Origin of the sequence: Actinomadura sp. GTD37, from assembly GCF_041951365.1 — a bacterium.
In the GTDB taxonomy this organism is placed as follows: domain Bacteria; phylum Actinomycetota; class Actinomycetes; order Streptosporangiales; family Streptosporangiaceae; genus Spirillospora.
This window is the reverse complement of record NZ_JBGNUS010000001.1, coordinates 887,214-942,062: the sequence shown is the minus strand read 5'-3', so window position 1 is coordinate 942,062 and position 54,849 is coordinate 887,214. Positions and strand designations below refer to the sequence as shown.

At 71.4% G+C, this 54,849-nt stretch carries 57 protein-coding genes, 1 pseudogene and 1 riboswitch (2 of these 59 running past the window's edge); of the genes and pseudogenes, 32 read left to right on the top strand and 26 right to left on the bottom strand.

Translation table 11 applies throughout. From position 1 onward, the window contains the following. The 3 genes from purQ to purS form a co-directional block, all read right to left on the bottom strand. Positions 1-386, bottom strand: the 5' portion of a protein-coding gene (gene purQ / locus ACA511_RS04580) for a phosphoribosylformylglycinamidine synthase subunit PurQ (RefSeq protein ID WP_375022768.1). The gene continues 295 nt to the left of window position 1, outside the view; 386 of the gene's 681 nt are visible here — the first part of the coding sequence; the start codon lies at positions 384-386; its stop codon lies off the left edge, out of view. A gap of 98 nt (positions 387-484) precedes the next feature. Then, entirely contained in the window at positions 485-925 is a 441-nt protein-coding gene (locus ACA511_RS04575; RefSeq protein ID WP_375022767.1) for an ATP-binding protein, read from the bottom strand. A gap of 246 nt (positions 926-1,171) precedes the next feature. Continuing rightward, positions 1,172-1,414, bottom strand: a complete 243-nt coding sequence (gene purS / locus ACA511_RS04570; protein WP_375022766.1) for a phosphoribosylformylglycinamidine synthase subunit PurS — start codon at positions 1,412-1,414, stop codon at positions 1,172-1,174. 96 nt (positions 1,415-1,510) lie between these two features. Here purS and ACA511_RS04565 point away from each other — a divergent pair, with 96 nt between their 5' ends. Both ACA511_RS04565 and ACA511_RS04560 read left to right on the top strand, forming a co-directional pair. Further along, the gene (locus ACA511_RS04565) at positions 1,511-3,130 is read left to right on the top strand and encodes a hypothetical protein (protein WP_375022765.1); all 1,620 of its coding nucleotides are present in this window, start codon (positions 1,511-1,513) and stop codon (positions 3,128-3,130) included. Between the two features lie 54 nt (positions 3,131-3,184). Continuing rightward, positions 3,185-5,575, top strand: coding sequence for a hypothetical protein (locus tag ACA511_RS04560; RefSeq protein ID WP_375022764.1), 2,391 nt, complete (start codon positions 3,185-3,187; stop codon positions 5,573-5,575). Here ACA511_RS04560 and ACA511_RS04555 read toward each other — a convergent pair. Continuing rightward, positions 5,572-6,681 (bottom strand): hypothetical protein, encoded by a 1,110-nt coding sequence (locus ACA511_RS04555; RefSeq protein WP_375022763.1) that lies wholly within the window; start codon positions 6,679-6,681, stop codon positions 5,572-5,574. The two genes, ACA511_RS04560 and ACA511_RS04555, sit on opposite strands and share 4 nt — an antisense overlap. Positions 6,682-6,906: 225 nt before the next feature. Here ACA511_RS04555 and pdhA point away from each other — a divergent pair, with 225 nt between their 5' ends. The 3 genes from pdhA to ACA511_RS04540 are packed head-to-tail and all read left to right on the top strand — an operon-like array spanning position 6,907 to position 10,437. Next, positions 6,907-8,037: a pyruvate dehydrogenase (acetyl-transferring) E1 component subunit alpha gene (pdhA, locus tag ACA511_RS04550; RefSeq protein WP_375022762.1), complete on the top strand. Its 1,131-nt coding sequence runs from the start codon at positions 6,907-6,909 to the stop codon at positions 8,035-8,037. After that, on the top strand, positions 8,034-9,011 hold the full coding sequence (locus tag ACA511_RS04545) for an alpha-ketoacid dehydrogenase subunit beta (RefSeq protein ID WP_375022761.1): 978 nt from the start codon (positions 8,034-8,036) through the stop codon (positions 9,009-9,011). Before pdhA ends, ACA511_RS04545 begins: the two co-directional genes overlap by 4 nt. Before the next feature lie 4 nt (positions 9,012-9,015). Continuing rightward, on the top strand, positions 9,016-10,437 hold the full coding sequence (locus ACA511_RS04540) for a dihydrolipoamide acetyltransferase family protein (RefSeq protein WP_375022760.1): 1,422 nt from the start codon (positions 9,016-9,018) through the stop codon (positions 10,435-10,437). Between the two features lie 47 nt (positions 10,438-10,484). Here ACA511_RS04540 and ACA511_RS04535 read toward each other — a convergent pair whose 3' ends face one another. After that, the gene (locus ACA511_RS04535) at positions 10,485-11,936 is read right to left on the bottom strand and encodes an OmpA family protein (RefSeq protein WP_375022759.1); all 1,452 of its coding nucleotides are present in this window, start codon (positions 11,934-11,936) and stop codon (positions 10,485-10,487) included. A 325-nt stretch (positions 11,937-12,261) separates the two neighbouring features. After that, positions 12,262-12,405 (bottom strand): annotated as a pseudogene (locus tag ACA511_RS04530) (hypothetical protein); the annotation flags it as partial. Positions 12,406-12,551: 146 nt separating this feature from the next. Between ACA511_RS04530 and ACA511_RS04525 the strand changes: the two are divergent. After that, complete coding sequence (locus tag ACA511_RS04525) at positions 12,552-12,773, top strand: hypothetical protein (protein WP_375022758.1); 222 nt, start codon at positions 12,552-12,554, stop codon at positions 12,771-12,773. Between the two features lie 201 nt (positions 12,774-12,974). Here the strand turns inward: ACA511_RS04525 and ACA511_RS04520 are convergent, their stop codons facing one another. From ACA511_RS04520 to ACA511_RS04510, 3 genes are read right to left on the bottom strand one after another with little or no spacing between them, the layout of a single operon-like run. Continuing rightward, positions 12,975-13,160: a DUF397 domain-containing protein gene (locus tag ACA511_RS04520; RefSeq protein ID WP_375024679.1), complete on the bottom strand. Its 186-nt coding sequence runs from the start codon at positions 13,158-13,160 to the stop codon at positions 12,975-12,977. 37 nt (positions 13,161-13,197) lie between these two features. After that, positions 13,198-13,383 carry a DUF397 domain-containing protein gene (locus tag ACA511_RS04515; RefSeq protein ID WP_375022757.1) on the bottom strand — a complete coding sequence of 62 codons (186 nt, stop codon included), beginning with the start codon at positions 13,381-13,383 and terminating at the stop codon, positions 13,198-13,200. Further along, on the bottom strand, positions 13,374-14,168 hold the full coding sequence (locus tag ACA511_RS04510) for a helix-turn-helix domain-containing protein (RefSeq protein ID WP_375022756.1): 795 nt from the start codon (positions 14,166-14,168) through the stop codon (positions 13,374-13,376). The genes ACA511_RS04515 and ACA511_RS04510 overlap by 10 nt, the downstream gene beginning before the upstream one ends. Positions 14,169-14,380: 212 nt before the next feature. On the opposite strand from ACA511_RS04510, the gene ACA511_RS04505 reads away from it, so the two are divergent. From ACA511_RS04505 to ACA511_RS04495, 3 genes are read left to right on the top strand one after another with little or no spacing between them, the layout of a single operon-like run. Continuing rightward, positions 14,381-14,782 (top strand): ATP-binding protein, encoded by a 402-nt coding sequence (locus tag ACA511_RS04505; RefSeq protein ID WP_375022755.1) that lies wholly within the window; start codon positions 14,381-14,383, stop codon positions 14,780-14,782. Beyond that, the gene (locus ACA511_RS04500) at positions 14,761-15,138 is read left to right on the top strand and encodes a hypothetical protein (RefSeq protein ID WP_375022753.1); all 378 of its coding nucleotides are present in this window, start codon (positions 14,761-14,763) and stop codon (positions 15,136-15,138) included. Before ACA511_RS04505 ends, ACA511_RS04500 begins: the two co-directional genes overlap by 22 nt. 19 nt (positions 15,139-15,157) lie before the next feature. Then, complete coding sequence (locus tag ACA511_RS04495) at positions 15,158-15,580, top strand: hypothetical protein (protein ID WP_375022752.1); 423 nt, start codon at positions 15,158-15,160, stop codon at positions 15,578-15,580. 17 nt (positions 15,581-15,597) lie between these two features. On the opposite strand, the gene ACA511_RS04490 is transcribed toward ACA511_RS04495, so the two are convergent. Together ACA511_RS04490 and ACA511_RS04485 are read right to left on the bottom strand one after the other, a co-directional pair. After that, the gene (locus ACA511_RS04490; protein WP_375022751.1) at positions 15,598-16,266 is read right to left on the bottom strand and encodes a lysoplasmalogenase; all 669 of its coding nucleotides are present in this window, start codon (positions 16,264-16,266) and stop codon (positions 15,598-15,600) included. Positions 16,267-16,449: 183 nt separating this feature from the next. Next, positions 16,450-18,285, bottom strand: coding sequence for an acyl-CoA dehydrogenase (locus tag ACA511_RS04485; RefSeq protein ID WP_375022750.1), 1,836 nt, complete (start codon positions 18,283-18,285; stop codon positions 16,450-16,452). 281 nt (positions 18,286-18,566) lie between these two features. Here ACA511_RS04485 and ACA511_RS04480 point away from each other — a divergent pair, with 281 nt between their 5' ends. The 5 genes from ACA511_RS04480 to ACA511_RS04460 all read left to right on the top strand — a co-directional run bounded on the left by ACA511_RS04480 (position 18,567) and on the right by ACA511_RS04460 (position 23,692). Then, positions 18,567-19,934, top strand: coding sequence for a UDP-glucose dehydrogenase family protein (locus tag ACA511_RS04480; protein WP_375022749.1), 1,368 nt, complete (start codon positions 18,567-18,569; stop codon positions 19,932-19,934). Between the two features lie 4 nt (positions 19,935-19,938). Beyond that, positions 19,939-20,000: riboswitch (guanidine-III (ykkC-III) riboswitch) on the top strand. A gap of 31 nt (positions 20,001-20,031) precedes the next feature. Then, the gene (locus tag ACA511_RS04475) at positions 20,032-20,355 is read left to right on the top strand and encodes a DMT family transporter (RefSeq protein WP_375022748.1); all 324 of its coding nucleotides are present in this window, start codon (positions 20,032-20,034) and stop codon (positions 20,353-20,355) included. Positions 20,356-20,514: 159 nt separating this feature from the next. Then, the gene (locus ACA511_RS04470; RefSeq protein ID WP_375022747.1) at positions 20,515-21,300 is read left to right on the top strand and encodes a sporulation protein; all 786 of its coding nucleotides are present in this window, start codon (positions 20,515-20,517) and stop codon (positions 21,298-21,300) included. 136 nt (positions 21,301-21,436) lie between these two features. After that, on the top strand, positions 21,437-22,894 hold the full coding sequence (locus tag ACA511_RS04465) for a hypothetical protein (protein ID WP_375022746.1): 1,458 nt from the start codon (positions 21,437-21,439) through the stop codon (positions 22,892-22,894). A 51-nt stretch (positions 22,895-22,945) separates the two neighbouring features. Further along, on the top strand, positions 22,946-23,692 hold the full coding sequence (locus ACA511_RS04460) for an SDR family oxidoreductase (protein ID WP_375022745.1): 747 nt from the start codon (positions 22,946-22,948) through the stop codon (positions 23,690-23,692). On the opposite strand, the gene ACA511_RS04455 is transcribed toward ACA511_RS04460, so the two are convergent. After that, positions 23,689-24,276, bottom strand: a complete 588-nt coding sequence (locus tag ACA511_RS04455) for a rhomboid family intramembrane serine protease (RefSeq protein ID WP_375022744.1) — start codon at positions 24,274-24,276, stop codon at positions 23,689-23,691. The genes ACA511_RS04460 and ACA511_RS04455 overlap by 4 nt on opposite strands. An 89-nt stretch (positions 24,277-24,365) precedes the next feature. Here ACA511_RS04455 and ACA511_RS04450 point away from each other — a divergent pair, with 89 nt between their 5' ends. Next, a complete protein-coding gene (locus ACA511_RS04450) occupies positions 24,366-25,295 on the top strand; it encodes an NADPH:quinone oxidoreductase family protein (protein ID WP_375022743.1) in 930 nt (309 codons plus the stop codon). Here ACA511_RS04450 and ACA511_RS04445 read toward each other — a convergent pair. After that, complete coding sequence (locus ACA511_RS04445; protein ID WP_375022742.1) at positions 25,292-25,630, bottom strand: WhiB family transcriptional regulator; 339 nt, start codon at positions 25,628-25,630, stop codon at positions 25,292-25,294. The two genes, ACA511_RS04450 and ACA511_RS04445, sit on opposite strands and share 4 nt — an antisense overlap. Before the next feature lie 160 nt (positions 25,631-25,790). Between ACA511_RS04445 and ACA511_RS04440 the strand changes: the two genes are divergently transcribed. Continuing rightward, positions 25,791-26,243 (top strand): GNAT family N-acetyltransferase, encoded by a 453-nt coding sequence (locus ACA511_RS04440; RefSeq protein ID WP_375024678.1) that lies wholly within the window; start codon positions 25,791-25,793, stop codon positions 26,241-26,243. A 30-nt stretch (positions 26,244-26,273) separates the two neighbouring features. Here the strand turns inward: ACA511_RS04440 and ACA511_RS04435 are convergent, their stop codons facing one another. From ACA511_RS04435 to ACA511_RS04425, 3 genes are read right to left on the bottom strand one after another with little or no spacing between them, the layout of a single operon-like run. Next, on the bottom strand, positions 26,274-27,587 hold the full coding sequence (locus ACA511_RS04435) for a phosphotransferase (RefSeq protein WP_375022741.1): 1,314 nt from the start codon (positions 27,585-27,587) through the stop codon (positions 26,274-26,276). Beyond that, positions 27,584-27,982, bottom strand: a complete 399-nt coding sequence (locus ACA511_RS04430) for a nuclear transport factor 2 family protein (RefSeq protein ID WP_375022740.1) — start codon at positions 27,980-27,982, stop codon at positions 27,584-27,586. Before ACA511_RS04430 ends, ACA511_RS04435 begins: the two co-directional genes overlap by 4 nt. A 12-nt stretch (positions 27,983-27,994) precedes the next feature. Beyond that, positions 27,995-28,615 carry a TetR/AcrR family transcriptional regulator gene (locus tag ACA511_RS04425; RefSeq protein ID WP_375022739.1) on the bottom strand — a complete coding sequence of 207 codons (621 nt, stop codon included), beginning with the start codon at positions 28,613-28,615 and terminating at the stop codon, positions 27,995-27,997. 122 nt (positions 28,616-28,737) lie between these two features. On the opposite strand from ACA511_RS04425, the gene ACA511_RS04420 reads away from it, so the two are divergent. Genes ACA511_RS04420 through ACA511_RS04400 form a run of 5 tightly spaced genes read left to right on the top strand, consistent with a single transcriptional unit; the run spans position 28,738 to position 33,628 of the window. After that, positions 28,738-30,243 carry an AMP-binding protein gene (locus ACA511_RS04420; protein ID WP_375022738.1) on the top strand — a complete coding sequence of 502 codons (1,506 nt, stop codon included), beginning with the start codon at positions 28,738-28,740 and terminating at the stop codon, positions 30,241-30,243. After that, positions 30,240-30,812, top strand: a complete 573-nt coding sequence (locus ACA511_RS04415; RefSeq protein WP_375022737.1) for a VOC family protein — start codon at positions 30,240-30,242, stop codon at positions 30,810-30,812. The genes ACA511_RS04420 and ACA511_RS04415 overlap by 4 nt, the downstream gene beginning before the upstream one ends. After that, a complete protein-coding gene (locus tag ACA511_RS04410; RefSeq protein WP_375022736.1) occupies positions 30,796-31,437 on the top strand; it encodes a carboxymuconolactone decarboxylase family protein in 642 nt (213 codons plus the stop codon). The genes ACA511_RS04415 and ACA511_RS04410 overlap by 17 nt, the downstream gene beginning before the upstream one ends. Continuing rightward, a complete protein-coding gene (locus ACA511_RS04405; protein ID WP_375022735.1) occupies positions 31,437-32,591 on the top strand; it encodes an acyl-CoA dehydrogenase family protein in 1,155 nt (384 codons plus the stop codon). The genes ACA511_RS04410 and ACA511_RS04405 overlap by 1 nt, the downstream gene beginning before the upstream one ends. Next, on the top strand, positions 32,588-33,628 hold the full coding sequence (locus ACA511_RS04400; RefSeq protein WP_375022734.1) for an SMP-30/gluconolactonase/LRE family protein: 1,041 nt from the start codon (positions 32,588-32,590) through the stop codon (positions 33,626-33,628). Before ACA511_RS04405 ends, ACA511_RS04400 begins: the two co-directional genes overlap by 4 nt. Positions 33,629-33,662: 34 nt before the next feature. Here the strand turns inward: ACA511_RS04400 and sepF are convergent, their stop codons facing one another. Continuing rightward, positions 33,663-33,869, bottom strand: coding sequence for a cell division protein SepF (gene sepF / locus ACA511_RS04395; protein WP_375022733.1), 207 nt, complete (start codon positions 33,867-33,869; stop codon positions 33,663-33,665). 80 nt (positions 33,870-33,949) lie between these two features. Here sepF and ACA511_RS04390 point away from each other — a divergent pair, with 80 nt between their 5' ends. Both ACA511_RS04390 and ACA511_RS04385 read left to right on the top strand, forming a co-directional pair. Further along, on the top strand, positions 33,950-34,327 hold the full coding sequence (locus ACA511_RS04390) for a hypothetical protein (RefSeq protein ID WP_375022732.1): 378 nt from the start codon (positions 33,950-33,952) through the stop codon (positions 34,325-34,327). Positions 34,328-34,422: 95 nt separating this feature from the next. Further along, entirely contained in the window at positions 34,423-35,046 is a 624-nt protein-coding gene (locus ACA511_RS04385; RefSeq protein WP_375022731.1) for an ATP-binding protein, read from the top strand. 42 nt (positions 35,047-35,088) lie between these two features. On the opposite strand, the gene ACA511_RS04380 is transcribed toward ACA511_RS04385, so the two are convergent. The 6 genes from ACA511_RS04380 to ACA511_RS04355 form a co-directional block, all read right to left on the bottom strand. Continuing rightward, positions 35,089-35,739 (bottom strand): choice-of-anchor P family protein, encoded by a 651-nt coding sequence (locus ACA511_RS04380; protein WP_375022730.1) that lies wholly within the window; start codon positions 35,737-35,739, stop codon positions 35,089-35,091. Positions 35,740-35,770: 31 nt separating this feature from the next. Beyond that, a complete protein-coding gene (locus ACA511_RS04375) occupies positions 35,771-36,595 on the bottom strand; it encodes a L,D-transpeptidase (protein WP_375022729.1) in 825 nt (274 codons plus the stop codon). Positions 36,596-36,738: 143 nt separating this feature from the next. Beyond that, complete coding sequence (locus ACA511_RS04370; RefSeq protein ID WP_375022728.1) at positions 36,739-37,212, bottom strand: MarR family winged helix-turn-helix transcriptional regulator; 474 nt, start codon at positions 37,210-37,212, stop codon at positions 36,739-36,741. Between the two features lie 86 nt (positions 37,213-37,298). Continuing rightward, positions 37,299-37,736 (bottom strand): response regulator, encoded by a 438-nt coding sequence (locus ACA511_RS04365; protein ID WP_375022727.1) that lies wholly within the window; start codon positions 37,734-37,736, stop codon positions 37,299-37,301. Next, positions 37,733-39,418 (bottom strand): ATP-binding protein, encoded by a 1,686-nt coding sequence (locus ACA511_RS04360; protein WP_375022726.1) that lies wholly within the window; start codon positions 39,416-39,418, stop codon positions 37,733-37,735. Before ACA511_RS04360 ends, ACA511_RS04365 begins: the two co-directional genes overlap by 4 nt. Then, the gene (locus ACA511_RS04355; protein ID WP_375022725.1) at positions 39,418-40,614 is read right to left on the bottom strand and encodes a PP2C family protein-serine/threonine phosphatase; all 1,197 of its coding nucleotides are present in this window, start codon (positions 40,612-40,614) and stop codon (positions 39,418-39,420) included. Before ACA511_RS04355 ends, ACA511_RS04360 begins: the two co-directional genes overlap by 1 nt. 320 nt (positions 40,615-40,934) lie before the next feature. Between ACA511_RS04355 and ACA511_RS04350 the strand changes: the two genes are divergently transcribed. After that, on the top strand, positions 40,935-41,549 hold the full coding sequence (locus tag ACA511_RS04350; RefSeq protein WP_375022724.1) for an RNA polymerase sigma factor: 615 nt from the start codon (positions 40,935-40,937) through the stop codon (positions 41,547-41,549). Then, positions 41,546-42,703 carry a CU044_5270 family protein gene (locus tag ACA511_RS04345; RefSeq protein ID WP_375022723.1) on the top strand — a complete coding sequence of 386 codons (1,158 nt, stop codon included), beginning with the start codon at positions 41,546-41,548 and terminating at the stop codon, positions 42,701-42,703. Before ACA511_RS04350 ends, ACA511_RS04345 begins: the two co-directional genes overlap by 4 nt. 69 nt (positions 42,704-42,772) lie before the next feature. Here the strand turns inward: ACA511_RS04345 and ACA511_RS04340 are convergent, their stop codons facing one another. Beyond that, positions 42,773-43,141: a hypothetical protein gene (locus ACA511_RS04340; protein WP_375022722.1), complete on the bottom strand. Its 369-nt coding sequence runs from the start codon at positions 43,139-43,141 to the stop codon at positions 42,773-42,775. Between the two features lie 141 nt (positions 43,142-43,282). Here ACA511_RS04340 and ACA511_RS04335 point away from each other — a divergent pair, with 141 nt between their 5' ends. The 3 genes from ACA511_RS04335 (at position 43,283) to ACA511_RS04325 (ending at position 47,815) form a co-directional block, all read left to right on the top strand. After that, complete coding sequence (locus ACA511_RS04335) at positions 43,283-44,743, top strand: pentapeptide repeat-containing protein (RefSeq protein ID WP_375022721.1); 1,461 nt, start codon at positions 43,283-43,285, stop codon at positions 44,741-44,743. Between the two features lie 128 nt (positions 44,744-44,871). Next, on the top strand, positions 44,872-46,953 hold the full coding sequence (locus tag ACA511_RS04330; RefSeq protein ID WP_375022720.1) for an RNA degradosome polyphosphate kinase: 2,082 nt from the start codon (positions 44,872-44,874) through the stop codon (positions 46,951-46,953). Continuing rightward, positions 46,946-47,815: an NUDIX domain-containing protein gene (locus ACA511_RS04325; protein WP_375022719.1), complete on the top strand. Its 870-nt coding sequence runs from the start codon at positions 46,946-46,948 to the stop codon at positions 47,813-47,815. The genes ACA511_RS04330 and ACA511_RS04325 overlap by 8 nt, the downstream gene beginning before the upstream one ends. Before the next feature lie 91 nt (positions 47,816-47,906). On the opposite strand, the gene ACA511_RS04320 is transcribed toward ACA511_RS04325, so the two are convergent. Then, the gene (locus ACA511_RS04320; protein WP_375022718.1) at positions 47,907-49,397 is read right to left on the bottom strand and encodes a CHAD domain-containing protein; all 1,491 of its coding nucleotides are present in this window, start codon (positions 49,395-49,397) and stop codon (positions 47,907-47,909) included. A gap of 257 nt (positions 49,398-49,654) precedes the next feature. Here ACA511_RS04320 and ACA511_RS04315 point away from each other — a divergent pair, with 257 nt between their 5' ends. After that, positions 49,655-50,110, top strand: a complete 456-nt coding sequence (locus ACA511_RS04315) for an iron chaperone (RefSeq protein ID WP_375022717.1) — start codon at positions 49,655-49,657, stop codon at positions 50,108-50,110. A 22-nt stretch (positions 50,111-50,132) separates the two neighbouring features. Here the strand turns inward: ACA511_RS04315 and ACA511_RS04310 are convergent, their stop codons facing one another. Continuing rightward, complete coding sequence (locus tag ACA511_RS04310; protein ID WP_375022716.1) at positions 50,133-53,021, bottom strand: LuxR C-terminal-related transcriptional regulator; 2,889 nt, start codon at positions 53,019-53,021, stop codon at positions 50,133-50,135. A 197-nt stretch (positions 53,022-53,218) separates the two neighbouring features. Between ACA511_RS04310 and ACA511_RS04305 the strand changes: the two genes are divergently transcribed. The 3 genes in view from ACA511_RS04305 to ACA511_RS04295 are tightly spaced (at most 54 nt apart) and all read left to right on the top strand, a layout consistent with a single transcriptional unit that may run on beyond the window. Further along, positions 53,219-53,527, top strand: coding sequence for a hypothetical protein (locus ACA511_RS04305; protein ID WP_375022715.1), 309 nt, complete (start codon positions 53,219-53,221; stop codon positions 53,525-53,527). A 54-nt stretch (positions 53,528-53,581) separates the two neighbouring features. Then, a complete protein-coding gene (locus ACA511_RS04300) occupies positions 53,582-54,553 on the top strand; it encodes an ATP-binding cassette domain-containing protein (protein ID WP_375022714.1) in 972 nt (323 codons plus the stop codon). Beyond that, positions 54,550-54,849, top strand: the 5' portion of a protein-coding gene (locus ACA511_RS04295) for an ABC transporter permease (RefSeq protein WP_375022713.1). The gene runs 573 nt beyond the window's last position; 300 of the gene's 873 nt are visible here — the first part of the coding sequence; the start codon lies at positions 54,550-54,552; its stop codon lies off the right edge, out of view. Before ACA511_RS04300 ends, ACA511_RS04295 begins: the two co-directional genes overlap by 4 nt.

Below are 54,849 nucleotides of genomic sequence, written 5' to 3'. Positions count from 1 at the left end.
GTCCACGCGGTGCCGGCGTTCTCGACCCGCAGCCGCTGGTCGCGGCAGACGAAGTGCAGGCCGGCGTTCGGCAGCAGCGCGCCCGGCAGCAGGTGCGACTCGCACAGCACCTGGAAGCCGTTGCAGATGCCGAGGACGGGCAGCCCCGCGGCCGCGGCGGCCACCAGCTCCGTCATCAGCGGCGCGAACCGGGCGATCGCCCCGGCCCGCAGGTAGTCCCCATAGGAGAACCCGCCTGGCAGGACGACGGCGTCGACGCCCCGCAGGTCGTGGTCACCGTGCCAGAGCACGACCGGCTCGGCGCCGGACAGCCGGACGGCGCGTGCGGCGTCCTTGTCGTCCAGTGAACCTGGGAAGGTGATGATCCCAACCCGGGCAGCGTCCATCGTCTTGTTCCTCCGAAATGAGGTGCGGCCGGGACGGTCGGGATCTCCTCCGCCGATCACCCCGCTGCGCGTCGCATACCCCCCGCGCGCGTCCTAATCTACCCGGCGTTGGGCATGAGCCGGGCGTCGAGGCGGCCTATCAGCGCCCCGTCGCGCCAGGTCAGGCGCTTTCGCAGGTGAACGACGGTGCCCCTGTCGGGCGAGGAGTCGATGTCCAGGTCGTCCACCAGCGCCCGCATGATTTTAAGCCCGCGCCCGGACTCGCTCAATACGCCCCGGTCCTGCGGGGCCGGCCGCGGCCCGCGGCCTGAGTCCTTGATCTTGAGCATGCACACGCCGTCGTCCACGTGCCCGGTCACCTCGTACTCCCCGGTCGCGCGGGCGTGCAGGACGACGTTCGTGCACGCCTCGGAGGTGGCGACCAGGACGTCGTCGACGCAGTCGTCGGACACGCCGAGCCCGCGCAGCGCGTCCCCCACCACCCGCCGGATCACCGGGATGCTCAGCGCCTCGCGCGGCAGCGCCAGCGAGAACCTCATATCCACCCGGACACCTCGTGTCATGCCCCCGGTTCAACGACCGTTCCCCCGGCCCCGGAGCGTGCTCGACGACTCGACGCAGCTAACAATTCCCCGGCCGAATACTCCGTAATCGCGGTACTCACGGGTCTTTCACGGAAATCTCGCGGACCTGCGGAACGCCGGGAACGAACCGGTCCCGTCCGGATACCGAACAGTATTCCGCGCCATTTCCGGCGAACACCGGACCGGCGCGTCCGATACCGGTCAGAGAACGCGCACTTCGTAGTTCTCGATCACCGGATTGGCCAGCAGCGTCTCGGCGATCTTGCCGACCCGCTCCAGGGCCGCCTCGTCGGCGTCGCCCTCCAGCTCGACTTCGAACCGCTTGCCCTGCCGGACTGCGACGATGCCGTCGAAACCCATCTGCGGCAGCTTCCTGGCGATCGCCTGGCCCTGCGGGTCGAGGATCTCCGGCTTGAGCATGACGTCCACGACGACACGCGCCACGACCGCCCCCTCCACTGATCTGCGCTTTTCCTTACGATCTGAAGCGTACGGCACCATGACCCATCACGAGCCGACCGCACCCCCCGGAGCCTGCCGATGAACATCGACGATCTGACCCCTTCGGAGCGCCGCCTCTGGAAGGCCTTCCCGAAGGGCGAATCCGTCGACCTGTCGACGGGCGACCCGGCGTTCGACGACACCGGGCAGTCCGACCGGTGGGGACACGACCGCATCGTCAGGGCCGAGGTCCTCGTCGCGCTCCTCGTCGGCGCGGTCGAGCCCGAGCCGGGGCAGGTCGCCGCCGTCCGGCTCGCCGGCGCCCGCATCACCGGGTCGCTGAACCTCGGGCACGCGGAGGTCACCGTCCCGCTGGCGCTCACCGGCTGCTCGTTCGACGAGTCGCCGCACCTGTACTGGGCGACCATGACCAGCGTCCACCTGATGCGCTGCCGGCTGCCCGGCCTCGTCGCGTCCGGCACCCGGGTGGACGGCCACCTGTGGCTGGAGGGCAGCCGGATCAACGGCGGCCTGTGGCTGGACGGCGCGAACATCACCGGCATCCTGAACATGTCGGGCGTCCAGCTGACCAACCCGGGCGGGGACGCGCTGCTCGCCGACCGCCTCGCCGTCGAGGCGAACGTCTACTGCGACCAGGGGTTCATCGCCAACGGCGAGGTCCGGCTGCCCGGCGCCCGCATCGGCGGGCAGCTGATCTTCCGGGGCGCGCGGCTCTACAACCCGTCCGGCGTCGCCCTGTACGCCAGCCGCCTGGACGTGGCCGCGAACGTGTTCTGCGACGGCGGGTTCACCGCCGAGGGCGAGATCCGGCTCCGCGGCGCCCGCGTCGGCGGCTACCTCTCCTTCGTCGGCGCGACCCTGTCCGCGCCGCAGCGCACCGCCCTCAACGCCGACGACCTCGCCGTCGAGACCGACGTCTACTGCTCGGACGGCTTCACCGCCGTCGGCGCCGTCAGCTTCTCCGGCGCCCGCGTCACCGGACAGCTCAGCCTGCGCGACGCCCGGCTGCGCCACGACACCGGGACGGCCCTCAGCCTGCAGCGCGTCCAGGCCGAGGAACTGCTGCTGCGCACCGCCGAGCCGATCAAGGGCACCGCCGACCTCTCCTACGCGCGCATCAACCTGCTCCGCGACGACGCCGCGTCCTGGCCGGAACGCCTCCAGCTCGACGGCCTCCAGTACGAGACCCTCGAACCGCCCCTCAGCGCCCGGGAACGCCTCGCCTGGCTGCGCCGCGACACCGACGGCTACGCCCCGCAGCCCTACGAGCGCCTCGCCCAGACCTACCGCTCCCTCGGCCTGGACGCCGACGGCCGCTCCGTCCTGCTCGCCAAGGCCCGCGACCGCCGCCGCACCCAGGGCGTCCCCCGCACGATCGTCGGCTGGATGCAGGACGCGCTGGTCGGCTACGGCTACCGCCCGTTCCGCGCCGCGAGCTGGCTCATCGGCCTCCTCGCCTTCGGCACGATCGTCTTCTCCCTCCACCGGCCGGACGTCCTGGACGGAGGCCACAAGCCGCATTTCAACCCGTTCTTCTACACGCTCGACCTGCTGCTGCCCATCGGCAGCCTCGGCCAGGAGGTCGAGTTCGCCCCCAAGGGCGTCTACCAGTGGATAGCGAACCTCATCGTCGCCGCCGGCCTCGTCCTCGGCCTGACCGTCGCCGCCGGCGCCACCCGGGCCCTCTCCCGCGAATGACCTCCGGCCCCGCCTTCCTTTCATTACCGGTCACAGGGCGAAAGGAGGCGGGTCATGGCCCTCAAGATCGACGCACGCGCCGTGCACGCCGAACTGCAGGCGGTTTCCACGGCGATGTCCGAAGTGACCCGCCAGATGGGCCCGCAGACCTGGCAGGGCGGCTCCGCCGCCGCGTTCACCACCGACCTGCAAGGCCACAACCGGTCGCTGAACCGCCTGATGCTGGACGTGGAGCGCACGGTCGTCCGCTTCAACCAGGTCCCCCTGGCGCTGGACCCGCCCGAGATCCCCCGCGTCGCCCCGGCCACCGGCAAGCCCGGCGTCGCGTCCGTCTCCCCGTCCGCCCTGGAACGCCTGGAAACGGCCCTGAACCGCGCCGCCGCCGACCTCCCCCACCGCGGCAAGATGATCCGCGGCCACCTGGCCCTCGCCTACCCGGACATCCCGAGCACCACGTCCTGCGACAACGCCGCCGCCTGGTGCCGCACCCAGGCGTCCCGCATGCGCACCCGCATCATGTACGCCCTGGCCGAAACCGAGGTGAGCCCCGTCCCCCTGATCCAGGGCCCGGTGATCCAGGTCCCCGACCTGGAACGCTACGGCTCCAAGGAAATGACGGACCTGGCCCGCCTCCAGGCCCGCGCCTGGCAGAAGCACACCGCCCACCCGGGCGCCGCCACCCCGGCCCTCATGTCCGAGATAGCCCGCACCCTCCGCGAGAACAGCAAGAACACCGCGTACCTGGGAGCGTTCTTCTCCAACATCCCACCCGGCTCCGCCGGAAAACTCCCCTACCGCCTCCACCAGTTACACCACACCAGCGGCCTGACCCCCGAAGACAAGAAAACCGTAGGCGACCTGGGCACCGCCCTAGCAGCCTTATCCCGCAAGAAGGAAACCGAAGGCATAGCCGCCAAGGCCCTAGGCCCCGCAGGCACAGACATGCCCGGCCAAGCCCTCCTGGTCAAGCTGAGCGCCCCCAACGTCAAATGGAGCAGCGCCATCCTTGCCGACCTAGGCAAAGCCGCCCTCCTTTGGCGCCAGAAACACCCGTCATACAAGATCACAGAGACCACGAGCGCAGGACGCGGCGAACCCCACTACAAGGTACTCAACCAGCCGGAGGGAACCTGGTGGACGACTTGGGGCTTCAACGATCCTTACACCGGAGAGGTGGACCTCAAGCCCTTGAAGGAGTACGACCCCGCCCTCAACGTCCTTGGCCGCATAGCCCAGCAGAAAGATCTCACCGCAGCCAGAACTCTCGCCGCCGGCCAGCTCGATGACGCGTTCACGATAAAGGACGCGGACAAAGCGGACCCCTTGATATGGCTCAGCCGCGGCAACGGAACTACCTATGCCTCGCTGCTCACGGCCCCGGACTGGCCGGACGGAGGAACGATCGCAGGTTCGGTGATCCAACTGGCCACGGCCCCGGAGAAGGGGCACGACAAGGAAGCAGCGACCAATGCGGCAGAAATCATCAAAGCGGTGGCCTGGTGGAACGAGAAGGGAAGAGAGAAAACTGATAAGTTCCTCAAGAAGGATACCCTCCCAGACCTGATTCCCTGGTTCGATCTCATCCCGCGAGCCGACATGGGCCCGGCCTGGATGAACCGGAGCAGGCACTATGCCGCCGAACTGGGCCCCGGACTGCGCACCGGACTCCTCGGTATGATCCGTATGCACATTCCAGTGCTCACCACAGGAGACGTCGCCGTTAGCGATACCGGCCTCACCGGCGTCGACCCGGTGACCGGCCACGCGCACGCGGACCTCAGCGGCCAAGAGATCCAGTCCTTCTTGCGCACGCTCGCCGACGATGACAGAGCGTGGGCCCAACTCGCGCTCGACACCCGCCTCTACCGTCAGCGGCTGTTCGCATGGGCGCTACCACATCACGACCTCGAAGGAGCCGCCGACAAGGCCGGTTACCTCGAGGGCAGTCTCATCGCCGCCTATCTGGTCGAGAGAAGCAATACGGAGAAACTCACCCAGAAGGAGTTCGAGGACTCCCAGAAGCGTCTGGCCAGCCTGCGGAATCTCGTCGGTGCAGGCATCGGTTTGAGTCCGGTCGGCAAGATTCCGGGCGTGACGGACGCCTACAGTATCGGCACTGACATGGCCCTGGAAAATGTAAAGCACAAGGACTTCGAAAAGAACATGGGCCAAATCCAGGCACATGACTCGACCTACGGAGACCAACTCTACATCGACCTCGCTCGCGGATACGCCTTGGCCAATGACGGCCACACCGGCAACAAGGAGATCGATGCACTACTCAGACTGGACGCACTGACCGACGCCCAGAGAGGCATTGTCATTCACTGGACAAAGGAACATCATTTCCGCCCCGCAACACCGCACTCAGACGTCATGGACGGAACGCGATTGATCCGAAATATCGAGAACGCCATCAACCAGAACCGGCCGCCCGGCAGTTAGTCCTCGAAGGAAACGCCGTCCAGCCGCGCGGGGAGGTTGAAAGCGTACACCTGCCCGCACCTCCGGTCGTTCAACAGAATGGTGCCATTCTGCTGCCGGACGGCGCCGGCGGGGAGGGCGGAGGCGATGGCGGCGAGGCCGCCTGCGGCGCCTGGGCACCACTTGAAGCCGCCCCACGACAAGCGCTCCATCCGGCCGTCGGCGCGGACGATCGTCGGACGCGGCGTGCGCCGCGTTGCCGTCGTCCCTCCCAGGAGCAGCACATCTCCCTGCCCGGTTGTGACCAACGCGGACCACGGAGGCAACGCGGCCGTCGATGCGGGAAACCGAACATAGCGAGCGCGCCCGGTTCGCGGAATGTAGACGAGACCGGCTTTCCCTAGCAGAGTCGACTGGCCGTTCTCATCGGTGACGGCGTCCTCCGGTCGGAGCCCTTTGCCGTTCGTCAGCCCGGAGAGCGCCTTGGCGTAGCCCGGCGGTGACCACTCGCGGAGTCTCTCGGGCCCCAGCGCCTCGAACATTCTTCCCGCGCTGGAAACGACGATCGGAGTGCCGTCCGCGCGCGAGAAGAGCCTCGCGCCGGCCCAGTCCGAGTAAAGCCCGCTTTTCTCACCGTCACCGATCGGATCACCGGACGCACCGGTCACCTTGATCCCCTTGCCCGCCGCCCGCGTCGTCCAGTCGACGATCGGCGTCTGCTTCCAGTCGGCCAGCGAAACCTTCGTGATCGCCATGCCGGACTTCGCCGCGAGCAGCCACAGATCGCCGCCTTGGACGAGCAACTGGTCCGGGGCGATATCGACGGCGTTCAACTGGATGCGCCCGTCCTTGCCCAACTGCACTATGCGCCCATCTTCGCCGTGGTAGACGCGGTAGTAGACCGTCCCATCGCGTGACACAGCGAGACCTCCCCCGCCGTAGGCGCTGCTCCGGAGCGCGAACTCGCCATCCCTGGGGTCTTTGTTCAGACCCGGGGAGCCGGCGATCACGACTGCCTGGCCGGGGCGGGTGGGGTGGGGGGTCGGGTTGAAGGACGGGGTGTCGTGGGTGCAGGCGGTCAGGGTTGCCAGGAGGGCTACTGGTGGGATGACCCTCGTGTAACGCACCTGTCGATGATGCCAGGGCGGGACGGTTCGGGGGTGGGCTGCGGCGTGTTTGGGTCAGGGGGCGGGACTGGGGTAGGGATCACGGTGGCGGGACTTGCATCGCAGGGTGTGATGTCTGCCACGATGGCATTGCGGCTTTTGTCCCTTACCGGGGGCGGTGGCCGTTGACATCGGCCGGCGGCGCGGCGATCCCGTGGTTCCGGCCCCGAACGAGGAGTGTCATCGATGACGATCGACTCCGTGCGCGGCGCGCCCGACACCCCGCAGCTCGCCGAGCCCGAGCTCGTCCAGCTGCTCACCCCCGAGGGGGAGCGCGTCGAGCATCCCGACTACCCCCTGGACCTCAGCGCCGAGGACGTGCGCGACCTGTACCGCGATCTGGTGATCGTGCGGCGGATCGACCTGGAGGCCGTGGCGCTGACCCGGCAGGGCGAGCTCGGCCTGTGGGCGTCGCTGCTGGGGCAGGAGGCCGCCCAGATCGGTTCCGGGCGGGCGCTGTCCGAGCACGACATGGTGTTCCCGACCTACCGCGAGCATGGCGTCGCGTGGTGCAGGGACGTGGAGCCGCTGAAGCTGCTCGGGCTGTTCCGGGGTGTCAACCACGGCGGGTGGGATCCCGCCGAGCACGGGTTCCACCTGTACACCATCGTGATCGGCAGCCAGACGCTGCACGCGGCCGGGTACGCGATGGGCATCCAGCGGGACGGGGTGCTGGGCACGCCGTCGGCGGGCGCCACGATCGCCTACTTCGGGGACGGCGCGACCTCGCAGGGCGACGTGAACGAGTCGTTCGTGTTCGCCTCGGTCTTCAACGCGCCGATCGTTTTCTTCTGCCAGAACAACCAGTGGGCGATCTCGGAGCCGCTGGAGAAGCAGTCGCGGATCCCGCTCTACAAGAGGGCGCAGGGGTTCGGGTTCCCGGGCCTGCGGGTGGACGGGAACGACGTGTTCGCGTGTCTGGCGGTCACGAGGAAGGCGCTGGAGAACGCGCGGACGGGGCAGGGCCCGACGCTCGTCGAGGCGTACACGTACCGGATGGGCGCCCACACGACGACCGACGATCCCACGCGGTACCGGCTGAAGGCCGAAGAGGAGGCGTGGAAGCTCAAGGACCCGATCGAGCGCGTCAAGGCGTACCTGGTGCGGAACGACCTGGCGGACGCGGGGTTCTTCGAGAAGGTCGAGGACGAGGCCGGGCGGCTGGCCAAGGAGCTGCGCGAGGGCTGCCGGGCGATGCCCGACCCGGAGCCGCTGTCGATGTTCGACGAGGTGTACGCGGAGCGGCATCCGCTGATGACGGAGGAGCAGGAGCAGTTCGCGGCCTACCTCGCGTCGTTCGAGGAGGAGTCGAAGTGACCACCCTGACCCTCGGCAAGGCGCTGAACGAAGGTCTGCGCAAGGCCATGGAGAACGACCCGAAGGTCCTCGTCATGGGCGAGGACGTCGGCAAGCTCGGCGGCGTCTTCCGGATCACGGACGGCCTGCAGAAGGACTTCGGCGAGGAGCGCGTCATCGACACGCCGCTCGCCGAGTCGGGCATCGTGGGGACGGCGATCGGTCTCGCGCTCCGGGGGTACCGCCCCGTGGTCGAGATCCAGTTCGACGGGTTCGTGTTCCCGGCCGCCGACCAGATCATCACGCAGCTCGCGAAGATGCGGATGCGGTCGCTGGGCAAGCTGTCGCTGCCGGTCGTCGTCCGGATCCCGTGCGGCGGCGGCATCGGCGCGGTGGAGCACCACTCGGAGTCGCCCGAGGCGTACTTCACGCACACGGCCGGACTGCGCGTGGTGACGTGCTCGAACCCGGTGGACGCGTTCTCGATGATCCAGCAGTCGATCGCGTCCCCCGACCCGGTGATCTTCTTCGAGCCGAAGCGCCGGTACTGGGACAAGGCCGACGTCGACACCGACGGGACGGACTGGACGCCGCTGCACACGGCCAGGGTCGTCCGGCCGGGCGAGCACGTGACGCTGCTGGCGTACGGGCCGTCGGTGAAGACGTGCCTGGAGGCGGCCGCCGCGGCGGCCGAGGAGGGGCGGTCGGTGGAGGTCGTCGACCTGCGCTCGCTCAACCCGCTCGACATCGGCGCCGTGACGGAGTCGGTGAACCGGACGGGACGCTGCGTGGTCGTGCACGAGGCGCCGGTGTTCGGCGGGTTCGGCGCCGAGCTGGCCGCGCGGATCACCGAGCGGTGCTTCTACCGGCTGGAGTCGCCGGTGCTGCGCGTCGGCGGGTTCTCCACCCCGTACCCGCCGTCCCGCATCGAGGACCACTATCTGCCCGACCTCGACCGCATCCTGGACGCGGTCGACCGTACCTTCGCGTGGTGACCCGGTGAGCCAGCCGAAACTGTTCAAGCTGCCGGACGTGGGCGAGGGCCTCACCGAGGCAGAGATCGTCAAATGGCACGTCCAGCCCGGCGACACCGTCGAGGACGGGCAGACCATCGTCGAGATCGAGACGGCGAAGGCGATCGTGGAACTGCCCTGCCCGTTCGACGGTGTGGTGACCGAACTGCTGGTCACCGAGGGGCAGACCGTCGACGTCGGCGTGCCGATCATCTCGGTGGACGCCGGGGGCGGGGGCGGCGTGGCGACGCCGGTGTCGGAGCCTCCGGCGCAGGCGGCCGCGCTGCGCGAGGAGGGCGTGCCGACCGCGAACGAGCCGGGCGCGGCCACGGCGCAGGAGCCGCCGAAGCGGCAGCCCGTGCTGGTCGGGTACGGGGTCAAGGAGGCGGCGACGAAACGCCGGCCGCGCAGGTCGGCCGACGGCGCCGCACCGCCCGCCCCCGCCGCACCGCCCGCCCCCGCCGCACCGCCCGCGCCCGCCGTGCAGCCGGCCCCCGCCGTGCAGCCGCCGGCGCCTCGTCCACAGCCTGTGGACAACGGGTTGCCGCTGGCCAAGCCGCCCGTCCGGAAGATGGCGAAGGACCTCGGCGTCGACCTCGCCGCGATCACGGGGTCCGGCCCGCAGGGCTCGATCACGCGGGACGACATCCTCGCCGCGCAGCACGCGCCGTCCCAGGCGCCCGTGCCCGTGCAGGCGGGCCCCCGCGAGGAGCGGGTGCCGGTCAAGGGTGTCCGCAAGGCCACGGCGGCGGCGATGTCCGGTTCGGCGTTCACGGCCCCGCACGTCACCGAGTTCCTCCAGGTGGACGTCACCCGCACCATGGACACCGTCAAGCGGCTCCGCGAACTGCCCGAGTTCGCGGACGTGAAGGTGTCGCCGCTACTGCTGGTGGCGCGCGCGCTGCTCACCGCCGTCCGGCGCCACCCGATGGTGAACTCCACGTGGGAGGACGGTCCGGACGGCGCGGAAATCGTCGTCAAGCGCTACGTGAACCTGGGCATAGCCGCGGCCACCGAACGCGGCCTCATCGTGCCGAAGGTGAAGGACGCGCAAGCCCTCGACCTGCCCGGCCTCGCGCGCGCGCTGAACGAGCTGGCGGAGAAGGCGCGCGCGGGCAAGGCGTCCCCCGCGGACCTCTCCAACGGGACGATTTCCATCACCAACGTGGGGGTCTTCGGCGTGGACACCGGGACCCCGATCCTCACGCCGGGCGAGGCCGCGATCCTGGCGTTCGGCCAGATCCGGGACATGCCGTGGGTTCATGAAGGCGAACTGGCGATCCGCAAGGTCACCACGCTCGCCCTGTCGTTCGACCATCGCATCGTGGACGGGGAACTGGGCTCCCGCGTCCTGCGCGACGTCGGCGACATGCTGGAGGACCCCATCCGCATGCTCGCCTGGGGCTGACGACCGGTCCGTGGGGGCGGCCCAGGCCGGCCCCACGGAACCGCGGTCTATTTGACGGGCACCTTGTCGACCTTGCCGAAGGGGCCGGCGTCGAAGACGACGGACGTGACGTTGCCCGGCGGCGCGGGCATGTAGACGAAGCCCCGGACGGGCTGGTTCACGCCGGTGCGGAAGACGGCGCCTCCGGGATCGACGTAGCGGCTGGTGCCGCCCGGCGTCCCGGGGCCGACGCGGACGGCGCGGTAGACGTCCTTGCCGCCGGGGGCCTGGATGGAGAACGCGTTGAACACGCCTCCCGGGTAGTCCCTGTGCGGGTAGGACGCGTCCGGCGGCGTGGTTCCGGGGCCCTCGTTCACGATGTCGAACACGGCGACGATGTAGGCGCCGTCCCGGTAGAAGGGCTTGACGTCGATGCGCCGTTTGGCCGCGCCGAAGCGGCCGTAGCGGCTCGCCACCTTGGTGCCGTCCTCGGCGTGGAACGCGGCGGGCGGGGCGGCGGCGCCTGCGGGACTGGACGTGCTGGTCTGCTTGACCTGGTACGAGATCTCGACTCGGCGGTTGCGGGCACGCGCCGCGGCGTCGTCCGAGCCGCCCTCCCTGGCGACCGGCTCCGCCTCGCCCCTGCCCCGCGCGGTGTAGGTGAAGCCGTCGCCGAGCCGGGTCTTCATCTCCTTCATGACGGCCTGGGCGCGCTTCCCGGACAACTCCAGGTTGTGCGAGTCGGTGCCGTTGCTGTCGGTGTACCCCTCGAACGTCAGCGAGCGCGCGGCTTTCGCCTTGATCTGCTGCGCGGCCTCGTCCAGCAGGGCCTTCGCGCGGTCCGACAGCTTCGCGGAGTCGGTGTCGAACAGCACGTCGGAACGCAGGTTGACGGTGACCTCCGACTGGCTGGACGTCACGTCCTTCGTCTCGCCCTCGACGATGTCGTACAAATCCACGGGATTCGCCCCGGCGCCTGCCGAAGGAGAGGGCGAGGCGGAAGCGGACGGCGACGGCGACAGTGGAGTGGAACGTCCAAAGGGCTCGGCCCCCACGGACGGCTCAGCGCCGACCGACGGCCTCGACGACGGCGAGGTGGGCGGCGCGGACGTGGTCGGAGCGGCGCTCGGGCTGGACGAGTTCCCGCTGGTCACCGGGATGCCGGTGAACTCCCCCGCCGTCCCCGGCGTGATCAGCGTGACCTTCTGGACGCTCGCCGGAATCGGCGGGTACTCGGCGGCCATCTCCCGCACGGCCCCCGGCGTGAAGCCGGAGCCGCTCGTCGTCCCGGTCGGCTTGTAGAGCCTGCGCCCGACCGGATCGACCAGCGCGATCTCGAACGGCACCGACTTGGCGGCCGAGTCCAGCGACGTCACGCTGTACCGGAGCACGGCCTTGGCCGCCTGGCGTTCGACGCTCCTGACGTCCACCCGCGCGTGCAGGCCGTCCGCGCCGCCGAACCAGCCCTCCTTGGAGTACGCCCCGGCGCTCTGCGCGGCAGGGCTCGGATCACCACCCACCGTGACGGTCGGCGGAGCGACTCTCTCGGCCCGGCCGCTGTCAGCACAACCAGCGGCGAGGAGAAGGCCAACGAGAGAGACGGCGAGGGGCGAAGCACGCATCGGCCATCCGACGGGGGAAACGGGCGAGGGACGCGGCCGATCTTAGTGAACGCCGCCAGCCCCCGCCATACGCGCGAGCGCCGGGCGGTGATCGGCTCAGGCGCGACCGCCACGCTTTTCCCAACTGCGGCCTGTCGCGGACGAACCTCGACCGGGCCACCGCGTCGTTGACCTGCGGCGTGTTGTTGTTATCCGGCGGCTCATAACAACAACACGCCGCAGGTCAACGCAGCGCCGGGAGTCCGGCGGGGGCCTGTGTCAGAAGGTCAGAACGCTTTTTCCGGCAGGTCCATTGCGTCCAGGGGGTGAACTCGGTGATGGCGCGGTCGGAGGCGAGGCGCGGGAGCACCGTCTGGCAGAAGAACTGCGTGGCCGCGACCTTGCCGTTGTAGAACGCCTTGTCGGAAGTCGGACACGTCGCCGCCGCCGAGGGCGGTCAGGGCGACCTCGGCCTGGCGGAGCAGCAGCCAGCCGACGCCCTACCGGGACCTGCACCAACATCACCCACAGCCGATGAACCGCAGGGTCCGCTTCGTCGACCTCCTTCAGGTTCGTCGCCGACAGCATGCGTCCCGGCCCGGCATCGCCCTGGCGCTGGTCCTGGCACTCGGGTCCAAGGACGCGTGGCTCTTCGGCACCGTGCTCGCGATCTTCGCCGTCCTAACGGGTCTCCTCATGCTCACCCGCCCGGCCCGCCTGGTCCTCTGCAGCATCCGCCGCCGCCTGACCACCTGACCGCCGTGCACAAGAACATGCGCAGCGGCCTGACTCCGGCAGGTTGGGGCGGCCTCTTCGACTCCCGCCCGCGCCCCGCAGATGTCCACTCCGGGGATGACATCATGTTCGCGGGTGACGAGCTTCGATTTGACGCACGGCCATCGTGCGCCAGCCGCTCCCGTCCAAGCGCATCACCTGTCATCCGTCGCGCTATGTCTGTCAGGTGTTCTTGAGCGTCTGAGCCAAGTGGCCAAAGTCGGCGCGACTCACCAAGAGGATGGGGCCGTCAGGGTCCTTGCTGTCGCGAAGCGCCACAACATTCGACATATCGGCGACCTCGCCACAAGCATCCCCTGAGTTATTGCTACGAGCAGCCTTGCACCATACTGCCCTACTCAAAGCCATCGCTTTCATTGCTTTCGCCAGCAGAGGAGAACCGCCCTTACAAACTCTTCAGCAACTCGACAAAGTGCCGAAACTCGCCACAACTTACGAATATCTTAGGGCCGCTCGGGTCCTTGCTGTCACGGAGCGCGATAACAGAAACACCCCCGGCAATTTCGACGCAATTGTCTCCCGACTCATTGCTGCGGGACGACTTGCGCCACTTTGCGTTACTCAAGTCCATCTTTCTTTAATCACCTTTCGTATGAGTTCTCGCGTATCTCTCACATTCAGCGCCTCAGCCTGGAGTGTTGCCATAGCCTTGTTGACGAATGCCACATGAGGCGGACTTGTCGAAGTCTCACCACCATAGGCTTTGGCCGTGTAGACCACCTGACGCTGATCGGGGAGTGTAGCGATCGTGAAGGTTGCCCAGACGTTCCGGATGTAGCGAACCGGTGCCACCTGAACGCTGACATTCTCCATCTCAGAGAGTTCGAGGAGTCTTTCGAGTTGCTCTCTCATCACCACCTTTCCTCCGACCTCCCGATATAGAACCGTCTCATCCATGACGGCTATTATGCTGGGCGGAGGATTGCGGTATAGGATCTCCTGCCGCTTTATCCTGCTCTTAACCGCCTCCTCGTCGTTCAGGAGGACGCGAGCGTAAGCCTCGTTCTGCAAGAGTCCATAGACCACCCTGTCCTCGTAGGAACGGAGCATATCCGCCGACTGCTCAGCCTTCGGGAAGTTGGCGAAGAACTCGGGGTACTTGTCGGACTTGATTGATTCTAGTAGCTCGTCCCAGACCTCGACGAGGGTCGTGCCGGACTTGAGGGCACGATCGAGCCGGACGGCGAACTCTCGACGGCAGCGCGTCCGGCCGGACTCAACCTGCGCGATGTAACTGCGAGTCACGTTGACCAGGTCAGCGAGGGTCTGCTGACTGAAGCCCGCAGCCTTTCGGAGGCGCTTCACCTCTGCTCCGAAGCTCAGGAACTCGGGCTGGACCCTGTTGTACATCGTCATGGCGACCTTCGGGGAGCGACGGAGGGTTGTCAGCAGGAGTGACAGCTCTTGTTTCTCTTTTGTTAGTAGTCGACCGCTTCACAAGCATCGTAATCCTGCGCGTGGCCTGATGGTGTTCGTTCGATAACACAGGGTGATAGCGGCGGGTTCTTCCGGTTTGGTGGGTTGGCCCGGTTCGAGATCAGCCTCCGTCCAGGCTGGAGGGTTCACCGATGCCAGCAGTACTGCTCGCGCCCGAGGAGCCGGCGCCGCTCGTCCTCGATCCATCTGATGAGGCACCCGCGAAAGCGCGCCGTTACCTCACCGACCGGTTCCGCGACCTGGGGCACACCGACGACTTCGTCGGGCGGCTCGTGGTTACCGAGCTGGTTACCAACAGCTACAAGCACGTCGGCATCGGGCACATCGTCGTGCGCGTCTTCCCGGACGTGCACGAGCCGCTCACCGTCATCGAGGTCTGGGACCAGAGCAGCGCCCTCCCCATCGTCCAAGGCGAGGACGACGACGCCGAGAGCGGGCGCGGCCTGCTGCTCATGGAGCAACTCGTCCACGACTGGGGCGTCCGCCCGCTCAACGAGGAAGGAAAGATCACATGGGCTCGCTGCGCCCGCTGAACGTCGAGGCGGGCCGTCACCTGCTGCGGTGGCGGACCCGGCTGGGACGCTCCACCGCCATCCGCAATCTCGATCTGCTCGCCGTCGCCGTCCAGGCCAAGAGCTATCGCTTCGTCAAGCTCTACCAGGCGGACGAATTCCCCACTCGTCCGCCAGTGCTGTGGGTCTTCGCGTTCAGCCCGGACGACCACGTCCGCGTGGCCGTCACGGTCAACGCCACGCCTGGCGGCGGCTGGGCCTACTACGAGGCCGGGCGCGGACGCCACGGCTACCTCTCCCCATGCGGCGACACCAAGCGCGCCGCCGACCAGGTCGACGCCGCCCTCAAGCACCGCATGTTCCCGTCCACCTGGTAGCGCGGCCGGAGGTATCGCGATGACCTACCCACCCGAGGCGCGGCATGACGGGCCGCCGCAATCCCGCTCAGCGCCCATGCCACCGATGTCCGTGCGTCCAGTGGGACGTCTGGAGCTTGACCTCGACATCGACCAGGCCCTCGACGACCTACAGCGCGCCTTCCCGGGGATCTGCATCTGGTACGGCGATTTCAGCGGTTCACTCTGGGCGCTCCTGCCGGACCGGCTGGTCGAAGCCAAGTCGGCCGCCGATCTGGCCCGGCAACTCCCGCGCCGCTCTGCCCCTGCCCCGCCCGCGTCACCACCCCATGCCCGATCCCCATGCGCGCCGCCCCCGGCCGTCCACCCGCCGCGCGGACGGCACCTGGACGTCCGCAAGGTCCGCGGCTCGGCACTCCCCTCGTTGATCTGCGGCGTGTTGTTGTTATGGCAGGCCGGATAACAACAACACGCCGCAGGTCAACGTGGGGGTCCCGGGGTGTGGCGTGGCTTGTTCAGGAGGGCTGAGGTCAGTAGGTACTGCGCGGCCAGGTAGGTGGCCATGACGATCACGCCGTGCAGCGGCAGCCGGGGCAGGTCGCTGAGGTCGACGCCGATGAGGGAGTCCGAGAGCAGGAACAGCAGCCCGCCCGTCCCCGCCCGGACGCTGAAGCCCCGCGCCGTCAGCGCACTGACGAGCAGCAGCAGCGAGTAGGCCGCTACCGGCGGCCCCATCGAGCCGAGGCCGGGCCAGATCACCGCGATGCCCGCGGCCCAGCCCAGCCCGTACAGCAGCGGGATCAGCGGAAGGCGCTGCAGCCTGCGCAGTGCGCCCCGGCGGACGAAACAGCCGATGTAGCAGGCGTGCGCGGCACCGAACGACACCATCCCGGGGATGAACAGCCCGTCGATGGACAGCAGCACGTCTCCGCCCCAGGACAGCAGCAATGCCGCCAGCAGCCCCCGGGACCCGCCGCGGGCAGCCGCCCACGCGGCCAGCAGCGGCAGCAGCATCGCTTTGGTCAGCGCGTCCCATGGCCCGAGGTCCGCGGCCACCAGCAGCAGATGCGAGGCCGCACAAACCCAGAACCCGGTCAGCAGCCACCGTGCGGACGGCGGCGGACCGGCTGGCAGATCACTGTCGCGCACGCCGGGAACCCTCACTGTCTCCATTTCGGAAGATTTTCCTCCGGGGCCCTCCCTGAGGCGCCCGCACCCTGACCGGCCGCGGCGGCTCCGGCCCTGCTCCTCGGTGCAGGCAGGTTCCGATCTCCAGGTCCGGGATGGAGCAGGGCCCCCGCCGGGAGTCCGGCGGGGGCCCGCGTCAGAGAGTCAGAACGCCTCTTCGGGCAGCTCCATCACGTCCAGGGTGGTGGCCTCGGTGACGGCCCGGTCGGACGCCAGGCGCGGCAGGACGGTCTGGCAGAAGAACTGCGCGGCCGCGACCTTGCCGTTGTAGAACGTCTTGTCGGAGTCGGAGACGTCGCCGCCGCCGAGCGCGGCCAGCGCCACCTCGGCCTGGCGGAGCAGCAGCCAGCCGACGACGAGGTCGCCGAGGCCGAGCAGCAGCCGGGACGAGTTGAGCCCGATCTTGTAGAGCTGCTTCGGGTCCTCCATCGAGCCGAGCGCCCACCCGATCATCGGGGTGATGATGCCCTGGACGTCCGCCAGCGCGCGGCCGAGCAGCGCCCGCTCGTTCTTCAGCCGGCCGTTGCCGGCCTCGGACTCGGCGAACGCCTGGATCTCGCCGGCGAGGATCTTGAGGGTCTCGCCGTTGTCCCGCAGGATCTTGCGGAAGAACAGGTCCTGGCCCTGGATCGCGGTGGTGCCCTCGTACAGCGTGTCGATCTTGGAGTCGCGGATGTACTGCTCGATCGGGTAGTCCTGCAGGAAGCCGGACCCGCCGAGGGTCTGCAGCGACTCGGCGCCGAGCAGCGCGTACGCCCGCTCGGATCCGAAGCCCTTCACGATCGGCAGCAGCAGGTCGTTGATCTTCTCGGCCTGCTCGTCGCGACGGCCCTCGTACTCGGCGATCTGCACGGTGTCCTGGTAGGACGCGGTGAGCAGCACGAGCGCGCGCATGCCCTCGGCGTACGCCTTCTGCGTCATGAGACTGCGCCGGACGTCCGGGTGGTGGGTGATCGTGACGCGCGGCGCGGCCTTGTCCGTCATCTGCGTCATGTCGGCGCCCTGGACGCGCTCCTTGGCGTACTCCAGCGCGTTCAGGTAGCCGGTCGACAGCGTCGCGATGGCCTTGGTGCCGACCATCATCCGGGCGTACTCGATGACGAGGAACATCTGCTTGATGCCCTGGTGCACGTCGCCGACCAGGTAGCCGACGGCGGGGTGCTTCTCGCCGAAGGTCAGCTCGCAGGTCGTGGAGACCTTGAGGCCCATCTTCTTCTCGACGTTGGTGACGTAGGCGCCGTTGCGCTCGCCCAGTTCGCCGGTCTCGACGTCCACCAGGTACTTCGGCACGAGGAACATCGACAGGCCCTTGGTGCCGGGGCCGGCGCCCTCAGGGCGAGCCAGCACCAGGTGGAAGATGTTCTCGGACATGTCGTGCTCGGCCGAGGTGATGAAGCGCTTGACGCCCTCGATGTGCCAGGTGCCGTCCGGCTGCTCGACGGCCTTGGCGCGCCCGGCGCCGACGTCGGAGCCCGCGTCCGGCTCGGTCAGCACCATCGTGGCGCCCCACTGCCGCTCAAGGGCCAGCTCGGCGAACTTCTTCTGCTCGGGCGTGCCGATGTGCCAGAGGATCTGGGCGAAGCCGGGGCCGGAGGAGAACATGTAGACGGCGGGGTTGGCGCCCAGCACCTGCTCGGAGACCGCCCACGTCAGGGAGCGGGGCGCGCCGGTGCCGCCCAGCTCGGGGATGAGGTCGAGGCGGTACCACTCGGCGTCCATCCACGCCTTGTACGACTTCTTGAAGCTCTCGGGCATCTCGACGGCGCCGGTGGCCGGGTCGAACTTCGGCGGGTGGCGGTCGGCGTCCTCGAAGGAGTCGGCGATCGGCCCCTCGGCCAGCCGGTTCACCTCGTCGAGGATGCTGCGCACGGTGTCCTCGTCCAGTTCCGCGTACGGGCCGCTGCCGAGGAGGTCCTGGCGCCTGAACACCTCGAAGAGGTTGAACTCCAGGTCCCGGAGGTTGCTCTTGTAGTGCCCCATTCGAGACTCCGTCTGGTTTCCGGCGGCGGCCGGGGGCCCCGCTGCGTACTGGTCAGTAACTCAACATCATGCTACCCGCTGGTAACCAGTGGCAACCACACAAACCGGTCGGATTCGGGGGGTGCACGGCACATCGAATCACGTCCAGCCGCCTCGCGTGACGCAACTCACAAGGTCGCGCCGGTCCCGCGCGACCCGCACCGGACCCTCCTCCGGGCCGCCGGACGGTGATGGGAAGATCGGGCGGGGGCGTGAACATCGTGAGGCACGAGGAGGTGCGCATGAACCAGGAGGAGCCCGGGAGCCCGCGACTGACCGTCATCGGGACCGGCTACCTCGGCGCCACGCACGCCATCTGCATGGCCGTGCTCGGCTACGAGGTCCTCGGCGTGGACGTCGACCAAGACAAGATCGACCGGCTGGCGTCCGGCGAGGTCCCCATCTTCGAGCCCGGACTGCCGGAGCTGCTCACCAAGGCGCTCGACTCCGGCCGGCTCCGGTTCACCACCTCGTTCGAGGAGGCGGGCGCCTTCGGCGACGTCCACTTCGTGTGCGTGGGGACGCCCCAGCAGGACGGCTCGGACGCCGCCGACCTGTCCTACGTCGACGCCGCCGTCCGCTCCCTCGCCCCGCACCTGCGCCGCCGCGCCCTCGTCGTCGGCAAGTCCACGGTGCCGGTCGGGACGGCCGCGCGGCTCACCGGGCTCCTCCAGGGGCTGGCGCCCGCCGGCGCGGACGTCGAGCTGGCCTGGAACCCCGAGTTCCTGCGCGAGGGCTTCGCCGTCGACGACACGATGCGCCCGGACCGGCTGGTGTTCGGCGTCGCCTCCGACTGGGCGGACGAGCGGCTGCGCGCCGCGTTCAAACCCGTCCTCGACCTCGGCACCCCGGTAGTGCGGACCGACCTCGCCACCGCCGAGTTGGTCAAGGTCGCCGCCAACTCCTTCCTCGCCACCAAGATCTCCTACATCAACGCGATGGCGGAGGTCTGCGAGGCGGTCGGCGCCGACGTCAAAGACCTCGCCGACTCGCTCGCGCTGGACGACCGGATCGGCGGCAAGTTCCTCAAGCCCGGACTCGGCTTCGGCGGCGGCTGCCTGCCGAAGGACATCCGCGCGTTCGCGCACCGCGCCGAGGAGATCGGCGTCGGCCAGGCCGTGTCGTTCCTCCGCCAGGTCGACGACATCAACCGGCGCCGCCGGGCCCGCACCGTCGACCTCGTCCGGGAGCTGCTCGGCGGCGACTTCGCCGGCCGGCGCATCGCCGCATGGGGCGCGGCGTTCAAGCCGAACTCCGACGACATCCGCGACGCCCCCGCGCTGGACGTGGCGCACACGATGCACGACCTGGGCGGCGACGTCCGCGTCTACGACCCGGCCGCGCTCGGCAACGCCCGCCGCGCGTTCCCCGAGCTGCGGTACGGCGAGAGCGCGTTCGAGGTCGCGCAGGACGCGGACGTCGTCGTCCTGCTGACCGAATGGTCGGACTTCCGGGAGGTCGACCCGGAGGCGCTGGCCGCGGTCGTCCGGAACCGGCGGATCGTGGACGGACGGCACGCGCTCGACGCCGCCCAGTGGCGCGCGGCGGGCTGGGAGTACCGCGCCCTCGGCCGCTCCTACCGGGAACATCCCGCCGTATCGGGCCGTTGACGCGGACGAGGGCCCGAACCCTCCCGGACGAGGTGCGCCGTACCCGGAATGCGAAGACGACGCGTGACCACCGTCGTCTCGCACCGGGAGCACGATCATGGCCTGGATCCTCGTCATCGTCGCCGGCCTCTTCGAGGTCGCCATGGCCCTCTGCCTGAAGGGCAGCAAGGGCTTCACCGAACCGCTGCCGTCCGCCGGCTTCCTCGTGTTCGCCGTCACCAGCTTCGGCCTGCTCAGCCTGGCGCTGAAGAACCTCGACGTCGGCACCGCCTACGCGGTCTGGGTGGGCATCGGCGCGGTCGGGACGGCCGCGCTCGGCATGCTCGTCCTCGGCGACCAGGTCTCCGCCGTCAAGATCGGCGCGCTGGCGCTCATCATCCTCGGCGTCATCGGCCTGAACCTCGCCGGCGGCGGGCACTGAGCGGCGGCACCGCCCGGCGGGCGCCGGGTGTGGCCGCAGACGGCCACACAACCTGGCGGTTCGCAGGTCACGGACGCTTTGCCGGAACGTAATGTCCCGTAACAGCGTCTATGGGACGACAGAGCGCGGGGAGTGCTCCGAAAACGGGAGGGACCGGTCTTGGTCTTCAAGAAGCTCCGGCAGGCGATGGGCATCGGCGGCCCGTCCATCGAAACGATCCTGCACGACCCGAACACGACGCCGGGCGGCGTCGTCACCGGCGAGGTCACCATCATCGGCGGCCAGTACAACTCCGACATCAAGTCGGTGAACCTCGCACTGCGCACCAGGGTCGAGGTCGAGTCGGGCGACAACGAGTACACCTCCAACCTGGAGTACGCCAAGATGCCGGTCGCCGGCGGGTTCAGCCTGCAAGAGGGCGCCCGGCACAGCGTTCCGTTCCAGATGCCCATCCCGTGGGAGGCGCCGCTCACCCACATGTACGGGCGGCCCCTGCACGGCACCACCGTCGGGATCGCCACCGAGCTGGAGGTCGCGGGGGCGCTCGACCCGGGCGACCTCGACCCGATCGCCGTCCACCCGCTCCCCGCGCAGGAGCGGCTCCTCGCGGCCTTCTCCAACCTCGGCTTCCAGTTCCGCAACGCCGACTGCGAGAAGGGCCGCATCTGGGGCGTCCACCAGGAGCTGCCGTTCTACCAGGAGATCGAGTTCTACCCGCCGGGCCAGTACGCGCGCGGCATCAAGCAGCTCGAAGTGACGTTCGTGTCGAACCCGCACTCCATGGAGGTCGTGCTGGAGCTCGACAAGCGCGGCGGCGTGTTCACCGAGGGGCACGACGCGTTCAGCCGCTTCACCGTCGACTATGCGAGCGTCGAGCACACCAACTGGGAGCAGCAGCTCGACGGCTTCCTCCAGGACGCGGGACGCCGCCGCGGCTTCTTCTAGCCGGACGCCGGACTTCCGGCTTCAGCCGGGCACCGGTCCTCCGGTTCCAGCCGGGCGCCGGTCTGCCGGCCGTTTCCGGCACGATCCCCTCCGCGAAGTTGATCGCGGAGGGGATCGCCGCGTAGAAAGAGGTCCCGTGCCCCAGCCTCCCGGACTGAACGACGCGGAACGGCGCCTCTGGGCCGCGTTCCCGACCGGCGCGACCGTCGTCCTCGGCGACGACCTCCCCGCCGGGCCCGACCCGAACCGCATCGTCCGCGGCAAGACCATCACCCGGCTGCTGCTCGGCGCCGGCGAGTCCCAGGCGGGCGCGGTCGCCGCCGTCCGGCTGCGCGGCGCGTACATCACCGGGCGGATCGACGTCCGGGGCGGTACCGTCGAGCACGAGCTCCGGCTGGAGAACTGCCGGCTCGTCGAGGAGCCGGACTTCTCCAACGCCGAGACCCGGCAGCTTCGGTTCGCCGACTGCCGGATGCCGGGCTTCGACGGCGGCGGCCTCCGCGCGGACGGCTACATGAGCCTGTCCGGGTCGCGGATCGACGGCTCGGTGCGGCTGCCGAGGGCGCAGCTCAGCGGCGGCCTGCGGATGAACGGCACCCGGATCACCGCGACGGACCCCACCCAGTGGGCGATCTTCAGCGGCGGCCTCGTCGTCGAGGTCGGCACGTTCATCCGGGACGCCGAGATCACCGGCGGGGTCCGGTTCGTCGGGGCGCGGATGAACGGCGGCCTGTTCATGGAGCGGACCGTCCTGCGCAACCCCGGCCGGATCGCCCTCGACCTGCAGAACATCGTCGTCGAGGACACCGCCGAGCTGAGCAACGGCTTCACGACGTACGGCACCGTCCGGCTGCGCAGCGGCCGCTTCAACGGCATCCTGTCGTTCAGCAAGGCGCGCCTCGACTCCACCGACCCGGCCCGGCTGGCCCTGCACGCCAGCCATATCCAGGCCGCCGAGCTGCTCCTGTGGCCGGAGGGGAAGATCAAGGGCCGGGTGTCGCTCTCGCACTCCAGGATCGACCTGATCCAGGACCATCCGTCCGTCTGGCCGGACGAGCTGTACCTGAACGGCATGACCTACCAGACGCTGCGCGGCGCCCAGTTCAAGGACCGGCTGAGCTGGGTGGCGCGCGACAAGGAGTTCCACCTCCAGCCGTACGAGCAGCTCGCAGCCTGGTACCACGGCATCGGCCACGACGACCTCGCCCGCAAGGTGCATCTCGCCAAGCTCCGCGCCCGCCGCCGCAGGCTCCACCCGGTGGGCAAGGCGTGGAACCACCTCCTGGACTGGACGGTCGGGTTCGGCTACCGGCCGTGGCTCGCGTTCGCCTGGTTCGCGGCGCTGCTCGCCCTCGGCACGACGGTGTTCTCGATCGAGACTCCCCGTCCGGTGAAGCCGGGCAACGAACTGCCCGCGTTCCACGCGCTGATCTATACGCTGGACCTGCTGATCCCGCTCGACACGTTCGGGCAGCAGCTGTCGTACGACGCGGTGAACTGGTCGCGCTGGGTGGCGTACGGGCTCGTCACGACGGGCTGGGTGCTCGCCACCGCCCTGATCGCCGGGGTCACCCGCGTCCTGCGTCCGAACTAACCGGCCGCCCCGGGCGTCCACCCGGGTAGGGATCAACCAGAATGGGACTTCATGGGCACGTATCTGATCACGGGGGCGACGGGCGGCATCGGCACGGCCGTCGCCGAACTGCTGCACGAGCGCGGGCACGACCTGATCCTCACCGGCCGCTCCCCCGAGCGCCTCGACGCGCTGGCCAAGACGCTGGGGACCGGCGCGCACGCCGCCACCCAGGTCATCAACCCGGGCGCGGTCACCTCGCCGCCGCGCGGCACGTCCATCACCACGATCCCGCTCGACCTCACCGAGCCGCGCCGCATCGAGGCGTCCCTCGCGGCGGCCGGGATCCCCGCGCGGCTGGACGGCGTCGTCCACGCGGCGGGCATGGTGCACCTGTCGCCCGTCGCCGGGCTTGAGGCCGACGAGTGGATGGAGCACCTGTCGGTCAACCTGGTGTCGGCGGCCGAGCTGACCCGCCTGCTGCTGCCCGCGCTGCGCGCCGCCGAGGGCCACGTCGTCTTCGTGAACTCCACGGCCGGGCTGCGCGCGAACCCCGAGTGGTCGGCGTACGCGGCCAGCAAGTTCGGGCTGCGCGCACTCGCCGACTCGCTGCGCGCCGAGGAGACGTCCCTGCGCGTCACGACCGTCTACCCCGGGCGGACGGCCACGGAGATGCAGCGCAGCGTCCGCGCCCAGGAGGGCCACCCCTACGCCGAGGACGACTTCGCCGCCCCCGCCACCGTCGCCCGCGTCCTGGTGTCGGCCATGGAGACGCCCCGGGACGCGGTCGTCTCCGAGGTGACGATCCGCCCGAACTAGTTCCGGCGCAGGAACCAGGAGGCGAGGACGCCGCCGAGCAGCCCGAACAGGTGGCCCTGCCACGAGATGCCGGGGTCGCCGGGGATCACGCCGAGGATCATCGTCCCGTAGACGGCGACGACGGCGACGGCGATGCCGATGTCGAGCAGCCGCCGCTCGAAGATCCCCCGGCCGACCAGGTACCCGAAGAACCCGAAGATCAGGATGCTGGACCCGAGCGTGTTCGCGGAGCTGAGGAACCACACGCCGAGCCCGCCGACCACGATGATGATCAGGCTGGCGACCAGGAACTTGCCGATGCCACGCGCCGCCGCGATGAACCCGAGGATGAGGAACGGCAGCGTGTTGGCCATCAGGTGGCCGAAGCCGGCGTGCATGAACGGCGCGGTGAAGATGTCCGGGAGGTCGTCGACGTCGCGCGGCTGGATCCCGAACCGGTCGAGCCAGCCGTTCGTCGTGTAGTCGAGCGCCTCCAGCACCCACATCACCGCGGTCACGGAGCCGACCAGGACCAGCGACGAAAGCGCGCGGACGCCGTGCTTCGCCAGCTCATCGGAACGTTGCCGGTCGGGGGTATAGCTCATATCTGCCACCGTATGTCTGGACGTCCCTGAACCGTCAACGGCCGGGACGTCCGGAAGGTGCCACCCGGCCTTTCCGGCATAGTGGTCGGATGCGCGCAGCGATCTGTGAAGAACTCGGCTCGGTCGTCGTCACGGAGACCGGCTCCCCCGTCCCCGGGCCGGACCAGGTCCTCATCACCGTGGAGGCGGCGGGGGTCAACTACGTGGACGCCCTCTTCGTCCAGGGCCGGTACCAGATCAAGCCGCCGCTGCCGTTCGTCCCGGGCAGCGAGGTCGCGGGGACGCTCCCGTCCGGCGAGCGCGTCCTGGCGATGTGCGGCCTCGGCGGGTTCGCCGCGGAGGCGGCCGTGCCCGCGGCCTCGGCCGTCCCGATCCCGGACGAGCTGGACTTCCCCCGCGCCGCCACCTTCACCCAGAGCTACAGCACGGCCCTCTTCGCCCTCCGCGACCGCGCGGCCCTCCGAGCAGGCGAGACGGTGCTGATCCTCGGCGCCGGCGGAGGCGTGGGCCTGGCGGCGGTCCAGGTGGCGAAAGCGCTGGGCGCCCGCGTCCTGGCGGCGGCGTCGACACCGTCCAAGCGGGAGGCCGCACGCGACGCGGGCGCGGACGAGACCGTTGCCGCCACCGGCGACATCAAGACGGCCGCCCGCGCCTGGTCGGACGGCGGAGTGGACGTGGTCTACGACCCGGTCGGGGGCGCGCTCGCCGATCCCGCCCTGCGCTCGCTGCGCGAACGGGGCCGCTATGTCGTGATCGGGTTCGCTTCGGGGGACATCCCGTCCCTCCCGCTGAACCAGGTCCTGCTGCGCAACCGGACGGTCGTGGGCGTCGACTGGGGCGCCTGGTCGATGCGGAACCCGCTCGACCAGCGCGCCCTCCTGGACGAGCTCCTCGCCATGGTCGCGAAGGGCGGCCTCACCCCGGTGCCGCCCCGTACGGCGCCGCTGGCGTCGGCGGGCGAAGTCCTGGACGACCTGCTGAACCGCCGGGTCGTCGGCAAGGTGGCCCTACTCCCCTAGGCGGCGGAGGCGTGCTCCGACTCGGACGCGTCGCCGCGCACCACGATGACGGGCAGGGGCTTGCGGGCCGGGGCCTCGGCGGTCCGCCGCAGGTAGCGGCGCTCCTCCGGGGTCGTCCCGCCCCAGATGCCGTCGGGCTCGCCCACCTTCAGCGCCCAGGTGAGGCACTCGGCGATCACGGGGCAGTTCGCGCAGACCGCCTTGGCGGCGTCCTGCTGCTCCTGGAGCAACGACGCCGAGTAGCCGATCGGGAAGAACAGGTCCGGATCGGCTCCACGACAGATGGCGTGGTCGGTCCAGTGCTCCTCGTTCTCGTTGTTCTCGTTGCTGTGCATTGGCTTCTCCCTGCGCCGCGACGAGACCACCGTGCGGGTTCTCCTCGGCGGGGGTGGTCTCCACTCAACGTAGTACTACATCCCGTAGTACTACAAGACATACGCGAACGTTGCAACTTAGCGTCCGGATAACCTGTGAGGTGTGCAGCGTGATCAAGAAGTGACCTTCCGCGAGGCGACGGTGGCCGATCTTCCGCAGATCGTCCGGCTACTCGCCGACGATCCCCTTGGATCGACCCGCGAAACACCGGGGGAGGAGATCCCGGAGGGCTACTTCAGGGCCTTCGCCGCGATCGAGAAGGACCCCGGCAACGCGGTGATCGTCGCGGAGGTCGACGGCGAGCTCGCGGGCACCCTCCAGCTCACCTACATCCCCGGCCTCACCTACACCGGCGGCGAGCGCGCCCAGATCGAGGGCGTCCGCGTCGCCGCCGAGCAGCGCGGCCGCGGCGTCGGCCAGCTCATGATCGACTGGGCCATCGACCAGGCCCGCGCCCGCGGCTGCCGCGTCGTCCAGCTCACCACCGACCGCCAGCGCCCCGACGCCATCCGCTTCTACCAGAAGATGGGCTTCCGCCCGTCCCACATGGGCATGAAGTACCACCTCACCTGACGCGCGCCACCGCCGGGACGCCGGTGCCGGTCAGGCGGTGGGGAGGGCGAGGTGGCGGGGGTTGGCGACTGTCAGTTTGTCGATGATCGAGGCTCTTACCGCCTCGGTCACCTCGTCCATGCGGGCGTCCAGGGCGCCCTCTCGGATGGCTCTTGCCAGGTCCGGGTCGGATTTGCAGTCGAGGGCGCTCAGCCGGTTCTCGTGAGCCTTCTTGTGGGTCTCGCCTAGGAGGAGTTCTCTGCGCGCTATCGCCAGGGCCGCGGCGGCTACTCGGGCGTGGAAGCGTAGGCGGTCGTCGGGTTGGTCTGCCTGGAGGAGGAAGGCGCCTACTGCGTCGATCAGGGCCTGCGCGTTGGGACGGTCGTGTGGGGGCGTGTCGGTCGGCTGGGCCGTTTCCAAGGGGTCTTGGACGGTTGTGGGTTCGGTCAGGCCCAGTGCTAGGAGCAGGTCGTGTTCCTGCTCGCAGACCTTGCGGCCTAGGACGGCGTACTCGATGGACGTGTCCGAGCCGTTCAGGTAGCGCTCGGCCTGGTGGCGGCACAGGATCGTCCAGCGGAGCGTGCCGTAGACCTCCCACCAGTGGAGTTCTTCCAGGGTCGGCGGGGTGCCGCCTGCGGACGCGTAGCCCTCTAGGAGGTCTTCGCGGGGGCCGAAGCCTCCGACCGGGTGCGGGGAGTTGAAGCGCCAGGCTTTCGTGCAGAGCCAGCCCAGGTCTTCGGCCGGGTCGCCCAGGTGGGTCAGCTCCCAGTCGAGGACGCCGCGCACGGTGGTCTCGTCGATCATCAGGTTGCCGTTGCGGAAGTCGCCGTGGACGACCGTCCGGCGGTCGTTGGACGGTGGACGGTTGTCGTCCAGCCAGCGGAGCGCCAGTTCGACGGCGGGGCGCGGCTCGAAGTTCGCGTAGTGCTCGGCGAGGGCGTCCAGGGGGTCGAGGTCGGGGAGGTCCGGGACGGGGGCCATCGTGTGGAGGCGCGCCAGGATCGCGCCCAGTTCGCGGGCCAGACCGGGACGGACTTCGGCGAAGCGGTCGTCGCGGAGGAGGCGGCGGGGGATCGTCTCGCCGGGGAGGCGCTCCATGATGAGGAAGGGGGCGCCGGCCAGGTCGTCGCCGTGGTCGGCCAGGGCCGGGACGGGGACGCCGGCCGCGGCGGCCGAGGCCAGCAGGGCCGCCTCGCGGGCCATCGCGGTGGGGTCGGGGGAGCCCGGCGGGTCGCGGCGCAGGATCAGCGCGCGGTCGCCGGCGTCGAACGACCAGGTCTCGCGGCTGGCGCCGCCGGACAGCCGGCGCAGGCCGTTGATCTCCGCGCCCAGGCGCGCCGCGAGGGCGGCCGCCACGGCGGTCACGCGCGGGCCGCGCGCTGGGCGGCGGCGAGGTCGCGGAGCGGGTCGCTGCCCCGGGTGTCGGCGTACTCCTCGATGCGGACGATCCGGCCGCCGGAGACGGTGGCGAACAGGCACGCGGCCATCTCGACCGGCGTGCCGTCCGGGAGGCTGCCGCGCAGGACGTGCCGCTGGACGTAGCCGTCCGGCAGCGGGTCGCGGCGGATCTCCTCGTAGCGGAAGTCGCGCAGGTTGCGCGACAGCCAGCCGAGCGTGCGGAGGTTGTCGTCCACGGGCTGCTCGGAGCCGCCCCCCGGGCCTCCGTTGTGCCAGATCCGCGCGTCCGGCGCGTAGATCGCGCGGAGGGCGTCGACGTCTCCGGAGGTGATGGCGGTCATGAAGCGGTCGGCGATCTCCACGGGTCTCCTTCGTCAGGACGGCAGGCCGAGGGCGCGCACGGTGAGCGCGTCGAGGGTGTCCAAGAGGCGCTCGGTGCCCTGAGGATCATCGCCCTGGACGAGCCACAGGTACAGGGAATGGTCGACCATCGCGGCGAGCGCGCGGGCCGTCATCTCAGGGTCGACGTCGGCGGGGACGAGCCCCTCGCGCTGCCAGCGCGAGATCGCCTTCGCCGAGCGCGCGACCGAGGCGGCGCGGTGCTTGCGCCGGAGTTCCTGGAACTCCTCGTTGAACGTGGCGACCTGCTCGATGATCGCCATCATCTTCGCGTTGCGCCGGTAGCCCTCGTAGTAGGCGCGGTTGGCGCGGCGGATGCGCGCGGCCGGGGACGGCCCGGCCAGCGGGACGAGGTTGTGGCCCGTCATGTCCTCGAACAGCCGGTCGGCGACCTCCAGGAACACCGCTTCCTTCGACGGGAAGTAGGTGTAGAAGGACCCGTACGCCACCCCGGCGTGCCGGGTGATGTGCGCGACGCGGGTCTCCGGGAAGCCGCGCTCCTCGAACACCTCGCGCGCGGCGGTGAGCAGGCGCTCCCTGGTCCGGGCGCCGCGCTCGGTGAGCGGCTGGCCGCCGGGCTCGTCGCCGCTCCGCATGGCCGTGGTTCCCTTCGCCGGGGGGGTTGACAACCCGATGTTCGCAGGAACAGTATCCGAGCATCGAGCAAGTTGATATGACTGTCAAGTCAACTTCCAGGAGGCGCGATGGCGGGCCGTTCATGCTGATCAACGACATCGTCGAGTACGCCGCGCGCAAGCATCCGGACCGCGCGGCCGTGCTGTTCGAGGACCGCGAGATCACCTTCGCCCAGCTCCGGGACAACGTCCGGCGCACCGCCAACGCGCTGCGCGCCATCGCCGAACCGGGCGACCGCGTCGCCGTCCTGTCCGGCAACCGGCCCGAGTACTTCGACCTGTACTACGGCGTGCCCGCCGCCGGGATGGCGCTGACCTTCCTCAACCACCGGCTCCACCCGTCCGAGATCGCCGGGCTCGTCGACCACGCGCAGGCGTCCGTCCTCATCGTGAGCAGCGAGTACGCCGAGGCGATGGACCGGCTCCGCGACGCCATGCCGACCGTCAAGGTCGTCGTGAACCTGGACGACGACTACCTCGACCTGGTCGCCGGGGCCCCGGCCACCGAGCCGCCGCGCGCCGACGAGGACTCCGTCGCCTGGCTCGTCTACACCAGCGGGACGACCGGCGCGCCCAAGGGCGTCATGCTCAGCCACCGCAACCTCGTCACCGGCGTGATCAGCTCGGTCGCGCACTGGGAGATCCCGGACGCGACCCGGTTCCTGTTCTGCTTCCCGCTGTGCCACGTCGGCGGCTACACGGCCGTCGTTTTCCACCTGCGGGCCGCGACGGTCGGCATCGTCGGGTCCTACGACAACGACACGTTCCTGCGGCTGGTCGCCGACTGGAAGATCACGCAGACCGGGCTCGCGCCCACGATGATCGCGTTCCTGCTGTCGCACCCCGGCATCGAGGACCACGACCTCGGCACGCTGGAGGCCATCGGGTACGGCGCGTCCGCGATCCCCGCCGAGGTGCTGCGCCGCGGGATGGACGTCCTCGGCTGCGACTTCTACCAGGGCATGGGCATGAGCGAGCTGGGCGGCAACATCCTGCACTTCGGGATCGCCGAGCACCGCCGCGCGGCCGCCGGCGAGGCGCACCTGCTCGCCGCCGCCGGCCGCGTCATGGACCTCGCCGACATCCGCATCGTGGACGAGGAGTTCCGCGACGTCCCCGAGGGCGAGCCCGGCGAGATGGTCGTCCGCTGCGACCAGGTGATGCGCGGGTACTGGCGCGAGCCCGAGCTGACCGCCGCCGCGTTCCGGGACGGCTGGTTCCGCACCGGGGACGTCGTCCGGCGGGACGCCGAGGGCATGGTCTACATCGTGGACCGCATCAAGGACATGATCATCACGGGCGGGGAGAACGTGGCGTCCCGCGAGGTCGAGCAGGTCCTGTACCGGCATCCGGCGATCGCGGACGCGGCCGTGTTCGGCGTCCCGGACCCGCGCTGGGGCGAGTCGGTCTGCGCCGCCGTCGTGGTCCGCGAGGAGATCGGCGCCGCGGACGTCATCGCCTTCGCCCGCGAGCACCTCGGCGGCTACAAGGTCCCGCGCCGCATCGAGTTCGTCGACGCACTTCCCCGGAACGTCGCAGGCAAGGTCCTGAAACGGGACCTGCGCTCCCGATTCAAGGAGGTTTCATGAACACCGAGTTCCAGCTGGGCGGAATCAACCACCTGGCCCTGGTGTGCTCCGACATGAAGCGCACCATCGACTTCTACTCCGGCGTCCTCGGAATGCCGCTCATCAAGACGCTGGACCTGCCCGGCGATATGGGCCAGCATTTCTTCTTCGACTGCGGCGGCGGCGACAGCGTGGCGTTCTTCTGGTTCCCGGACGCGCCGGACCCCGTCCCCGGAGTCTCCGCCCCGGCCGGCCGTCCCGAGCAGGGCGAGCTGGTCAGCGCGGTCGGCTCGATGAACCACGTCGCCTTCCACGTCCCGCCGGAGAAGTTCGAGGAGTACCGCAAGCGGCTCAAGGAGAAGGGCGTCACGGTCAGCCCCATCCTGAACCACGACGACAGCCCCGCGACCGTCGCCGCCAAACTGCACCCCGGCGTGTTCGTCCGCTCCTTCTACTTCCAGGACCCCGACGGGATCCTCCTCGAATTCGCCTGCTGGACGCGCGAGTTCGACGAGTCCGACGTCTCGCACGCCCCCAAGACCGCCGCCGACCGCACCCACCCCAAGGAAAAGCATGCCGCGACTGCGTGAAGTCCCCCGCGCCGAAGTCACCGACGAGCGGATCCTGTTCTTCTACGACCACCTCTTCGCGCCCGACCGCGATCCGGCCGTGGACCACGGCACCGCGACCGGCTCCCCCGGCGACTGGTGGACGGTCTTCGCCCAGTCCCCCGACGTGTTCCGGCACGCCGTCAAGGGCTTCGCGCTGTACCGGAACGCCGACCTCGACCCCGTCCTGCGGGAGCTCGGCCAGTGCCGGGCGGGCTGGGCGCGCGGCAGCCAGTTCGTGTTCTCGCAGCACTGCAAGCAGATGCGGGCGCTCGGCATGGCCGAGGACAAGATCCGGTCGATCCCGCACTGGCAGACGGCCGAGTGCTACTCGCCGCTGGAGCGCGCCGTCCTCGCCTACACCGACTGCCTCGTCCTGGACGGCGGCCGGACGCCCGACGCGGTCTTCGACAAGCTGAAGGAGCATCTCTCCGACAAGGAGATCCTCCAGCTCACCTACATCACCTGCATGTACGACATGCACGCGGTGATGTCGCGGGCGCTGCGGCTGGAGTTCGACGACCGGCCCGAGCCGATCACCGAGGTCGAGGCGCCCGAGGGCTACGGCGACCGCGACATCGCCTCCGACCTGACCGGGGGGAGCTGATGCTGTTCCCCGTGCCCGAGCGCGTCCGGGACGTCCGGGACGCCGTGCACGCCTTCATGACCGAACGCGTCGAACCGGCCGAGCCCGCGCTCAACGGCGGCGACCGCGCAAGGCTCCAGCGGCTCCGGGAGGAGGCGAAGGCCGAGGGCCTCTGGGCGCTCGGCCACCCGGCGGAGCTGGGCGGCGGCGGCCTGCCCTTCCTCGACTACGTCTACGTCAACGAGGTGCAGGGACGCAGCGAATGGGGGCAGCTCGCCCTCGGCACGTTCACCCTCCAGGACTCGCTCATGCTCCACAAGTACGCGAGCCCGAGCTGGCGCGAGCGCTACCTGGCCCCGATGGTCGCGGGCGAGGTGTCGCCCAGCTTCGCGATGACCGAACCCGACCGCGCCAGCTCGGACCCGACCCAGCTCCAGACGAGGGCCGTCCTGGACGGCGACCACTGGGTCATCAACGGCCGCAAATGGTTCACCACCGGCGCCGCCGACGCCGCCTACACCACGGTCATGTGCCGGACGGAGCCCGAGGGGACGTCCCCGCACCGCTCCTTCAGCATGATCGTCGTGCCGACCGACACGCCGGGCTACCGCATCGTCCGGGAGACGCCCGTGCTCGGCCTCAACGGCGGCCACTACGAGGTCGCCTACGAGGACGTCCGCGTCCCCGCCGACAACCTGCTCGGCCCGCGCGGGCACGGCTTCGTCATCGCGCAGGACCGCCTCGGCCCCGGCCGCATCTTCCACTGCATGCGGTGGCTCGGCCAGGCGCAGCGCGCCTTCGAGCTGATGTGCGCCCGGCTGGGCTCCCGCGTCGCGTTCGGCGAGCCGCTCTCGGCGAAGCAGCTCATGCAGCAGCACGTCTTCGACTCCTACACCGAGATCCAGGCGTCCCGCCTGCTCACCCTCCAGGCCGCCGAGCAGATCGACGCGGGCGGCCAGGCCCGCATCGAGATCGGCGCGATCAAGGTCGTCGGCGCCCGCATGCTGCACAACGTCGTCGACCGGGCCGTCCAGGTGCACGGCGCCGCCGGGCTCACCGACGACACCCCGCTCTCCCGCATGTACCGCCATGCCCGCGAGGCCCGCATCTACGACGGCCCGGACGAGGTCCACATCCAGAGCACCGCCCGCCGCATCCTGCGGGAGGTCTCGTGAGCCTGACCCGCAGGTCGCTGCTCGGGGGCCTCGGCATGGCCGCCGTCCTCGGCGGCACCGGCACCGCAACGGCGGCCACCGGCCGGCCGCGTCCCCGAAAGGGCAAGAAGTTGAAGATCACCAAGCTGGCCGCCGGGCTGATGTTCCCCGAAGGCCCCACCGTCCTCCCCGACGGGGACGTCCTGGTCGTCGAACTGCACCGCGGCACCCTGACCCGCGTGAAGCCGGACGGCACCACGTCCGTCGCCGCCGAGACCGGCGGCGGCCCCAACGGGTCCGCGCTGGGCCCTGACGGGCGCGTCTACATCGCCAACTGCGGCGGCCTCAACCGCTTCGAGGTCGGCGGGTTCGTGTTCGCCGGCGGCATCCCGGCCGACTACAAGGGCGGCAGCATCCAGGCCGTCGACCTGTCGGACGGCTCCGTCGAGACCCTCTACTCCGAGGGCCTGCGCGGCCCGAACGACCTGGTCGTCGACGCCCACGGCGGCATCTACTTCACCGACTACGGCAAGAGCGACGGCGTCACCGGCGACAAGGGCCGCCTCTTCTACGCCAAGGCGGACGGCTCGTCCATCGAGATGATCGCCGCCGGGATGGAAGGCCCGAACGGCATCGGCCTCTCCCCCGACGGCACGCGCCTGTACGTCAGCGAGACCTACACCGCGCGCGTCTGGTGGTGGGACGTCACCGGCCCCGGCGTGATCGAGGGCGGCCGGTCGCTCGGCGGCTCCGGCGGCGGCAACTTCCTCTACACCGCCGCCGACTACACCAACTTCGACTCGCTCGGCGTGGACGGGCACGGCAACGTGTGCGTCGCGTCCATGGTCCACGCGGGGATCTCGATCATCAGCCCCAAGGGCGACCTGGTCCGGTTCGTCGACATCGACGTCGACAACGACCCGGGCATCACCAACATCACCTGGGGCGGCGAGGACATGCGCACCGCCTACGTCACCGCCTCCAGCACCGGCCACCTCCTCAAGATCGAGAACTGGCCGCATCCCGGCCTCGTCCTCAACCACGCGGCCGGCGCCTGACCCGCACGACGAGGGTCGCGGGGCGGCGCGCCGGCTAGGGCTGGAGGAGGAAGAGCTTCCGGTCCACGCGGTCGAGCGCGCCGCCCCGCCCGAAGACGAGGCCGGTCGCGAAGTCGACGAGCTGCTTGGCTTCACGATCCGAAAGGTCGGTCAGGTCCATGAGGACGGGCACGCCCTTGCGGAAGAAGTGCCCGACGTACAGGACCTCGTTGTAGTTCTGGGGACGCAGCGACTTGACCACCGCCCCAGTCTGCCAGATACCGAACCGGGCGACGTCAGGAAAGCTTGACGTCAGGAGGTCCTGACACGCAGACTCGGAGCATGATTACTCCAGATGCGATCGAGCGGGACATCACGCTGCCCGGCGCGGCGGCGCGCCACGACGAGCTGTGGGTCCGGGACGCCGCCGGGGACACGCCGCTGGGACGACCCGAGGTGCTGGAACTTCTCGCGCTGGGCGAGGTGATCGCCAGGAAGGCGGTCTACGGGCGGCAGCTCGCCGTCCGCTCGGCGCGGCGGGCCGGGGCGTCGTGGGCGCAGATCGGCGCCGCGCTCGGCGTCAGCAAGCAGGCCGCCTGGGAGGCGCACGGCCGGTGGATCGACGACCAGGCCGCACAGCATCGGCGCAGCGACTACCAGGGCCTCGACGAGCAGCAGGTCGCCGCCGAACGAAAGCTGGCCGGACGCGCGGACGAATGACGGGGCGTGCGTTCGGGCGCTCGCCGGGGATTCCCGAATATGCGCCGGCCACCGGTCGTCGCGTTTTTCGGGTTGGTTGAGTTTCCCAGGGTGGCGTGTGGGAAATCTGGCTGCTAGAGGGAACGGAGGCGATTGGCATGGAGGTCGTTCTTGAAATGACCCTGCCGAGGAACGCCGAGAGCGCTCCGCTGGTGCGGCATACGCTCGACGCCTCTCTCCGCGGGCTCGGGGTGGGATCCGAGATCCGTGCCGATATCGCGCTCGCTCTGGGGGAGGCGTGCGCAAATGTCATCCAGCACGCCGAGGCCGGAATGGAGTACGAGGTCAGGGCGCGGATGGACGGGGCGAGATGCGTGGTGGAGGTCATCGACGGGGGCGCGGCCGCCGAGGTCGCGGACGAAGCGTTCGCGGACGAGGTGGTCGTGGACGAAGCGCTCACGGACGAGGCGCTCACGGACGAGGCGCTCACGGACGAGGCGTTCGCAGGCGAGGTGGTCGCGGTGGAAGCGGTCGCACCCGCCGGGTCCGGGGCCGCGGAGCCGGGCGCCGGGGCCGGGTCGGGCGCCGGGGCCGGTTGGGGGGCCGCGCAGGCGCCGCCGCTGGCCGAGCACGGCCGGGGGCTCCAGTTGATGCGGGCGTTCACGGAAGATCTGCACATCGCCGATCGCGTGCACCGCAACGGCGCGATCGTGCATTTCGAGAAGTCGCTGGCGGGCTGACGGCCCGGCGGACGGATGCCCGCCGGGCCGGCGCGTGCCGGGTCAGCCGGTGACCGGCAGGTCGTGCTTCACCGGCTTCGGCGCGGGCGCCTCGGCCGGGCCCCGCACCGGGGCGCCGCGGCCGCAGGTGGCGGACGCGACCCTGAGCGCGCCCTTGCCGCGGGGCAGCATGAGCTCCATCGCGGTGACGGCGAGCCGGCCGTCCGCGGTGCGCTGCTGCTTGTTGAGGATGAGCGCCGTCCGGCCGAGGCCGTCCACGTCGACGGGGACGGTGGTGTTGGGCGGCGGGGAGGCGTCCAGCCGCTTGCCCGCGAGGACGGCGTTGGCCAGGTGCGCCGCGCCCCGGCCGTCGACGCACTTGGCGGAGACGGCGTCCGCCGCCAGTTCCGCGGTCGGGACGGCGAGCCGCGCGACGGACGAGCCGGCGCGGGCCGGGGAGGCGTCGACGTCCAGCGCGGACGCCTTGACCAGCTTGCGGTCCTGCCGGAGCAGGCTCTTGCGGACGTTTCCGGTGGTGGAGGCGACGGCGGGGACCGGCGGGACGTCCACCGGCCCGGTGAGGGCCAGCCCGTACGCCGAGCCCTCCCCCGCGGGCGTGGCGGTGGCGGCCAGGGCCGGCAGCCCGGCGGCGACGAGGCCGCCCGCGAGCAGGCCGGTCGTGGCGAGGCGCCTGAAGGCATGTCTGTGACGCATGGATGTGCTCCGTTTCTTGTGCGGTCGTGGATCAGGCCGTGACGAACACCAGCGAGCCGAGCGGGACGCGGGACAGCGCCTTCAGCGCGTCGGCGGGGACCCGCACGCAGCCGTGCGTGACGGCCTTGCCGAACACGGAGGCGTCGGGCCAGCCGTGCAGGGCGACGGTGCCGGGCCCTCCGCCGAAGGTGTCCAGGGTGGCCGAGTGGGTGCCGAGCGGCAGGACGATGGGGCTCGGCGTCTTCTTGGCCGGGGCGAGCGTGGCCAGGACGAACGTCCGGCCGGGCGGCGTCGGGGTCTTGGCGCCGCCGATCGCGACCTTCCACCGGCCCGCCTGCCGCCCCGACTTGAGCAGGGTGAGCCGCCGGCTCGCGAGGTCGACCCGGACGGTGTAGGGCGTGTGCGCCGTCCGCAGCCCGGCGCCGGAGATCCAGCCGCTCGCCTGGTTGGGGCGGCTCGGCAGCAGCACCCGCCGCCAGCCGCCGGAGCTCTCCACCACCGGCACCCAGGTGGGGCCGCTCAACTGGGTGGTGGGGAGCGTGGCGACGCGGCGTCCCCCCGGGCGGTCGAGCACCGGCGTGGGACGGGTCGGGTGCACGACCAGTCCGTCGGTGGCGCCGTCCGGTGTCGCGTCCGCGGGGGCGCCGGGAATGGTGCTGAACGTGGTGGCCTCGGGGACCTTGCCGGACTTCCCGGCCGGGGCCGCGGGGCCGGCGCCCTTCTCGCCGGCGGACGCCGTGCCATGCGGGGTGGAGCCGCCGCACCCGCCGAGCAGCAGCACGGCGGCGGCCGCCGGGAGCAGCCCGGCGGCCGTGACGGTGCGGCGGGAATGCCGCCGGGCAATTGTGGTCGCCATGAGCCGGGATGCTAGTAGTGGTGCGGCCGCGCGTATCGGAAATGGCGAAAGTGCGCCGCAACCCGCCATTCTAAATCGCGATAACCACCGATTTAATGGAGGCTTTGCGGAGGGTTGCGACTTACCGAATGGAAGCGGACGAGTCAGGCGAGCATGGAGAACGAGCCGTCCTCGCCGCCGGGCTTGGAGGCCGCCTCGTGGAACTCCGTGAGCCCCCACAGCAGCGCGGCGCGCGCGGACGCCGGCATCAGCGCCAGCACGCGGGACAGCTCCTCCAGCCGCCGCACCCGGAGCCGGTCGAGCAGCGCCTGCCCGCCCGCGCTCAGCCGGACGGTGACCTCCCGGCGGTCCCGGCCGGGGTCGCGGGCGAGCAGCCCGGCCGCCTCCAGCCGGTCGCACAGCCGGGACGCCGACGACACCAGCGCGCCCAGCTCGCCGGCCAGATTGCTGACGTTGACCGGGCCGCGCTCCAGCACGAACAGCGCGCGGAGCTGCGTGGACGGGACGGGCACGTCGGGGGCGTTGTGGGCGCGCGACCAGACGTGCATCAGGGTGGACGCCGCGCCGTCCAGGGCCACCGCGGAGTCCGCGGCGCCCTCACCCGACGTGTCCACCATGCCTTCCACTGTTACATACGATGTCGCCGACGGCATCCCGGGACCTGCGGGTCCGCGGGCGACGCGGCGCGGTAGGCGGGCGTGGGTCAGCGCGGCAGCTTGACCACCGTGACGAAGAAATTGTCGATCTGGCGGACGACCGAGATGAACTGGTCGAAGTCGACCGGCTTGGTGACATAGGCGTTGGCGTGCAGATGGTAGCTGCGCAGAATGTCCTCGTCGGCCTCGGACGTGGTCAGCACGACGACGGGAATGCAGCGCAGGTCCTCGTCGTCCTTGATCTCCTGGAGCACCTCGCGGCCGTCCTTGCGCGGCAGGTTGAGGTCGAGCAGCACCAGGTCGGGGCGGGGCGCGGCGGCGTACTCGCCCTCCCGGCGCAGGAACGCCATCGCCTGCTCGCCGTCGTTGACGACGTTCAGCGTGTTGTTGACCTTGTTGTGCTCGAACGCCTCGACGGTCAGCAGGACGTCGCCGGGGTCGTCCTCCACGAGCAGGACCTCGATGGGATGCGGGCCTTCGTTCATGTGTCGCCTCCGTTGCCGATGTGCGACTGGACCGGCAGCGTCCAGTGGAAGGTGGTGCCGGGCTCGTCGCCCCGCCCGCCGGGCTCGCCGCGCTCGCCGGTGTCGAGCCAGATGCGTCCGCCGTGGAACTCGACGATCTTCTTGCAGAGCGCGAGGCCGATGCCCGTGCCGGTGTACTCGTCCCGCGGATGCAGCCGCTGGAAGATCAGGAAGATGCGGTCGGCGTAGCGGGGCTCGACGCCGATGCCGTTGTCGGCGCAGCTGAACACCCACTCGTCGCCGTCGCGGCGGGCGTCGATGACGACCCGGGGCGGCACGCCCTCGCGGCGGAACTTGATCGCGTTGCCGATGAGGTTCTGGAAGAGCTGGGTGAGCTGCGTGCGGTCGCCGGGCAGGTGCGGCATGTCGCGGACGTCGACCTCGGCGCCGGTCTCCTCGCGCAGCGCCGCCAGGTTGTCGGTGGCCTGCCGGGCGACGTCCGCCAGGTCGACGGACTCCTCGGGCCGCGCGATCCGCCCGACCCGGCTGAAGCTCAGCAGGTCGTTGATGAGGGCCTGCATGCGCTTGGCGCCGTCGACGGCGAACGCGATGTACTGCCGCCCCCGGTCGTCGAGCTGGTCCCCGTACCGGCGCTCGATCATCTGGCAGAAGCTCGCGACCTTGCGCAGCGGCTCCTGGAGGTCGTGGCTCGCGACGTAGGCGAACTGCTCCAGCTCGGCGTTGGACCGGCGCAGCTCCTCGGTCTGCTCGTTGAGCTGCCGGGTCTTCTCCTCGCTGATGCGCCACTGGCGGACGATCCGGTTCCGCATCGCGTCGATGATCACCGCCAGCTCGTTGATCTCGGCCGGGCCGGGGACGTCCAGCCGGTGCCCGAAGTCGCCCTGGGACACGGCGCGGACGCGGCCGGTCAGCGAGGACACCGGGGTCAGCACCGTCCGCCGGAACAGCACGGCGAGCAGCAGCGCGGTCACCACGACCATGACGAGCGCCGCGATCGTCGACCACTGGGCCGTGCTCGCGCGGGAGCGCAGCTTCGCGGCGGCCCGGTCGTGCAGCCTGGTGATGCCGATCTGGAGCGGGGTCATGTCGCCGCGCGCCTGGGTGAGCAGGCGGCGCGCGTCCCGGCTCGCGTCGGGGTCGACGCCCCGCCCGCCGGGCCCGGCCGCGATCCGGTCGGCGAAGGCGGCGCGCCACGCCCTGGAGTCGGCGGTCGCCTTGTCCAGCAGGCGGTCGACGTCCTGGCTGCCCGGCACCCCGGCCAGCAGCCGGCGCATCCGGGCCGCCGACTCCGCCTCCTGCCGGACGGCCTCCCGGTACTGGACGACGTGCTCGGCCCGGCCGTCCTGCGCGTAGTCGCGGATGGCCATGTCCTGGTTGGTGACGGCGGTCGAGAGGCGGAACTGCTCCAGCGTCGCCGGGTCGACCTTGTTGATGACGACGTCCCGCGCCTGGTCGTTCCCGTACATCGCGATCCCCGCCTGCCCGATGGCGAGGAGGAGGAGCAGGCCGAGGACGAACCCGCCGATCTGGTAGATGCGGACGAGCCGCATCCGGCCGAGCCCGTGCCCCGCGGGCATGTCCGCCGCGGGGAGGACGACGGCCGGACCGCTGATCGCGAACTCCCCGGCCGGCCCGGCGGGGCGCGACTCGGCGCCGCCGGGGCCGCCCGCCTCCGCCGCCATCAGCCGTCCCCCCGGCTGAGCAGCAGGACGGCCAGGTCGTCGGACAGGACGCCGCCGTTCAGCCGTTCCGCCTCGGTGATGAGCCCGTCGATGAGGACGTCGCCGCGCCGCCCGTCGCCGTGCGCGAGCTTCGCCAGCTCGACCAGCCCGGACAGGTCGAGGTACTCGCCGTCGCCGGCGCGCCCCTCGATCAGCCCGTCGGTGTAGAGGAGCAGCCCCCACGAGTCGCCGAGCTCCAGCTCGACCGCGGGCCAGTCGACGCCGGGGATCAGCCCGAGCGCCGGGCCGCGCGGCTCGTCCGCGATCACCTCGACGCCGCCGGGACCGAAGAACAGCGGGCGCGGGTGCCCGGCGCGGTGCAGCCGGGCGCTGCGCCGGTCCGGCGCGATCGTCAGCGTGCACGCGGTGGTGAAGATCTCCTCGGCCCAGCGCTCGTGCTGGAGGACGGCGTCGAGCGTGGCCAGGATCTGCGGGCCGGTGTGCCCGGCGAGGACGAGCGTCCGCCACGCCATGCGGAGCCGCACCCCGAGGGACGCCTCGTCGGCGCCGTGCCCGCTGACGTCGCCGATCACCACGTGGACGGTGCCGTCCTCGGTCTCCACGGTGTCGTGGAAGTCGCCGCCGAGCAGCGCCCGGTCGCGGCCGGGCCGGTAGCGGGTGTGGTGCCGGAGCGTCCGGTCGTGCAGGATCGGGACGGGCAGCAGCCCGCGCTCCAGCCGGGCGTTCTCCCGGCTCAGCGCCCGCGCCTCGACGAGCTGCCGCTCGGACTCGTCGGCGCGCTGGCGCTCGATCGCGTAGCTGATCGCGCGGGTGAGGAGCGCGCCGTCGACGTCCTGCTTGACGAGGTAGTCCTGGGCGCCGGCGGCGACCGCCTCGACCCCGACGTGGGCGTCGTCGAGGCCGGTCAGCACGAGGACCGCGGTGGTCGGGGCGTGCGTCCGCACCTGGTGGAGGGCGTCGAGGCCCTGCGCGTCCGGCAGCGACAGGTCGACGATGACGCACTGGATCTCGGGGCGCAGCGCGTCGAGCGCCTCGCGGAGCGTCGTCGCGACGGTGACCCGGATGCCGGGCTGCGCCTCGGCCAGCAGCTCCTCGAACAGGAACGCGTCGCCGGGATCGTCCTCGACCAGGAGGAGGTGCGGGGAGCCTGCCACCCCGAGCAGCCGCTCCGCACCGCGACTGTGCATCGCGGCCATGTCTCAGCTCCTTCGATCCGGCGCAACCGGGGGGACCAGGGGGTTTGCTTGCCGTAGAGCAAATATTAAGGGCACTTGACGGTCGGAACGCCCTCAACCTACTTGTGCCGGACGTGGCAGCGGGTGACGCCCGCGCGGGTTGTCCACCGCCGCGCGGTCCGTGCCCGCCCCGCTCGTCGCGTGTTTCCGGGATTCGGTGTAACAAGGACGCCTCCCCGGCCACTACCTCGTGAAATGAACACCTGGATGGACGGAGAAGCGGTGCCGGACGCAGAAGCGGTGTCGGACGACAGCGGTGGAGGGACGGGCGGTGACACCGAGTGACCCCCGATGAAAAGCGCTTCACCGCGATCTACGACGCGTGCCGCCAGAACGTGTGGGCGTACGCCGCGAGCCGCGCCGGGCGGCAGGTCGCGGACGAGGTGGTGAGCGAGACGTTCGCGGTCGCGTGGCGGCGGCTCGCGGACGTCCCCGAACCGGCCCTGCCGTGGCTGCTCGGCGTGGCGCGGAACGTGCTGCGCGACGGCCGCCGGGCGGAGGTGCGGCGCGAGACGTTCACGGCGGAGCTCGGCCGGCTGGCCCCGCGGCCCGCCGGCGACATCGCCGAGGACGTCGCGGAACGGCTCGCGGTGCTGCGGGCGATGGCGGCGCTGCCGGAGCAGGACCGGGAGGTCCTGATCCTGATCGCCTGGCAGGGGCTGACGCCGCGCGACGCGGCCAAGGTCGTCCGCTGCTCGCCCGCCGCGCTGCGGGTGCGCCTGCACCGCGCCCGGCGCCGCCTCCTCCGCGCGGTCGAGCAGGAGGCGGCGGACCGGCGCGGTCTCGGCCATGCCACCGCCCCGGATGACGGCGGCGGACCGGCGAGGACCGACGGCATGCCCGCACGGGCCGGCGCGCGGCCGCAGGTGGGGATCATCAGCGAGGAGATGTCATGAAGGACGTGCTTCACACACTGCGGCAGGCCAGGCCCGCCGAGCTGGACCCGGACACGCCGGTCGACGAGCGCGTCCGGCACGCGGAGCTGTCCCGCGCCATGGCGGAGGCCCCGGCGGGCGCGAAGGCCGCGCCTGCGCGGCGGCGGGTGCGCCCGATGTGGGGGCTGAGCCTGGCCGGGGCGGTGGCCGCGGGGGCGATCGTCGCGGCGACCGTGGTCACGACCGGCGGGAACCCGGCCGGTCCGACCGGCGGGACGGCGGGGCCGGGCGGAGCCGAGCAGGCGCTCGACGCGAAGTCCGTGCTGCTCGCGGCGGCGGAGCAGGCCGACGGGCAGACCGAGACGACGCGGGCGTACTGGCATCAGGCGACGATCACGTCCCACCTCTACATGGTCGGGAAGGGCGCGAACCGCTACGGCGTCACCGTCCGGGAGAAGTCGGAGACCTGGGTCCCCGGCAAGCCGGGCATCAAGATGGTGGGACTCCAGCAGAACCTCGGCGCCAAACCCGCCACGTTGGAGGACGTGATGGCCTGGCAGAAGGCCGGATCACCGGCCGAGTTCAAGATCAAGATCCCCGCACCCGAGGGCAGCAAGGGACGCTCGAAGGGTTTCACGGCGACGACCGCGCCGGGGCGTCCGAAGGTGAGCCGTTCGGCACAGGTCGACGGCGACAAGGTGTTCTGGCTCGGCCGGAACGTGACCATGAAGGATCTGCGGTCGCTGCCGTCCGATCCGCAGCGCCTCAAGGCGGAGCTGATGCGCTGGTACAAGGGCCACGGCACCGAGTCGGACGACCCGATGTCGTCGGACGAATGGCTCTACGAAGTGGCGCGCGGCCTGGTGATGGACATGCCCGTGAGGCCGGAGGTCCGCGCGGCCGGATTCCGGATGCTGGCCGCGCTGCCGGCGGTGAAGTCGGTCGGAAAGGTGCGGGACCCGCACGGGCGGACGGGCAACGCCATCGCGGTGGACGAGCGGACGAGCCGCGGTCTGATCCGCCATCAGATGATCATTGATCTGTCCTCGGGGACCGCGCTGGCCAGGGAGGACATCGTGCTGACACCGGCGGCCGGGACGGGCATCCCCGCCGGCCGGGCGGTGAACTCCACCCTCACGGTCAACACGGAATGGACGGACTCCCACCCGCGCTGACCCGTTCGCGGAAGGGGCGGTGCCATCCGATGGCGCCGTCCCTTCCCGGCGTTAGCGGCCGAGATGTGATCAGGCGCTTTTGGGCGTCCGGCGGGCCGATCGCTGCGCGTTCCGGCGCTGCGCGGAGGCCGCCTTGGCGCGGTTGAGGCTTTCCCTGACCTTCGCGGCGCCGCGCGCGGCGGTCACGGTGTCCTTGGCGCGTCCGGCGTAAACGGCGAGGACCTCGGCGACGGGCGGCGGCTGCCATTCCTCCTTCACGACGATCGGCAGGAGGGGCGCGGACGCGGGGACGGTTGCGGAGTTTCCGGGCAGGGTGTTTCCAGGAACGGTGTTGCCGGACCCGGTCTTTGCGGGCACGGTGTTCCCGGGCACGGGGACGAGCGCGAGATGCGATTGGCAGTGCGGGCACTGCACCCCCGGATGGGTGTCTCTGCTCATAACACAAATCATTACGCGAGGGTCTGACAAAACAACCCCGCCTTTTTATCGGCCCCGCCCGCGGGGGCTTGCGCCGAGGTCGCACGTACCTGGCGGCCGGGAGACCTTCACTCAGCGCGCCGCCATGGGTAGAACGTGACGGTGACCTCTCACGAGCCTTCCTCGACGACGGTGTTCTGGCCTCGATGCTCGGCCGTCCGCGGATGCAGCGGACGGTCGGCCGGGCGGCTCGGGGGGTGCCCCGCCCACCTGCGTCCGTCCGAACTGGACGAGTTCACGGGCGCGCTGCGACCCGGCTCCGACCTCGACCTGCGCGGCGTCACCGTCCCGGCGCGGCTGCTGGACGCCGTGCTGGACGCCGTCACCGGCCCGGACGGCCGGCCCCACCTCGGCCGGGCCCGCTTCGACGGCGCCGTCCTGCCCGCCGGCGCGGTGCTGCGCGGCCTCTGCGTCGAGGGCGACGGCTCGTTCGACGGCGCGCGGTTCCTCGGCGGCGTGTCCTTCTACGACGCGCGGTTCTTCGGCAACGCCTCGTTCCGGGGGGCGCGGTTCGGCCGCAACGTGTCCTTCCACGAGGCGCGCTTCCACCGGTACGCCTCGTTCGAGGAGGCCGTCTTCACCGGCGACGCGCTGTTCGGGGAGGCGCGCTGGCACGCCGACGCCTCGTTCCGCACGGCGGTGTTCATGGGCGCGGCCTGCTTCGACCGCGCCCGCTTCGGCCGGGACGCGGCGATGCAGGCGGCGTGCTTCGGCGGGCCCGTCTCGTTCAAGCGCGTCCAGGTGGCCCGGCACGCGCGGTTCGAGCGGACCCGGTTCCGGCAGGGCGTGTGGCTCGGCCCGCTGGTCGCGGGCGGCCGGATCGTGCTGTCGGACGCGGCCGTGCACGGCGGCCTGCGCGTCCACGCGGCGGCGCCGCAGGTCGCGGCGCGCGGGGTCATCGTGCACGGGGAGGCGGGGTTCCGGTTACGGCACGCGGAACTCGACCTTGAGGACGCGGTGTTCGAGGGCCCGGCCGCGGTGCGGTCGCTGGCCCGTCCGATCCAGGGGCTCACCCCGCCGTCCGCGGGCCCGCCCGCCGTGCGCGTCACCTCGCTGCGCCGGGTCGACGCGGCCGGCCTGCACCTCGCCGACGTCGACCTGAGCGGGTGCGGCTTCCTCGGCCTGCGCCGGCCGGACGCGCTCGTGATCACGGGCGACTGCCGGTTCGCGACCGTCCCGGAACGGCGGGCGCTGCGGCCGTGGGGGCGCGGCGAGCGCGCGGTGCTCGCCGAGGGCCTCGCGCGCGGCGCCGGCGACGCCGACCGCCTGCGGGTGCTCTACCTGGAGCTGGCCCGCGCCACCGCCGGCGCCGACCGGAACCGGCTCGCCCGGGACTTCCGGTACAGCGCGCTGGAGATGCGGCGGCGCGGCGAGCGCGATCCGCTGCGCCGCCTCTGGCTGCACCTGCGCTGGATCACCTGCGGCTACGGGCTGCGGGCGGGCCGCGCCGTCGCCTGGCTCGCCGTGCTCGCCGGCCTGGCCTGCTGCGGCGCGTCCGTCCTGCACCACGGCGACCGGGCCGACACCGCCCACACCAGCCACCTGAGCGGGCGAAACACCTGAACCGGCACGGAACGCCCAGGGAAATACCGAGTGATCAGCGGGAACCCGGGGCATGATCGGAGTGTCTGATACTTCGGTGAAACATCCGAGTTCGACCGCCGTTCATCTTGCTCAGGGAAAATCACGGTATGACCGTCAACCCAGGACAGCTCCCCCACGCCGAAGCGCTGCCCGACGACCGCTTCCTCGACCGGGAGGAGAGCTGGCTGAGATTCAACCAGCGCGTCCTGGAACTCGCCGAGGACCCGTCCCTCCCCCTGCTGGAGCGCGTCCGGTTCCTGTCGATCTTCTCCAGCAACCTGGACGAGTTCTTCATGGTGCGCGTCGCCGGCCTCGCCCGCCGGATGGCGACCGGGCTGGCGGTCCAGTCCGCGAGCGGGCGGCAGCCCCGCGAGGTGCTGGAGCGCACCGGCGAGGTCGCGCACGAGCTGATGATCCGGCAGGCGTCCTGCTTCCGCGACGAGGTCCGTCCCGCGCTCGGCGACGAGGGCGTCGACATCCTGCGCTGGGACGAGCTGGCCGAGACCGAGCAGGAGCGGCTGCGGCGGCTGTTCCGCGACCGGATCTACCCCGTCCTCACCCCGCTCGTCGTCGACTCCGCCCACCCGTTCCCCTACATCTCCGGCCTGTCGCTCAACCTGGCGGTGATCGTCCGCGACCCGGAGACGGACGCGACGATGTTCGCCCGGGTCAAGGTGCCGCCGCTGCTGCCGCGCTTCATCGAGGCGTCCCCCGACCGGTTCACGCCGCTGGAGGACGTCATCGCCGCGCACCTCGGGCAGCTGTTCGTCGGGATGGAGGTCGTGGAGCACCACGCGTTCCGCGTCACCCGCAACCAGGACCTGGAGATCGACGACGACATCAGCGAGGGCCTCCTCCAGGCCCTGGAGCGCGAGCTGCTGCGTCGCCGGTTCGGCCCGGTCGTCCGGCTGGAGGTCGAGGAGTCGATCTCCCTGGGCGTGCTGGAGCTGCTCACGTCCGAGCTGGCGGTGGACGAGGGGCAGATCTACCGCGTCGTCGGGCCGCTCGACCTCGGCGGGCTCGCGGCCATCGCCGACCTCGACCGGCCGGAGCTGAAATACCCCCCTTTCGTGCCGTCCAAGGAGGCGCTGCCCGAGGACGCCAGCATCTTCGGCGCCATCCGTGAGCGGGACGTGCTCGTCCACCACCCGTACGACTCGTTCACCACGACCGTCCAGCGGCTGATCGAGGACGCCGCCGCCGACCCGCGCGTCCTCGCGATCAAGCAGACGCTGTACCGGACGAGCGGCGACTCCCCGATCGTGGACGCGCTGATGAGCGCCGCCGAGGCGGGCAAGCAGGTCGTGGTCGTCGTCGAGCTGAAGGCCCGCTTCGACGAGCGCGCCAACATCGCGTGGGCGCGCAAGCTGGAGACGGCCGGCTGCCACGTCGTGTACGGGTTCGTCGGGCTGAAGACGCACTGCAAGCTCGCGCTGATCGTCCGGCAGGACGACGAGGGCCAGCTGCGCCGCTACTGCCACATCGGCACCGGCAACTACCACCCGAAGACCGCCCGCCTCTACGAGGACTTCGGCCTCCTCACCGCCGACCCCGAGGTCGGCGAGGACGTCAGCGCCCTGTTCAACCACCTGACCGGCTACTCGCGGCAGAGCTCCTACAACCGGCTGCTCGTCGCGCCGAACAGCCTGCGGTCGGGGCTCGTCCAGCGGATCGAGCACGAGATCGACAACCGGCGGGCCGGCCATGCCGCCCGCGTCCGCGTCAAGTGCAACTCGCTCGTCGACGAGGTGATCATCGACGCGCTGTACCGGGCGTCGCAGGCCGGGGTGCCGGTGGACGTGTGGGTGCGCGGCATCTGCGCGCTGCGTCCCGGCATGCCCGGCCTGTCGGACATGATCCGGGTGCGCAGCGTCCTCGGCCGGTTCCTGGAGCACTCCCGCGTGTTCGCGTTCGAGAACGGCGGCGAGCCCGAGGTGTGGATCGGCAGTGCCGACCTCATGCACCGCAACCTGGACCGCCGCGTCGAAGCCCTCGTCACCGTCACCGACCGCGCCCAGCGCGACGACCTGCTCGCCCTCCTCGACCGCGCGATGGAGTCCGGCACCCACGCGTGGGCGCTCGACGGCGCCGGCACGTGGACCAGGGCGCGGCCCCGTCCGGGCGAGACGCTCCAGGACATCCAGACCCACCTCGTCAAGAGCCGCCGGTGGAGGACGGTCGATGGCTGAGGTCATCCACGCGGCGGGCGCGGTGCTGTGGCGGGACGCGCCGGGGGGCGGGCCGGAGTTCGCGGTGATCCACCGCCCCCGCTACGACGACTGGTCGTTCCCGAAGGGCAAGGTCGACCGGGGCGAGCACGTGCTGCGCGCCGCCGTCCGCGAGATCGAGGAGGAGACCGGCATCGTCGCCCGCCTCGACCGGCGCCTCCCGACCAGCACGTATCCGATCGGGGAGCGGACGAAGCAGGTCGACTACTGGGCCGCCCGGCCGGTCGCGTCCAGCGTGTTCACGCCCAACGACGAGGTCGACGAGCTGGTCTGGCTGCCGGCCGGCGAGGCGGAGGCCAGGCTCAGCTACCGGCACGACGCCGACCTGCTCCACGAGTTCCTGCGCGGCCCCGCGCGGACGTCGCCGCTGGTGATCCTGCGGCACGCGTCCGCCGGGGAGAAGCACGCGTGGCGGGAGGCCGACGAGCTGCGCCCGCTGGACGCCGCCGGCCGCCGCGAGGCCGCCGCCCTCACCGGCCTCCTGCACGCCTACGGCCCGCTGCGGGTGATCAGCTCGGCGACGGCCCGCTGCCTGGAGACCGTCCTGCCCTACGCGCGCCTCACCCGGGCGCCCGTCGCCACGGACGCCGCCTTCACCGTCGGCGACACCGGTCCCGCGCAGGCCGTGGAGCGGCTGCTCACCCTGACCGGCGTCCCGGCGGTCGTGTGCACGCACGGCGAGGTCGTCTCCGAACTCGTCACCGGCCTGTGCCGGGAACTCGGCGAGAAGGTCCCGGACGACCCGAGCCTCCGCAAGGCGGAATTCTGGGTCGCCCACCTCGCCGGCGACGCAATGGCGTCCCTCGAACGCCACAGCCCCTAACGGCACGCTCCTAAACGGCACGCTCCTAAACGGCACGGCCTCTGGAAACGGCGCCGCTTCTGGAAACGGCGCCGCTTCTGGAGAGGCGACCTCAGAAGGACGGCCCGAGCGTCCGCGACCAGGTGGTCGCCAGCCGGTCGCGGGCGGCTTCCGCGTCGCACTGCTCCCTGCCGTACAGGACGCCGAGGGTGAACGCCTCCGCCGGAACGCTGGTGCGCTTCGCGGCGGCCGCGAGGTGCTCCATCGCGATGACGCCGTCCTGGTAGCCGCCGAGGACCCCCTGGATGCGCTTGGCGTCCTCGACCACCCGCTTGGCCGCGACGCCCAGCACCGGGACCGCGAGCTCCGCCGCGTACCGGGCGCGCTTGGCCTCCTTGCGGGTCTCGTGCCGCGCGATGTCGGGGTCGGCGGCCGTCTTGATCGACGCGTACTCCCCGGCCATCCGGTCCCACGCCCGCGTGACGAGGCCGGGCAGTTCCTTGCGGGCCTTCTTGCCCGCCTCGGCGGCCAGCGGCGGATCGGCGATCAGCCGGTCGAGTTCGTCGAGCAGCGCGAAATACCTCGGCTCCTTCAGGGCCGCGTTCAGCCGCCGGTACGCGGACCGCTCCTGCTTCTCCAGATCGTCCAGCAGGAATTCGGGCGCGCCCTGGAACCGCATGCGCAGCACTTCGCGGTCGCGGACCTCGCCCAGTTCCTGGGCGAGCCAGCGCAGTTCCGGGTTGAGCGGCACGGTGCGCCCGGCGTCCAGGACGGGCCGGTAGCTGCGCAGCGCGCTCCGCGTCCGGCGCACGGCGACCCGCATCTTGTGGACGGCGTCGTGCTCGCCCAGCCGCGCCTTCGGGTCGAAGTCCACGATGGCCTCGACCTGCTCGGCGAGGTAGGCCATGACGACCTCGCCGGTCGTGATCGCGGGCGCCTTCCCGTTGCTGGTCGCCGCCGCGATCCGCGACCTGGACGCGGACCGCGCCGCCGCGGCCCGCGACGGGACGACCGCCTCCCCGAGCAGCCGCCCGAGCTTGGACGACGACTTGGCCCGCTTCGCGCCGCCCTTGCGGAGCCGCTTGCCGGCCGCCTTCAGCAGCTCCGCGGTGCCGGCGCCGAGCTCGACCTCGATCTCCCGCCACCGCTCGGGCTCGGCGTCCCGGCCGCGCCCGGTCACCAGGTCGTCGGCGACCTCGGCGAGTTCGGCGCCGTCCGCCGCGAACAGCCGGACGACCGTCCGCCGGGTCTCCAGCGTCGCGACGGGACGCAGCTCCGCGCCCCGCGTGTACGCCGCGACCAGCCCGGCGAGCCGCGCCGGGACGACCAGCGGCCGGCCGAGCGGCGCCCGCAGCTCCTGCTTGCTGTCCGGTCCGGCGGGCATCTTCAGGTGCCAGCCCGCGTCCGTCCCGCCCCGCCGCCGGCGCAGCGTGATCTTGTGCGCGGCGAGCCGCAGGTCGTCGGTGTCGAAATAGGTGGCGTGCAGCTCGTGGACCTCGGGCTCGCCGAGAGCCGCCACGCCCGGCAGGCCGTCCAGCTCCGGCAGGACGAAGTCGGCGGCGGCATCGTACTTCTGCTCGATCTCGAGATGCCTTTCGGCCACGCTCTGCTCCTCAGGGACGTTCTACGACGAACACGCACACCCAGGTAACAAGCATTTCACGCCGGGATGAACGCCGGTGAAATCCTTTACCTGGCGGACGGCCCGGCTCGGGTACGCGCCGGGCACTGCGTGGTGGTTTCCGTGGTGGGCACGGAGGCGGGCCGCCGGGCGGACGGGAAAGGCTGTGACCACGGCGATCGGCCCGGCGGAACCCGCGGCGGCGCGATCGCGACCCTACGAGCGGCACAGGAGCGGTCATGGCGAGCAGTGAGAGCGGCACGTACCAGGGGTTCACGGCCGAGGAGCGCGCCGCGATGAAGGAGCACGCCCAGGAGGAGAGGAAGGCGGCCCGGCGCGGCTCGCGTGCGGACAAGGCCGCGGAGGCGGCGCGGGACGTCCTCGCGAAGATCGCCGAGATGGGGGACGAGGACCGGGCCATGGCCGAGCGCGTCCACGCCGTGATCACGGCCGGCGCCCCGGCGCTGGCGCCGAGGCTCTGGTACGGGATGCCCGCCTACGCGCTGGACGGCAAGATCGTCTGCTTCTTCCAGAGCGCGGCGAAGTTCAGGGCGCGCTACGCGACGCTCGGTTTCAACGACGCGGCGAAGCTGGACGACGGCGCGATGTGGGCGACCGCCTTCGCGCTGACCGAGGTGACGCCCGCGGTCGAGGAGCGGATCGTCACGCTGGTGAAGCAGGCGGTGAGCCGGTGAAACGGGCGGTGGGCTGCGCCGCCTACCGGACGGGCGCGGGCGCGAAGTCGAGCCCGGCCAGGGCGGCCTCGCCGGCGGCGATGTGCTCGCCCCCGGCGAGCAGCAGCGTGCGCGCCGACTGGTAGCGGCACCCGGCCGCGTCGAACGCCGCGGCGGTGGCGAGCTGCCGGGGCCGGTCGCCGTCGAGCAGCGCTTCCGCCCGGTCCACCTGGGCGGAGGCGACGGGGTTGCCGGCGACCGTGGTCCGGGCGGCGGCGATCCGGCCCCGGGCGTCCGGGCGTCCGGCGAGCACCGCCGCCTCCGCCCTGAGCGCGACGTACCAGTGCAGCCAGACCCAGCACACCCACTTCCACACCTGGTCGGGCTCGGGCGCGACACGGTCCAGCGCCGCGTCCGCGTCGCCGTGGTGGAGCAGGACCATGGCGTCGAAGACGGCCCCGTACCCCAGGCGGTGGTCCGCTTCGGGGCCGGACTGGTCGACGACCGCGAGCCAGGCCGCCCGTGCGCCGTGGTCGCCGCGCAGCCCGTGGATCATCGCGACCGACGCGGCGGCGGGTCCGGCGGAGCGCGACCGCAGCCGTCCGCTCCGCTCCCACGCGTCCAGGAACCGCCCGCTGGTCGCGAGCACCGCGCCCGCGTCGCCGGCGAACGCGTCCGCGACCAGGAGCCAGGACGTCGCGTGGTGGCCCGCCTCCGCGAGCAGCGGATGACCGGCGAGCTGCCCGCCCCACCGGCGCGCCTCCGGCAGCTCGCCCACGCCGACGGCGGTCCCGGCGGCCATGGCGAGGGCGTCCATCCGCTCGTGGGTGCTCGCGGGGGTGGACGGCCCGGACGCCAGGAGGCGGAGCCTGCGCCGGGCGGCGGCAGCGGCGGCGAACGGCTCCCCCGCCCAGCTCCGCGCGCCGGAGAGCGCGTCGAGGGCGGCGGACTCCGCCACCGCGTCGCCCGCGCGCCGCGCGAGTTCGACCGCCCGCTCGGCGCGCTCGACCGTCTCCTGCGCGGGGTTGTCGGGGTCGCCCTGGACGGCGCCGAACGCGTCCGCCTCCACCGCGGCCTCGGCCAGCGCGACGGCCGCCTCCGCGGCCAGGGCGTCGCCGGACCCGGCGGCGGCGCACAGCTCCCGCGCCTCCGCGAGCATGGCGGTCACCTCGTCCACGGGCGGAGCGTCCGCGAACGAGCTGGAGAAGCGGTACGCGACGGTGGCCGCGGTCGCCAGGTCGCGGCCCGCGCCGGCGGCGTCCCCGGCCCGGCGGGCGGCCCCCGCGGCGGCGCGATGCAGGCGGAAGCTCTCGCCGTCGAGGCTGCGGCACCCCGCCACGGCGGCGGCCTGGCGCAGTGCCGCGGCGGCGTCGGCGGCGTCGGCGTCGTCGTCGTCGGTGCCAGCGTCGTCGGCGCCAGCGTCGTCGGCGGCGGCGAGCCCGGCCGCCTGCTCGAACCGCTGCTGCGCCTCGCCGAGCAGGTTGCGGGCGAAGGCCGCCTCGGCCATGGCCAGCGCGAGCCGGTAGGCGTCCGCGCGCTGCTCCGGCCGGTCGGAGGCCCAGGCGAGGGCGGCGCGCAGCTCTTCCGCGACGGCGTCGAACCGGGCGCGCCAGTCCGTGCCGCCGCTCTCCGCGAGAGCGTCCGCGCCGGCGAGGCACCAGCGCAGATGCCGTGATCGGACGTCCGTCAGCTCGCCCGCGTCGGCGAGCCGCTCCGTCCCGTACTGGCGGATGGTCTCCAGCGCGTGGTACCGGGTGCCGCCCTCGGACGGCGCCGCGGTGAGCAGGCTCTGCTCGGCGAGCACGCCGAGCCCGTCGACGACCCCGGCCGCGTCGAGCGGCGCGAACCCGGCGACCTCGGCGGCGGCCTCGGCGGTGAACGGCGCGACGAACACCGACGACCGGCGCAGCAGCGCCCGCTCGTCCGGTTCCAGCAGGTCGTGGCTCCAGTCCAGCACCGCCCGCACCGACCGGTGCCGGTCGTCGGCGCGCGGACCCCCGGTGAGGATGCGCAGCTGGTCGGAGAGCCCGGCGATGAGGCCGTCCAGCCCGAGCGTGGCCCAGCGCGCCGCCGCCAGCTCGATCGCCAGCGCCATGCCGCCGAGCCGTTCGCAGACGGCGACGACCCCCTCGCTCACCGCCGGTCCGGTCGGCCGTCCGACGGCCGCCGCACGGTCCATGAACAAGGCCACCGCGTCCGACTCGTCGCCGCCCTCCCGCGACAGCGGCGGGACGGGCAGGACCCGCTCGAACGGCACCATCAGCCGGGCGCGGCTCGTCACGAGGACCCGCAACCGCGGGCAGGCCGCCAGCAGCCGCTCCACGAAGGGCGCGACCCCGTCGCGTACGTGCTCGCAGTTGTCCAGCACCAGCAGCGCCCGGTGGTCCGCCAGCGCGGACAGCACCGCGTCGTCGACGCTCTGCCCCGGCCGCTCGCCCACGCCCGCGGCCGCCGCGACCGCCGCGCCCACCCGTCCCGGCTCGGCGACCGGGACCAGGTCGACGAACCAGACCCCGTCGGCGAAGTCGCCCGTGCGGTCACCGGCGCGATCGGCGGCGGGGTCGTCGGCGAGGTCGGAGGCCACCGCCAGCGCGAGGCGCGTCTTGCCCACCCCGCCCGGCCCGGCCACGGTCACCAGCCGGTGCTTCCGCACGGCGTCCGCCAGCTCCGCGCGCTCCCGCGTCCGGCCGACGAACGACGTCAGCGGCGCCGGCAGCGCGGGCGCCGCCCGACCGGCGGGCGCGGCCTCGGCCGCGTGCCGGGCCAGCGCCCGCCGGTCGGGCAGCTGGAGCTTGCGCAGCAGCGAGGACACGTGCGACTCGACGGTGCGGACGGAGATGACCAGCCGCGCGGCGATCTCCGCGTTGCTGAGGTGCTCGCCGAGCAGCGCGAGCACTTCGGCTTCCCGAGCCGAGACACCTGGACTGGACACCGGCTCATTATCCGTGGTGGCACGCGTGACCGGGCACGGAGGCGGCCCGGCGCCCCCGTCCGGCGACCGGTGATCCGATGCCGCTCAGGGGCTTCCGGTTCTGGCTCAGGGCTGTCCGCTTCCAGCCAGTTGCCGTGCGGAACCGGACGGACGGACGACACATCGATATACCGAGATCGTCCAACATGGGAGTATTTGTGAAGCGTGCAGTCCCGGTTCTCTCCGTTCTCGCGGTCGGCGGCGCCCTGCTGCTCAGCGGATGCCAGTCCAACACGCACAGCTGCGTCAACGGCAAGTGCCACGTGACGGTGAGCGGCGCCGGACAGACCGTGGAGGTCAACGACGTCGACGTCACCGTCTCGCAGATCTCCAGCGGAGGGATGACGGTGTCGGCGGCCGGGTCCGCGCCCGCAACGATCGCGAACGGGGAGAGTTCCCAGGTGGGGCCGGTCACGATCAGGGTGACGTCGATCGACGGCCAGAAGGTCAAGTTCGACCTGGAGTAGCCGGGCGGGCCGGGTGTGAGCGGTTTGTGAGCGGCGCCCGGCAGCCTCCGGGACATGAGCTACGCGTTCCAGGCCGAGGGCCTGGTCAAACGATTCGGGAAGACGACCGCGCTGGCCGGGGTGGATCTGGCGGCGCGGCCGGGGACGGTCCTCGGCGTCCTCGGTCCCAATGGCGCAGGCAAGACGACGGCCGTACGGATTCTCGCGACCCTGCTGCGTCCCGACGCGGGACGGGCCGAGGTCCGCGGGCTGGACGTCGTCCGCGACGCGGCGAAGGTGCGGGAGCTGGTCGGCCTCACCGGGCAGTACGCGTCGGTGGACGAGGACCTCACCGCGACGGAGAACCTCGTCCTCATCGGACGGCTGCTCGACCTGCGCAAGGCCGAGGCGCGGACGCGCGCCGCCGAACTGCTGGAGCGGTTCGAGCTGACCGAGGACGCCGGGCGCCGCGTCTCGACGTACTCCGGCGGGATGCGGCGCCGCCTCGACCTCGCCGCCGGCCTGATCGGGCGGCCCGCCGTCATCTACCTGGACGAGCCCACGACCGGCCTCGATCCGGGCCGGCGGGAGGAGGCGTGGCGGCTGATCCGGGCCATGACGGACGAGGGCGGGACGGTCCTGCTGACCACCCAGTACCTGGAGGAGGCCGACGCCCTCGCCGACGTGATCACCGTCATCGACCGCGGCTCCGTCATCGCGTCCGGCACGCCCGCCTCGCTGAAGCGCATCGCGGGCGGGCAGACGATCATCGTCCGACCGCGCGACCCGGGACGGCTCGCCGAGGCCGCCGCCATCCTGCGCGCGGTGTCGGGACGCGAGGTCGAGCCCCCGCGCCGGGACGTGGTCTCGGTGCCGGTCGACGGGGACGGCGAAGGCGCGTTCACCGAGGCCGTCCGCCGCCTGGACGCCGCCGGGATCGGCGTCACCGAACTGGCGCTGCGGCTGCCCAGCCTGGACGAGGTGTTCTTCACCCTGACCGGCCGGCGCGCCTCCTCCGCCGAGGACGAGGACGAGGCGGCGGCATGACCGACACGAACCGGACGGCACACCCGCGGGCGGCGGACGCGAACCCCGTTCCCGTCTCCGCACCGGGCGCTGGATCGGACTCCGGCGGCGCAGGACGGCCGCGGCGGCGCTACCGGCTCGCCCGGCACAGCCTGCTGCTCGCCGGGCGGAGCCTGACCAAGACGCGGCGCAACCCGGGCGTGCTGAGCGACGCGCTGTTCATGCCGATCCTCTTCCTGCTGCTGTTCGTGTACCTGTTCGGCGGCGCGGTGTCCGGGTCCACGCACTCGTACCTGCAGTACGTGTTCCCTGGCGTG

What these genes read in the sequence shown, in the direction of transcription:
- ACA511_RS04575 (WP_375022767.1), bottom strand. Translation starts at nt 925, where the DNA reads ATGAGGTTCTCGCTGGCGCTGCCGCGCGAGGCGCTGAGCATCCCGGTG.
- ACA511_RS04565 (WP_375022765.1), top strand. Translation starts at nt 1,511, where the DNA reads ATGAACATCGACGATCTGACCCCTTCGGAGCGCCGCCTCTGGAAGGCC.
- ACA511_RS04560 (WP_375022764.1), top strand. Translation starts at nt 3,185, where the DNA reads ATGGCCCTCAAGATCGACGCACGCGCCGTGCACGCCGAACTGCAGGCG.
- pdhA (WP_375022762.1), top strand. Translation starts at nt 6,907, where the DNA reads ATGACGATCGACTCCGTGCGCGGCGCGCCCGACACCCCGCAGCTCGCC.
- ACA511_RS04525 (WP_375022758.1), top strand. Translation starts at nt 12,552, where the DNA reads ATGAACCGCAGGGTCCGCTTCGTCGACCTCCTTCAGGTTCGTCGCCGA.
- ACA511_RS04520 (WP_375024679.1), bottom strand. Translation starts at nt 13,160, where the DNA reads ATGGCTTTGAGTAGGGCAGTATGGTGCAAGGCTGCTCGTAGCAATAAC.
- ACA511_RS04515 (WP_375022757.1), bottom strand. Translation starts at nt 13,383, where the DNA reads ATGGACTTGAGTAACGCAAAGTGGCGCAAGTCGTCCCGCAGCAATGAG.
- ACA511_RS04510 (WP_375022756.1), bottom strand. Translation starts at nt 14,168, where the DNA reads ATGACGATGTACAACAGGGTCCAGCCCGAGTTCCTGAGCTTCGGAGCA.
- ACA511_RS04505 (WP_375022755.1), top strand. Translation starts at nt 14,381, where the DNA reads ATGCCAGCAGTACTGCTCGCGCCCGAGGAGCCGGCGCCGCTCGTCCTC.
- ACA511_RS04500 (WP_375022753.1), top strand. Translation starts at nt 14,761, where the DNA reads ATGGGCTCGCTGCGCCCGCTGAACGTCGAGGCGGGCCGTCACCTGCTG.
- ACA511_RS04495 (WP_375022752.1), top strand. Translation starts at nt 15,158, where the DNA reads ATGACCTACCCACCCGAGGCGCGGCATGACGGGCCGCCGCAATCCCGC.
- ACA511_RS04485 (WP_375022750.1), bottom strand. Translation starts at nt 18,285, where the DNA reads ATGGGGCACTACAAGAGCAACCTCCGGGACCTGGAGTTCAACCTCTTC.
- ACA511_RS04480 (WP_375022749.1), top strand. Translation starts at nt 18,567, where the DNA reads ATGAACCAGGAGGAGCCCGGGAGCCCGCGACTGACCGTCATCGGGACC.
- ACA511_RS04475 (WP_375022748.1), top strand. Translation starts at nt 20,032, where the DNA reads ATGGCCTGGATCCTCGTCATCGTCGCCGGCCTCTTCGAGGTCGCCATG.
- ACA511_RS04460 (WP_375022745.1), top strand. Translation starts at nt 22,946, where the DNA reads ATGGGCACGTATCTGATCACGGGGGCGACGGGCGGCATCGGCACGGCC.
- ACA511_RS04455 (WP_375022744.1), bottom strand. Translation starts at nt 24,276, where the DNA reads ATGAGCTATACCCCCGACCGGCAACGTTCCGATGAGCTGGCGAAGCAC.
- ACA511_RS04450 (WP_375022743.1), top strand. Translation starts at nt 24,366, where the DNA reads ATGCGCGCAGCGATCTGTGAAGAACTCGGCTCGGTCGTCGTCACGGAG.
- ACA511_RS04445 (WP_375022742.1), bottom strand. Translation starts at nt 25,630, where the DNA reads ATGCACAGCAACGAGAACAACGAGAACGAGGAGCACTGGACCGACCAC.
- ACA511_RS04425 (WP_375022739.1), bottom strand. Translation starts at nt 28,615, where the DNA reads ATGCGGAGCGGCGACGAGCCCGGCGGCCAGCCGCTCACCGAGCGCGGC.
- ACA511_RS04420 (WP_375022738.1), top strand. Translation starts at nt 28,738, where the DNA reads ATGCTGATCAACGACATCGTCGAGTACGCCGCGCGCAAGCATCCGGAC.
- ACA511_RS04415 (WP_375022737.1), top strand. Translation starts at nt 30,240, where the DNA reads ATGAACACCGAGTTCCAGCTGGGCGGAATCAACCACCTGGCCCTGGTG.
- ACA511_RS04410 (WP_375022736.1), top strand. Translation starts at nt 30,796, where the DNA reads ATGCCGCGACTGCGTGAAGTCCCCCGCGCCGAAGTCACCGACGAGCGG.
- ACA511_RS04405 (WP_375022735.1), top strand. Translation starts at nt 31,437, where the DNA reads ATGCTGTTCCCCGTGCCCGAGCGCGTCCGGGACGTCCGGGACGCCGTG.
- ACA511_RS04390 (WP_375022732.1), top strand. Translation starts at nt 33,950, where the DNA reads ATGATTACTCCAGATGCGATCGAGCGGGACATCACGCTGCCCGGCGCG.
- ACA511_RS04380 (WP_375022730.1), bottom strand. Translation starts at nt 35,739, where the DNA reads ATGCGTCACAGACATGCCTTCAGGCGCCTCGCCACGACCGGCCTGCTC.
- ACA511_RS04375 (WP_375022729.1), bottom strand. Translation starts at nt 36,595, where the DNA reads ATGGCGACCACAATTGCCCGGCGGCATTCCCGCCGCACCGTCACGGCC.
- ACA511_RS04370 (WP_375022728.1), bottom strand. Translation starts at nt 37,212, where the DNA reads ATGGTGGACACGTCGGGTGAGGGCGCCGCGGACTCCGCGGTGGCCCTG.
- ACA511_RS04365 (WP_375022727.1), bottom strand. Translation starts at nt 37,736, where the DNA reads ATGAACGAAGGCCCGCATCCCATCGAGGTCCTGCTCGTGGAGGACGAC.
- ACA511_RS04360 (WP_375022726.1), bottom strand. Translation starts at nt 39,418, where the DNA reads ATGGCGGCGGAGGCGGGCGGCCCCGGCGGCGCCGAGTCGCGCCCCGCC.
- ACA511_RS04355 (WP_375022725.1), bottom strand. Translation starts at nt 40,614, where the DNA reads ATGGCCGCGATGCACAGTCGCGGTGCGGAGCGGCTGCTCGGGGTGGCA.
- ACA511_RS04345 (WP_375022723.1), top strand. Translation starts at nt 41,546, where the DNA reads ATGAAGGACGTGCTTCACACACTGCGGCAGGCCAGGCCCGCCGAGCTG.
- ACA511_RS04340 (WP_375022722.1), bottom strand. Translation starts at nt 43,141, where the DNA reads ATGAGCAGAGACACCCATCCGGGGGTGCAGTGCCCGCACTGCCAATCG.
- ACA511_RS04330 (WP_375022720.1), top strand. Translation starts at nt 44,872, where the DNA reads ATGACCGTCAACCCAGGACAGCTCCCCCACGCCGAAGCGCTGCCCGAC.
- ACA511_RS04325 (WP_375022719.1), top strand. Translation starts at nt 46,946, where the DNA reads ATGGCTGAGGTCATCCACGCGGCGGGCGCGGTGCTGTGGCGGGACGCG.
- ACA511_RS04315 (WP_375022717.1), top strand. Translation starts at nt 49,655, where the DNA reads ATGGCGAGCAGTGAGAGCGGCACGTACCAGGGGTTCACGGCCGAGGAG.
- ACA511_RS04300 (WP_375022714.1), top strand. Translation starts at nt 53,582, where the DNA reads ATGAGCTACGCGTTCCAGGCCGAGGGCCTGGTCAAACGATTCGGGAAG.